The 57,671-nt window shown below is 60.4% G+C and carries 44 protein-coding genes (1 of these 44 running past the window's edge); 15 read left to right on the top strand and 29 right to left on the bottom strand.

Annotation, left to right across the window (positions count from 1 at the left end; translation table 11 throughout):
• A protein-coding gene (locus DWZ22_RS08865) for a sugar kinase (RefSeq protein ID WP_117743209.1) crosses the window boundary here: on the top strand, window positions 1–248 show its end. It extends 787 nt beyond the left edge of the window; 248 of the gene's 1,035 nt are visible here — the last part of the coding sequence; the start codon falls outside the window, past its left edge; the stop codon is at window positions 246–248.
• Between the two features lie 256 nt (window positions 249–504).
• Entirely contained in the window at window positions 505–1,146 is a 642-nt protein-coding gene (gene eda / locus DWZ22_RS08860; protein WP_117743208.1) for a bifunctional 4-hydroxy-2-oxoglutarate aldolase/2-dehydro-3-deoxy-phosphogluconate aldolase, read from the top strand.
• A gap of 370 nt (window positions 1,147–1,516) precedes the next feature.
• Here eda and DWZ22_RS08855 read toward each other — a convergent pair whose 3' ends face one another.
• Together DWZ22_RS08855 and DWZ22_RS08850 are read right to left on the bottom strand one after the other, a co-directional pair.
• Complete coding sequence (locus tag DWZ22_RS08855) at window positions 1,517–2,209, bottom strand: GntR family transcriptional regulator (protein ID WP_158573319.1); 693 nt, start codon at window positions 2,207–2,209, stop codon at window positions 1,517–1,519.
• Between the two features lie 153 nt (window positions 2,210–2,362).
• Window positions 2,363–2,797: an HIT family protein gene (locus DWZ22_RS08850; RefSeq protein ID WP_117743206.1), complete on the bottom strand. Its 435-nt coding sequence runs from the start codon at window positions 2,795–2,797 to the stop codon at window positions 2,363–2,365.
• 490 nt (window positions 2,798–3,287) lie between these two features.
• On the opposite strand from DWZ22_RS08850, the gene DWZ22_RS08845 reads away from it, so the two are divergent.
• Both DWZ22_RS08845 and DWZ22_RS08840 read left to right on the top strand, forming a co-directional pair.
• Entirely contained in the window at window positions 3,288–3,968 is a 681-nt protein-coding gene (locus DWZ22_RS08845) for a YitT family protein (protein ID WP_117743205.1), read from the top strand.
• Window positions 3,969–4,111: 143 nt separating this feature from the next.
• The gene (locus DWZ22_RS08840; protein WP_117743204.1) at window positions 4,112–5,203 is read left to right on the top strand and encodes an ATP-binding protein; all 1,092 of its coding nucleotides are present in this window, start codon (window positions 4,112–4,114) and stop codon (window positions 5,201–5,203) included.
• 79 nt (window positions 5,204–5,282) lie between these two features.
• Here the strand turns inward: DWZ22_RS08840 and DWZ22_RS08835 are convergent, their stop codons facing one another.
• Together DWZ22_RS08835 and ilvD are read right to left on the bottom strand one after the other, a co-directional pair.
• Complete coding sequence (locus DWZ22_RS08835) at window positions 5,283–6,542, bottom strand: ATP-binding protein (protein WP_199407114.1); 1,260 nt, start codon at window positions 6,540–6,542, stop codon at window positions 5,283–5,285.
• A 267-nt stretch (window positions 6,543–6,809) separates the two neighbouring features.
• Window positions 6,810–8,591, bottom strand: coding sequence for a dihydroxy-acid dehydratase (gene ilvD / locus DWZ22_RS08830; protein ID WP_117743203.1), 1,782 nt, complete (start codon window positions 8,589–8,591; stop codon window positions 6,810–6,812).
• Between the two features lie 264 nt (window positions 8,592–8,855).
• On the opposite strand from ilvD, the gene DWZ22_RS08825 reads away from it, so the two are divergent.
• The 6 genes from DWZ22_RS08825 to DWZ22_RS08800 all read left to right on the top strand — a co-directional run bounded on the left by DWZ22_RS08825 (window position 8,856) and on the right by DWZ22_RS08800 (window position 15,471).
• Window positions 8,856–10,469, top strand: a complete 1,614-nt coding sequence (locus DWZ22_RS08825) for a PTS transporter subunit EIIC (protein WP_117743202.1) — start codon at window positions 8,856–8,858, stop codon at window positions 10,467–10,469.
• Window positions 10,470–10,622: 153 nt separating this feature from the next.
• Entirely contained in the window at window positions 10,623–11,960 is a 1,338-nt protein-coding gene (locus DWZ22_RS08820; protein WP_118405934.1) for a 6-phospho-alpha-glucosidase, read from the top strand.
• 249 nt (window positions 11,961–12,209) lie between these two features.
• A complete protein-coding gene (locus DWZ22_RS08815; protein WP_158553137.1) occupies window positions 12,210–12,980 on the top strand; it encodes a MurR/RpiR family transcriptional regulator in 771 nt (256 codons plus the stop codon).
• Window positions 12,981–13,042: 62 nt separating this feature from the next.
• Window positions 13,043–13,738, top strand: coding sequence for a FadR/GntR family transcriptional regulator (locus DWZ22_RS08810; RefSeq protein ID WP_117743199.1), 696 nt, complete (start codon window positions 13,043–13,045; stop codon window positions 13,736–13,738).
• A gap of 159 nt (window positions 13,739–13,897) precedes the next feature.
• Window positions 13,898–14,707 carry a gluconate 5-dehydrogenase gene (locus DWZ22_RS08805; protein ID WP_117743198.1) on the top strand — a complete coding sequence of 270 codons (810 nt, stop codon included), beginning with the start codon at window positions 13,898–13,900 and terminating at the stop codon, window positions 14,705–14,707.
• A gap of 122 nt (window positions 14,708–14,829) precedes the next feature.
• Window positions 14,830–15,471 (top strand): RpiB/LacA/LacB family sugar-phosphate isomerase, encoded by a 642-nt coding sequence (locus tag DWZ22_RS08800; RefSeq protein WP_117743197.1) that lies wholly within the window; start codon window positions 14,830–14,832, stop codon window positions 15,469–15,471.
• Window positions 15,472–15,620: 149 nt separating this feature from the next.
• Here DWZ22_RS08800 and DWZ22_RS08795 read toward each other — a convergent pair whose 3' ends face one another.
• From DWZ22_RS08795 to DWZ22_RS08695, 20 genes are all read right to left on the bottom strand, one after another.
• Window positions 15,621–17,570: an NAD(P)/FAD-dependent oxidoreductase gene (locus tag DWZ22_RS08795; RefSeq protein WP_118405933.1), complete on the bottom strand. Its 1,950-nt coding sequence runs from the start codon at window positions 17,568–17,570 to the stop codon at window positions 15,621–15,623.
• 200 nt (window positions 17,571–17,770) lie between these two features.
• The gene (locus DWZ22_RS08790) at window positions 17,771–18,988 is read right to left on the bottom strand and encodes an FAD-dependent oxidoreductase (protein WP_118405932.1); all 1,218 of its coding nucleotides are present in this window, start codon (window positions 18,986–18,988) and stop codon (window positions 17,771–17,773) included.
• A gap of 102 nt (window positions 18,989–19,090) precedes the next feature.
• Window positions 19,091–19,996, bottom strand: a complete 906-nt coding sequence (locus DWZ22_RS08785; RefSeq protein ID WP_147330295.1) for a sugar phosphate isomerase/epimerase — start codon at window positions 19,994–19,996, stop codon at window positions 19,091–19,093.
• A 1-nt stretch (window position 19,997) separates the two neighbouring features.
• Window positions 19,998–21,236 carry a glycoside hydrolase family 105 protein gene (locus DWZ22_RS08780; protein ID WP_195543847.1) on the bottom strand — a complete coding sequence of 413 codons (1,239 nt, stop codon included), beginning with the start codon at window positions 21,234–21,236 and terminating at the stop codon, window positions 19,998–20,000.
• A gap of 107 nt (window positions 21,237–21,343) precedes the next feature.
• Window positions 21,344–22,012 carry an SGNH/GDSL hydrolase family protein gene (locus DWZ22_RS08775; RefSeq protein WP_233505077.1) on the bottom strand — a complete coding sequence of 223 codons (669 nt, stop codon included), beginning with the start codon at window positions 22,010–22,012 and terminating at the stop codon, window positions 21,344–21,346.
• A 69-nt stretch (window positions 22,013–22,081) separates the two neighbouring features.
• A complete protein-coding gene (locus DWZ22_RS10340; RefSeq protein WP_199583482.1) occupies window positions 22,082–24,247 on the bottom strand; it encodes a pectinesterase family protein in 2,166 nt (721 codons plus the stop codon).
• Window positions 24,248–24,381: 134 nt separating this feature from the next.
• On the bottom strand, window positions 24,382–25,977 hold the full coding sequence (locus DWZ22_RS08760; RefSeq protein ID WP_117743192.1) for a glycoside hydrolase family 28 protein: 1,596 nt from the start codon (window positions 25,975–25,977) through the stop codon (window positions 24,382–24,384).
• Window positions 25,978–26,094: 117 nt separating this feature from the next.
• Entirely contained in the window at window positions 26,095–27,654 is a 1,560-nt protein-coding gene (locus tag DWZ22_RS08755) for an MFS transporter (protein ID WP_158553136.1), read from the bottom strand.
• Between the two features lie 411 nt (window positions 27,655–28,065).
• The gene (locus DWZ22_RS08750; RefSeq protein WP_117743190.1) at window positions 28,066–29,550 is read right to left on the bottom strand and encodes a UxaA family hydrolase; all 1,485 of its coding nucleotides are present in this window, start codon (window positions 29,548–29,550) and stop codon (window positions 28,066–28,068) included.
• A gap of 75 nt (window positions 29,551–29,625) precedes the next feature.
• Entirely contained in the window at window positions 29,626–31,140 is a 1,515-nt protein-coding gene (locus tag DWZ22_RS08745) for a tagaturonate reductase (RefSeq protein WP_118405931.1), read from the bottom strand.
• 96 nt (window positions 31,141–31,236) lie between these two features.
• On the bottom strand, window positions 31,237–32,664 hold the full coding sequence (gene uxaC / locus DWZ22_RS08740) for a glucuronate isomerase (protein ID WP_118405930.1): 1,428 nt from the start codon (window positions 32,662–32,664) through the stop codon (window positions 31,237–31,239).
• A gap of 460 nt (window positions 32,665–33,124) precedes the next feature.
• Entirely contained in the window at window positions 33,125–34,204 is a 1,080-nt protein-coding gene (locus tag DWZ22_RS08735; RefSeq protein ID WP_117743187.1) for a substrate-binding domain-containing protein, read from the bottom strand.
• Between the two features lie 144 nt (window positions 34,205–34,348).
• Window positions 34,349–34,549 (bottom strand): hypothetical protein, encoded by a 201-nt coding sequence (locus DWZ22_RS08730; RefSeq protein WP_117637971.1) that lies wholly within the window; start codon window positions 34,547–34,549, stop codon window positions 34,349–34,351.
• 205 nt (window positions 34,550–34,754) lie between these two features.
• On the bottom strand, window positions 34,755–37,085 hold the full coding sequence (locus DWZ22_RS08725) for a ferrous iron transporter B (RefSeq protein WP_118405929.1): 2,331 nt from the start codon (window positions 37,083–37,085) through the stop codon (window positions 34,755–34,757).
• Window positions 37,086–37,208: 123 nt separating this feature from the next.
• A complete protein-coding gene (locus DWZ22_RS08720) occupies window positions 37,209–37,430 on the bottom strand; it encodes a FeoA family protein (RefSeq protein ID WP_006234774.1) in 222 nt (73 codons plus the stop codon).
• Window positions 37,431–37,469: 39 nt separating this feature from the next.
• Entirely contained in the window at window positions 37,470–37,712 is a 243-nt protein-coding gene (locus DWZ22_RS08715) for a FeoA family protein (RefSeq protein ID WP_233546481.1), read from the bottom strand.
• 213 nt (window positions 37,713–37,925) lie between these two features.
• Window positions 37,926–38,174 (bottom strand): HPr family phosphocarrier protein, encoded by a 249-nt coding sequence (locus DWZ22_RS08710; RefSeq protein ID WP_035136856.1) that lies wholly within the window; start codon window positions 38,172–38,174, stop codon window positions 37,926–37,928.
• 421 nt (window positions 38,175–38,595) lie between these two features.
• Window positions 38,596–40,059, bottom strand: a complete 1,464-nt coding sequence (locus DWZ22_RS08705; protein ID WP_118405928.1) for an amino acid permease — start codon at window positions 40,057–40,059, stop codon at window positions 38,596–38,598.
• A gap of 153 nt (window positions 40,060–40,212) precedes the next feature.
• Entirely contained in the window at window positions 40,213–40,668 is a 456-nt protein-coding gene (locus tag DWZ22_RS08700; protein ID WP_118405927.1) for a hypothetical protein, read from the bottom strand.
• A gap of 3 nt (window positions 40,669–40,671) precedes the next feature.
• The gene (locus DWZ22_RS08695; protein ID WP_118405926.1) at window positions 40,672–43,680 is read right to left on the bottom strand and encodes a glycoside hydrolase family 2 TIM barrel-domain containing protein; all 3,009 of its coding nucleotides are present in this window, start codon (window positions 43,678–43,680) and stop codon (window positions 40,672–40,674) included.
• Window positions 43,681–44,055: 375 nt separating this feature from the next.
• On the opposite strand from DWZ22_RS08695, the gene DWZ22_RS08690 reads away from it, so the two are divergent.
• A complete protein-coding gene (locus tag DWZ22_RS08690; RefSeq protein ID WP_118405925.1) occupies window positions 44,056–45,072 on the top strand; it encodes a LacI family DNA-binding transcriptional regulator in 1,017 nt (338 codons plus the stop codon).
• A 119-nt stretch (window positions 45,073–45,191) separates the two neighbouring features.
• Here DWZ22_RS08690 and aspS read toward each other — a convergent pair whose 3' ends face one another.
• Window positions 45,192–46,979, bottom strand: a complete 1,788-nt coding sequence (gene aspS / locus DWZ22_RS08685) for an aspartate--tRNA ligase (protein ID WP_118099265.1) — start codon at window positions 46,977–46,979, stop codon at window positions 45,192–45,194.
• Between the two features lie 256 nt (window positions 46,980–47,235).
• On the opposite strand from aspS, the gene serB reads away from it, so the two are divergent.
• The 4 genes from serB to DWZ22_RS08665 all read left to right on the top strand — a co-directional run bounded on the left by serB (window position 47,236) and on the right by DWZ22_RS08665 (window position 50,236).
• Window positions 47,236–47,871 carry a phosphoserine phosphatase SerB gene (gene serB / locus DWZ22_RS08680; protein ID WP_118405924.1) on the top strand — a complete coding sequence of 212 codons (636 nt, stop codon included), beginning with the start codon at window positions 47,236–47,238 and terminating at the stop codon, window positions 47,869–47,871.
• 118 nt (window positions 47,872–47,989) lie between these two features.
• A complete protein-coding gene (gene larB / locus DWZ22_RS08675) occupies window positions 47,990–48,772 on the top strand; it encodes a nickel pincer cofactor biosynthesis protein LarB (protein WP_117734675.1) in 783 nt (260 codons plus the stop codon).
• Between the two features lie 10 nt (window positions 48,773–48,782).
• Window positions 48,783–49,694, top strand: coding sequence for a LarC family nickel insertion protein (locus DWZ22_RS08670; RefSeq protein ID WP_118405923.1), 912 nt, complete (start codon window positions 48,783–48,785; stop codon window positions 49,692–49,694).
• A gap of 2 nt (window positions 49,695–49,696) precedes the next feature.
• Window positions 49,697–50,236: a TetR/AcrR family transcriptional regulator gene (locus DWZ22_RS08665; RefSeq protein ID WP_117798996.1), complete on the top strand. Its 540-nt coding sequence runs from the start codon at window positions 49,697–49,699 to the stop codon at window positions 50,234–50,236.
• A 306-nt stretch (window positions 50,237–50,542) separates the two neighbouring features.
• On the opposite strand, the gene larD is transcribed toward DWZ22_RS08665, so the two are convergent.
• The 4 genes from larD to hisS form a co-directional block, all read right to left on the bottom strand.
• The gene (gene larD, locus DWZ22_RS08660; RefSeq protein WP_117807845.1) at window positions 50,543–51,274 is read right to left on the bottom strand and encodes a D/L-lactic acid transporter LarD; all 732 of its coding nucleotides are present in this window, start codon (window positions 51,272–51,274) and stop codon (window positions 50,543–50,545) included.
• Window positions 51,275–51,323: 49 nt separating this feature from the next.
• Window positions 51,324–52,601, bottom strand: a complete 1,278-nt coding sequence (gene larA, locus DWZ22_RS08655; protein WP_118405922.1) for a nickel-dependent lactate racemase — start codon at window positions 52,599–52,601, stop codon at window positions 51,324–51,326.
• 575 nt (window positions 52,602–53,176) lie between these two features.
• Window positions 53,177–55,990, bottom strand: coding sequence for a phosphoenolpyruvate carboxylase (locus DWZ22_RS08650; protein WP_369833961.1), 2,814 nt, complete (start codon window positions 55,988–55,990; stop codon window positions 53,177–53,179).
• Window positions 55,991–56,247: 257 nt separating this feature from the next.
• Window positions 56,248–57,561 (bottom strand): histidine--tRNA ligase, encoded by a 1,314-nt coding sequence (hisS, locus tag DWZ22_RS08645; protein ID WP_117743175.1) that lies wholly within the window; start codon window positions 57,559–57,561, stop codon window positions 56,248–56,250.
• Window positions 57,562–57,671 lie beyond the last annotated feature (110 nt).

Genomic DNA, 57,671 nt, shown 5'->3' with positions numbered 1-57,671 from the left:
GCGGCGAGCACTGGTTCTCCCCTGCTCACGACGTGCACGTGCTCGAGGGCGTTGCCGCCGGCGACGCTTTCAACGCCGGCCTCGTCCATGCCCTCATCAACGACTTCGACCCGCAGGACGCCGTCAACTACGCCATTGCGGCCTCGATTCTCAAGCTCACCATCAAGGGCGATTCCAACCTGGTGACCGCCGACGAGATCGCCGCCGTGGCCAACGCCGCCGACGGTGGCACCCGCGTCGCCCGTTAATTCGTTCCCCATTCCGCGGGTTGCAGTTTCCCATACCCATACCCCTGCAGCCCGCTCCCCGCTTTCCCCGGCCAGGTAGAACCACTTAGTCCCATTCCGGCTCCGCCTGGCATTTCCTTCACGACTGGCCTCGTAGCCGGTTCCGAAATTGCTTGTGACCCAAGCAGTACCTCCGATAACCAATCCGGAACCGGCCCATGGCCAATCTTCTTTAGCAATTACGCGCACTCGCGCGCCGCACATCGAAAGGAACATCATGTTCAATCAGTTCTACACCACGCTTGAGTCCCTGGGCATCGTGCCGGTCGTCGTGCTCGACAAGGTCGAGGACGCCGCTCCGCTCGCCCACGCCCTGATGGCCGCCGGCATGAAGTCCGCCGAGGTCACCTTCCGCACCGCTTGCGCTGCCGAGTGCATCGCCGCTATGGCCGAGGCCGAGCCCGAGATGTGCGTGGGCGCCGGCACCGTCCTGACTGTCGAGCAGGTTGAGCAGGCCCGTGCCGCCGGTGCCAAGTTCATCGTCTCCCCGGGTTACAACGAGGACGTCGTCAAGCACTGCATCGATATCGACCTGCCTGTGCTGCCCGGTACCGTGACCCCCTCCGAGGTCACCGCTGCCGTCAACCTGGGCCTCAAGGTCACCAAGTTCTTCCCGGCAGCCCAGTACGGCGGCCTCAACACCATCAAGGCCCTCGCCGCTCCGTTTGTCGGTCACCGCTTTATGCCCACCGGCGGCGTGAGCACCGCTAACGTCGAGGAGTACCTGAGCTCCTCCGCCATCATCGCCTGCGGCGGCACCTGGATGGTCAAGCCGGCCCTGTTCGCCGACGGCGACTTCTCCAAGGTCGAGCAGATCGCTCGCGAGGCCATGGACGTCGTCAAGAAGGTCCGCGCCTAATCCAGCTCTCTATCGTGGAGGGCGCGACCTAGACCGCGCCCTCTTTTTTGAAGCGGCTCGGAAGCGTGCCGTTTCCGTCACGGACAAGAACCGAAACCGTCTTGTATGCTGATAGAACGTGACGGAAGCGACACGCCCCCGAGCCGCTTTTTCTTCGGCTAAATCTTTGCCCTAACATAATCCAGAGCGCCAAAACAAACGCGGTGCCGTCTGGAGGAATCGACCCCTTGCTTCCGGTCTGTTCCTCCAAACGGCACCGTATTTATGTGCCTCGGTCACGCCCCAACGTAGTTGCGGTGAAATAGGGACTGTTTGCGCCGCCTGGGCCGCAAGACAATCCCTATTTCACCGCAACGTATGAGGGGATAGATTAGATGGACGGGTCTTTGGGCAGCTCGAAGTAATCGGGATGCAAGGCGATGACCGGGCCCTGCTCTTCTGGCATTAGATGCAGATGCGTCTGCGCCAGATAGCTCGCCGTATCGGTGTCGCCCTCTTTAATGGCCTCGAGGATTCGGCGGTGTTGCCGACGAATCGGCTCCCAGTCCAGATCCTGCGACACCGCACGCAACCAGTTATATCGCTCAAAATGCGTGTTGATGCTCTTCATCCAATCCCACAGCATGTGGCGACCGGCAATCTCAAAGCACGTCTCGTGGAACAGGTTGTCCAGGTCAAAGAAGCGACGCATCTCGCTGTGGTCGAGCGACTCGGACTCGGCGAGAATCTGCTCAAGCTGGCGCTTTTGCTCGGGCGTGGCGGCCGAACAGCATTTGATCAGCACACTTCTCTCGAGCTTCTCGCGCAAAAAGCAGGCGTTCTCGGCACGCTCCATGCTAATTTTTGAGACATAGGTGCCGCTCTTGGGACGCGTTTCCACCAGCTCTTGCTCGCGCAGGCGCACAAAGGACTCGCGGATGGGCGTACGCCCGATCCCCGTCTCCTTTTCCAGACCAATCGCCGAAAGGCGCGTGCCGGGCTTGAGCTCGGCATAGATGATCTTGGAGCGCAATGCGTTGTATGCCTGATCTTGCAGACTCTGATAATGCTGGTGCTGTTCCATAAAGCCCTCGGATAAGTCCTCGGTTAGTCGAATACCAACACGTAATACTATCGCAACGCCGCCCCCCATAAGTTGCGGTGAAATACGGACTATTGGAGCCAGCTAAGCCGCTAAACAGTCCGTATTTCACCGCAACTTATAGGGGACGAAGTTTTACAGGTTGTCGATGATTGCCTGGGCGATTTCGTCGTACTGAGCCGGCTCGAGCGTGACGCGACCGGGGTTCATGGCAAACACGTCGCCAAACTCAAACGGGTCGCTCTTGTACTTGGGGACGATATGCACATGCAGGTGATGCATGGTGTCGCCGTAGGCACCAAAGTTGATCTTGTCGGGGTTGAACGCCTTGTGCAGCGCGGCGGCGACGTGGCGGACATCGGCCATAAAGGCGGCAGCGTCCTCCTCGGACATGCAGGAAATGTCATCGACGTGCTGCTTGGAGGCCACGATCACGCGGCCCTTGTGGCTCTGCTCCTTAAACAAGATGAGCTTGCTGGCGGGCAGGTCGAGCATGGGGATGCCAAAGGCATCGACGAGCGTGTTGTCGGTCCCGCACATGCAGTACGAGCAATCGGTGTGCTGTTCCATGGTGATCCTTTCGATCCGGGTGAAGGCGTTCGCCGCAATGCGACCGGCGGGCGCGACCAAGCTGCCCGGCAATCTACGACGAACGTACAATGCACTCTCTAACCGTTGCGAAATCGGTTTCGAGTATGTCCTTGTCATAATACAGCCAACGAGTTGTTGCGATTAGGTGAACGTTCACCTTTTTATTATTTTTCTCTTTGCAAATAGAATCCCGTGCGTATACTAAGGCTCAAACGAAACCGATTTCGTTAAGCGTGGGCAATAGGATGCTAAGACGCACCCTACCATCTTGGCATCCTATTGCCCACGCTATGTCATTTGCTTTCCTCCCGTCTCGTTGGCCCTTCAGTCCCATTCCGGCACAGCGAGACATTTCCTAGACGACTGACCGTGGGGCCGGCTTTTCTGCTTTTACAGCAGTGCCTCCGATAACCCTCTTTTGCCGGCCCAGGTCAGCCTTTTCTTCACAACCGAAAGGACGGGTAGCAGCATGCGACCGCTCATCATTATGAATGGCGAGAAGATCGATTGGTGCCATACCGTCATCAGGATGTTGATGTATTTAGCAGGCGTCGCGACGCTCGCCCTCGGCATGAGCATCCAGACTGCGTCGGGCCTAGGCGTGGCAGCGCTTACCTGTTTTGCCACGACGCTGTCCATGCTCACCGGCAAGACGCTCGGCTTTTGGATTACCGCGACCTATGTCGCCTACATTGCCGCACAGGCAGCCATCTTGCGCCGCGAGTTTCAGCCGCGCATTTTGCTCGAGCTCTTTTTCTCAACGCTGATCGGCGGCTTTACCGATTTCTTTATGAACGTTAACCCTCTGCACCCCACCGCGCTGCCGGCACAGGTCGTAACCATGCTGCTCTCGCTTGCCATCACCGCGTTTGGCGTAAGCCTCGTCGTCAATATGGGCGTCGTTCCCAACGCACCCGACGGCTTGGTACAGGTCATTGCCGAAAAGCTCAAATGCCGCTTTGGCGATGTGAAGGTCGTATTCGATTGCTCGCACGTCGCCGCCTCGCTCGCGCTGTCGCTGGTCTTTATGCACAACCTGGGCGGCTTTGGCGTCACGACCGCCATCTCGGCACTGTTCCTGGGCCATGTCATCAACGTCGCCAATAAGCTCTTCGCCCAGCGCTTTATCCGCGTGGCCTTTGGAAAATAGCGCCACCGCAAGAACTCGCGAGCAGCGCTATACGTTGCTATATCTCACTATACGTTGCTATATCTCACTATACTTTGCTATATCTTGCTATATGTTGCTATACTTTGCTATATCTTGCTATATCTTGAGCAAAGGTGGCTCGCATGCAAACAAACCCTTTTAAGCCCACAGCAGGCAAAACACCTCCCACGATTATCGGCCGCGAAGATGTCCTCGAGGAATTCAATGAAGGCCTCGTCAACGGGCCTGGCGCCCCGGGACGCCTTATGCGCATAGCCGGCGTCCGCGGAACGGGCAAGACGGTCCTCCTTGACGAGTGCTCACGTTTGGCGCAAAGCCATGGCTGGACGGTCATAAAAGAAGTCGCAACCGAAGGACTTTGTCAGCGCATTCTCGAGCAGCTGCAGCCCAAATTCCAGGCCAAACACGCCAGATTTGAGCCAAGCGTAGCTGGCATATCCATCGGCAGCATAGACATTGAGCGAATCGGCCCATCGCTGCGTGACGCCATGAGGCAGGCAATATCAAAGAACGGCAATGGTCTGCTCATCACCCTCGATGAGGTCCAAGACGCAGAGCTCGAAGAGGTCCGAACGCTCTCCATTGCGATTCAGCAGGTTATCGGCGAAGACCTTGATATCGCCTTTGTTTTTGCGGGGCTGCCTTCGATGATAGAAAGCGTCATCAACGGAAAGACACTTACGTTTTTGCGCCGTGCCCTCCCCTTTGATCTGAAGGCTGTGGCAGTAACCGAAGTGTCGTACTCCCTCGAAGAAACCATTGAAGCGTCTGGCATGGAGCTGCAACCAGGTATTGCCGGCCAACTTGCCGAGGCAACGCAAGGCTACCCCTTTATGATTCAGCTCGTTGGATATTACGCATGGCAACTGGCACGACGCGCCCATACAACTGTAATTGGAGAGGAAGAGGCAAAGCGAGGCATCGCAACAGCACGCGAACGCTTCTGCGCAATGGTGATTGAGCCCGCGCTGCAGCGCATTCCGCCCACGTGCATCGCTTATCTGCTGAGCATGGCGTCCTTAGGGCAGACGAGCTCGACCAGCATGGTTGCCGATGACTTAAACAAGACACCTCAACAGGTAAGTTCCATCCGCAGTCGTCTGCTGAGAGAGTCGATCATTGAGGCGCCCTCGTACGGCAAGGTCTCATTTGCCATCCCCTACATGCGCGACTACCTCAACGAACACAAAGCCGAACTGGAGGCTGAACTGTAGAGGCGCCAATATCCCAGAGGACAGCAGGCCCCAAGCCGGTGTAGGCTTGGGGCCTGTTTTGTAGCTTTGCTCTTTTGAGCTATGCGCGCTCGTATTTCGTGGCGCGTCCTGTCCCCCGCCTTACGATCGAGTTTCGGTTGAGCAAAGATTCAAGCGCCGTCAACGTGCGCGTGCGGCTCAATCCTGTCTGTTGCTCAATCTCGCCCCGCGACAGTATTCGTCCGCCTGACAAAGCCTTGAGAACCTGGACCTCTTCCTCAGACCCTTCAAAGGCATCGATAACGGGCAATGTGACGGCCACCATGCCGCCGCGAACATCAAATACCGGCTGGCTCAAAGAATCTCGATACGCACGCCTGATTCGCGCGATTCCCGTACCAAATTTCTCGATGTAATCCAGCTTTAGAAAGACCTCAGCGACAATTGGGTTTCTGAGCACGGATATCTGCCCATACAGGTATTGTTCCGTCGTCAAACCGGCGGGCAGCGGTCCGGGTGAAGTCACAACGACGCGATCGTCGTACAGGGCAATTTGAACGTTCGCCCGAACGTCCCACGTCCGATGCACCAAAGCATTTGCGACAGCTTCGCGGAACGCCTCAAGGGGAATTCGATCGGTTTGGACGCGTTCCATCCCCTCGATACGCTCATAACGGTAGTAGCGTACAAACATGGCCACCGCCCTGTCCACCTGCTCAATTGCGGATAGACCTGTCGCCGTCTCGCGATCCAAGATCACATCCTCGGTATCACCAAAACGGACGCAGTCGATGCCCGGAAAATCATTCTTATCCGCCAAAATCGCCGCGGCATTGGTATAGCCATCCTTGCCGAGCAAGCGAAGCGTACGCATGATATCCGGCGTTAGTTCGGAAATGCCGAGGTGTTCAACGCACTTATGCTCAAGCGTGTGAAAACTCAAGTCCTGGCGAGCCGACGCGAGCGCGTCAAACGTTACGTTGCTGCCTTCGAGCGTCAGTCTGCCATACTCAAACCGGTCGACCTCCACCGTCGCCGAATCGTTTCGTCTGTAGGCCTTTCCCTTGCTTCGATAGGGTTTGTCCCGGCCCTCATAAACCGTAAGGATTACGGTCCCGTGTTTCTCATCGGGCTCTAGCGAGTAACGAGGCGCGGGGTCCAAACTGTCATTAATCATATTTTCGATGCGCAGACATTCAGCGACCGGATCTGCGAGACCGACAGCAATGCCCTCGTCATTAACGCCAAACTCGATCTTGCCCGTCCCGTAGTTTGCATAGGCACTCACCGTTTTAAGAAAGGTCGGCGTAACGCTTTCCTTGTATTCGACTGTAGGGCTCTCTCTAACAACCATATGCATAACCCCTCGTTTCGTACTATTCATGACCGTATTATAAGACGAAAAGTGTTTGCGTACGAATTTTAGCCAGACGCAAACGGTTTTCGTCTTGATTTACGTCCGGAATTAAGACGCAAATTGCGCTTTCGTACGGTTTTGCGCCAGACGCAACACGCTTTCGTCCGGCAATACGCCTGCAATTCAGACAAAAAGAGCCCCGAGCTCGTATTGAACTCGGGGCTCTTTGTGCCACGTATCCATGAGAGGAGAATTCGATGCGTAAGGGCGCTACTCCATGTAGCCACCCTGGATCGCGGAAACGGCGTGCTCGGTAAAGAACTTGAGCGTGCCGGAGGTGTAGCGGTTAGCCTTGGGCTTCCAAGCAGCGCGACGCTCGGCCAGGACGGCATCGACCTCGGCCGGCTCCATCTCCTTACCGGCGATTCCCACGATGGACAGCGTGCGCTCGGGGATATTGATCTGGATCAGGTCGCCCTCCTCGATCAGGGCGATCGGTCCGCCCACGGCAGCCTCGGGCGAAACGTGACCGATAGCCGGGCCCTTGGAGGCGCCGGAGAAGCGGCCGTCGGTGATCAGGGCAATGCTGGCGCCCAGCTCGGGATCGCTGGCGATGGCCTCGGTGGTGTAGAACATCTCGGGCATGCCGGAACCCTTGGGGCCCTCGTAGCGGATGATGACGGCGTCGCCGGGCTTGACCTCGTGCGTCAGGACGGCGTGGATGGCGTCCTCCTCGCAGTCGAACGGGCGCGCCTTGAGCGTAGCCTGGAACATCTCGCGCGGAACAACGGTGTGCTTAACGACAGCGCCCTCGGGAGCAAGGTTGCCGTGCAGGATGGCGATGGAGCCGTCGGTGCCGAAGGCCTGGTCAAACGGACGGATGATGTCCTCGCGCTTGAGGTTCCACTTCTCCAGGTAGCGGCCGCACTTCTCGTAATAACCGCGTGCCTTGAGATCCTCGAGGTTCTCGCCGAGGGTCTTGCCCGTGACGGTCATAACGTCGAGGTGGAGCATCGACTTGATCTCTTCCATGATGCGCGGCACGCCACCCGCATAGTAGAAGAACTGCGCCGGCCACTCACCTGCGGGACGAACGTTGAGCAGGTAATGGGCGCCGCGATGCAGGCGATCGAAGTCGTCGGCAGACATCTCGATGCCAAACTCACGGGCGATCGCGGGGATGTGCAGCAGCGAGTTGGTGGAACCGGAAATGGCGCCGTGGACCATGATAAGGTTCTCGAAGGACTCCTTGGTCACGATATCGCGCGGGCACAGGCCCATGCGGGCGAGGCGCACCGCTTGCCGGCCCGACTCGCGCGCGAACTCACGCAGGTCGGGGCTCGTGGCGGGTAGGAGCGCCGCGCCCGGGAGCGCAAGGCCGAGCGCCTCGGCCGTTACCTGCATCGTGCTCGCGGTACCCATGAAGGAGCAGGCGCCGCAGCTGGGACAGGCGTTCTGTTGTGCCCAGAGCAGACGGTCGTGCGAGATCTCGCCGCGCTCGTATTGGGCGGAGTACATACCGAGCTGCTCAAGGGTGAGCAGGTTCTTGCCGCATGCGTGGTCGCCGCCTGGGGCGTCGTCGAAGGCGTCCATCACGCCGCCGGTCACCACCACCGAAGGGATGTTCAGGCGACCCACGGCCATGAGATGCGCGGGCATGCCCTTGTCGCAGCTGGCCACGAACACGCCGGCGTCGAAGGGCGTCGCATTCGTGTGGATCTCGATCATGTCGGCGATGTAGTCGCGGCTGGCAAGCGAGTAGTTGATGCCGTCGTGCCCCTGTGCCTCACCGTCGCAGATGTCCGTGGTGAAGTACCTCGCGCCGTGGCCACCCTCCTCGGCGACGCCGGCGCGGGCCTCCTCCACGAGCTCGAACAGGCCCGCGGACCCCGGATGCGAGTCACCGAACGTCGATTCGATGATGACCTGCGGCTTTGACAGGTCCTCGGGTTTCCACCCGCTGCCGATGCGCAACGGGTCGAGCTCGGGCGAGAGCTTGCGGTATTTCTGGCTGCGCAGCGGATGATCGGCGGAATTGTTCGCGGTGTTCATCATGTACTCCAAATTCATCAGATGAATTAACTGATGGAGAAAGTATAGGACGAGCACAGCGTTACGGCAATTCTCATGTAGATCAATATCAGCGCACGATTGAAACGGGTACAAGTTCCGAAATCGCGAAACAGGTACCGCAAATTACATCAGACCTTTAATCGTCCATGTACTGGCACCTATGATGCAAGCCGTGCTGCGCACCCCGTGCGCGCAGCGGGCCAACGGATCCGGCCAGACACCACGACAACGAGAGGAAACACCATGAAAGAAAAGGCAATGGGGGCGATGCAGGCCTTCTCCAAGGCGATGTTCATCCCTGTCCTCATCCTGCCGATCGCCGGTCTCTTGATCGCATTCGGCAACATCTTCACCAACGCCCAACTCCTGCAAACATTCCCGTTCATGAACAACCCCGTCACCACGGGCTTCGGCACGATCCTCTCGGGGTCGCTCGTCTCGATCCTGAACAACCTCGGCCTCATCTTCTGCGTGGGCATCGCCGTGGGACTCGCCCGTAAGAAGAAGGCTGAGTCGGGCTTCAACGCGGTCCTGGCGTTCCTCGTGTTCATCAATGCCATGAACAAGTTCATGGCGCTGCAGGGTATGCTCGTCGACCCCACTGCCCTTCAGGGCTCCGGCCAGACGAACGTCCTCGGCATCCAGGTCCTCGACATGGGTGTCTTTCTGGGCATCATCCTCGGCCTCATCGTCGCGGCCGTGCACAACCGCTTCATCGACACCGAATTCGACAACGCGTTCTCCATCTACGGCGGCCCGCGCTTCGTCTTCATCGTCTCGATCCCCACAGTCATCATCCTCGCCGTTATCCTGACCTTTGTGTGGCCGGTCATCCAGGGCGGCATCGACAGCCTTGGCTTCTTCATCAACCAGGCGGGCAACTTCGGCATCTTCCTCTATGGCATGCTCGATCGCCTGCTCATTCCCACCGGCCTGCACCACCTCGTGTACACGCCGTTCCTCTACACCAAGCTCGGCGGCACCGCCGAGGTCGCCGGCCAGGTCTACGAGGGCGCTCGCAACATCTACTACGCGCAGATCGCCGACCCCGCGACCCAGGTCCTCTCCGCATCCGTGGTGTGGGACGCCCGCGGCCTCTCCAAGATGTTCGGCCTGATCGGCGCCTGCCTTGCCATGTACCACACCGCCAAGCCCGAGAACAAGGGCAAGGTCAAGGCCATCCTCATCCCCGCCGCCTTCTGCTCGTTCATCGCAGGCGTCACCGAGCCGATCGAGTTCTCGTTCCTGTTCGTCGCGCCGATCCTGTTCGTGGTGCACGCCTGTCTCTCCGGCCTCGGCATGGTCGCCTTCAACGTGCTCGGCTGCCGTGCGATCGGACCGAACGGCTTCATCGACTTTCTGCTCTATAACCTCCCGTTGGGCATCGGCAAGACGCACTGGCCCATCTACATCGCCATCGGCATCGCCGAGTTCATCGTCTACTACCTTGTGTTCCGCGTGCTCATCACCAAGCTCAACCTCAAGACGGTCGGTCGCGAGGACGATGGCGACGAGGTCAAGCTCCACAGCAAGACCGAGTACAAGGCCAAGGTCGCCGGCGAGGGCGCCGCGGCGGGCGAAATCTCCGCTGCCAGCAGCGAGTCCGGTGTGAACGCCGCCCTCATCGTGGAAGCACTCGGCGGCGCCGAGAACATCCAGAAGGTCGATAACTGCTACACCCGCCTGCGCCTGATCCTGAAGGACACCGACAAGGTCCAGGAAGAGACGCTCAAGAGCGACACCGGCGCCGTGGCCGTGATCAAGAAGGGCGAGAACGTCCAGGTGGTTTACGGTCCCCAGGTGCGCCAGGTCCGCGCCGCCGTGGACGAGCACCTCGGTCTCGACGACGAGGAGTAGCCCTTTCCCCTTGCGGGCCGGCGCATCCCCACCGCCGGCCCCCCTTGAACACCATCCCCGCCCATCCGCGGCGTGACTCATCCCTCAAGCAACACCATCCACCCCGATTTCGCCTCTATCCAATCCACTCTGCAAGCCATTGGAGGAACCACCATGACCGAAGGCAAGAAATTCAACATCGTCATCGCCGGCGGCGGCAGCACCTACACGCCGGGCATCGTGAAGATGATGCTCGAGCACCAGGACAGCTTCCCGCTGAGCTCCATCACCCTCTACGACAATGATGGCGAGCGCCAGGCCGTCCTCGGCGAGGCCCTCGCCATCGTGATGCGCGAGGACGCTCCTAACGTCGCGTTCTCCTACACGACCGACCCCGGAGAGGCCTTCACAAACAAGGACTTTTGCATGGCTCACATCCGCGTGGGCAAGTACGGAATGCGCAAGCTCGACGAGCGCATTCCGCTGAAGTACGGCGTGCTCGGCCAGGAGACCTGCGGCCCCGGCGGCATTGCCTACGGCATGCGCTCCATCACCGGTATGCTCGAGATCATCGACTACATGGAGCGCTACTCCCCCGAGTGCTGGATGCTCAACTACTCCAACCCCGCCGCGATCGTGGCCGAGGCCTGCCGCGTGCTGCGCCCCACCTCGCGCGTGATCAACATCTGCGACATGCCCGTAGGTACGCGTCGCCGCATGGCCTACATCGTGGGCAAGGACTACGATGACCTCGACGTACGCTACTTCGGCCTCAACCACTTTGGCTGGTGGACCTCGGTGAAAGACGTCCGCACCGGCGAGGACTACATGCCGCGCCTGCTCGAGTACGTGGGCGAGAACGGTTACCTCACCCAGAAGGCGATCGACACGCAGCACATGGACGCCAGCTGGATCGCCACGCACAAGAAGGCGGCCGACTTGCTGAAGCTCGACCCGCAGTTCCTGCCCAACACGTACCTCAAGTACTATCTCTACCCGGACTACGTGGTCGAGCACTCCGACCCCGACCACACGCGCGCCGACGAGGTCATCGAGGGGCGCGAGAAGGAGGTCTTCGGGGCAGCGCGCGAAATCGTGCGCAAGGGCACGGCGACCGGTGGCGAGTTCACGGTCGACAACCATGCGTCGTTCATCGTGTCGCTGGCGCGCGCCATCGCGTACAACACGCACGAGATCATGCTCTGCATCGTCGAGAACAACGGGGCGATCGCGAACTTCGACGACGACGCCATGGTCGAGGTCCCCTGCGTCGTGGGTATGAACGGCCCCGAGGCCATGTGCCAGGGCAAGATCCCCACGTTCGAGCGTGGCATGATGCAGGAGCAGGTCGCGGTTGAGAAGCTCGTGGTCGAGGCGTACACCGAGGGAAGCTATCTCAAACTATGGCAGGCGCTCACTCTCTCCAAGACCGTCCCCTCCGCGGGCGTGGCGAAGCTGATCCTCGACGACCTCATCGAGGCGAACAAGGCGTACTGGCCGGAGCTCAAGTAAACCCTGCGCCGCGAGGCCCGCGCGGGGCGGCAACGGAGGTCCCGCCGCGAGCCCCGAAGCGCTCGCGGCGGCGAGGCTGAACAGGGCCTTGCGTCGGCGCAAGCACATGGACCGGGCGAGCCGGCATTCCAAAGCGATCTCATCTGCAACGCAGGGGGTCGCTTTTCTATATCGATAAGACCACATTTCCATGCACATGCCCTACAATGCCCTATAGGTAATCACGAGCGCGCGATGCGGAGGCCCGACGTGCCACGAGAAATCGACCTGTCGAAGATCATCGGCGACCGCCGTCTTTCCGATGCCGAGCGGGCGGTGCTCCAGTTCGTCGCGGCCCATCTGGCGGAGGCCCGGACCCTCGGCGTGCGCGAGATCGCGCGCCGGTGCTTCACGTCCCCCTCGACCGTCATGAGGCTCACGCGCAAGCTCGGATACAATGGGTTCGTGGACATGTGCTATCGGCTGCAGGCGGAATATACGGGGTGTCCACCGTCCGTCGTCAAGCCGAACGGGGCCGCCAGCAACCTGGACTCACGGGCGCCGGATCTCGCCCCATCGCCGGCGGGCGGGGCGGCGCTGCCCGATGTTGCCCGGGTACTGCGCCACTCCATCGGCTTCGTTCACATCTACGGATGCGGGTTCTCATCCCTTACCGCCGCGTACCTGTCCAAGAAGCTGCTCGGTCTCGGCGTGCGGGCGCTGCATTCGTCCGCGGATGACTCGATCGCCATCTTCGAGAACAATCTCGACCGGACCGATGCGCTCATCGTGTTCTCGCGATCCGGACGCACGCCGCGCGTGCTCGACCGCGTAAAGATCGCCGGCGAGGAGGGAATATGCACCGTCGCGTTCACCGGAGACCGCCCGAGCCCTCTGCGGGACGCTTGCGACTTCCCCATCCTTGTCGCGGACGAGCAGGCGCTCGATGACCGTAACACCGACTTCACGCTGTATTTCGCCCGATGCATCGCGCTGATCGAGTATCTGATGGACGAATACCAGCGCCTCTCGTTCTCCTAGAGTAGGATGAGGGAATGCGGGCCGTCACCCCCGCGCTGATCGGCTCCCGAGAAAGGACCGCCATGGCCACAAGCCCCGATAAGAGCCTGCCCGAACGGTTCGCCGACGAGATCTCGGCCTACATCATCGACAACAAGCTCGGCGCGGGCGACCGGCTCCCCAACGAGTCGTCACTCGTCGAGATGACAGGCGCCGGCCGAAGCACCGTGCGCGAGGCCATGAAACTGCTGCAGTCGCGCAATATCGTGCGCATTAAGCAGGGCTCGGGCACCTATGTGGCGTCGAACCCCGGCGTTGCCGACGACCCGCTGGGCTTTACCTTTATCGATGACAAGCAGCGCCTGGCGCGCGACCTGCTCGAGGTGCGCTTTATGATCGAGCCGCAGATGGCCAGCATGGCGGCCGAGCACGCGACCGACGACCAGATTGCCTGCATCAAGGAACTCTGCGACGAGTCCGAGCGCCTGGCCGCCCTTGGCGAAGACTATTCCGCCGCCGACACCGCGTTTCACAATGCCATTGCCGAGAGCTGCGGAAACCTTGTCGTTCCCCGCCTGATGGGCGTGCTCAAAGCCTCCGTTCCCCTATTTATCGATGTAACGGGCAAAAAGCTGGTCGAGGAGACTATCCGCACGCACCGCGGCGTGGCCGACGCCATCGAGGCGCGCAACCCCACCGCCGCGCACGACGCCATGTATCTGCACCTGGTCTACAACCGCAACATGATCGCGGAAGGCGCGATGGCGAAAAGCGAGTAAGAGGCATCGCGACAACCGATTTCAACCGTTCACCTTTTAAAAGTGAACGTTCACCTATTTTTAGGAGAATAGGGGCGTCAATTCCTCCGCTTCTCCTATACTGAGCTTGTATTAAAAGCAAGACTTATATAGATGAACGTTTCTTTTGAAAGGATCGCTATGTCTGATCTTATGGACAGCTTCCGCCTGGATGGCAAGGTCGCACTCGTGACCGGCGCCACCTACGGCATTGGCATGGCCATTGCCGAGGCGCTCGGCGAGGCCGGCGCCAAGATCGCCTTTAACGCCCGCCACGCCGACAAGGTCGCCGAGGCCGAGAAGCACTACCGCGAGCTGGGCTTTGAGGCTCACGGCTACGTGGCCGATGTCACTGACGAGGCCGTCGTCGCCGAGCTCGTCGCCAAGATCGAGGCCGATTTTGGCACCACGCCCAACATCCTGGTCAACAATGCAGGTGTTATCCAGCGCACCCCCATGCTCGACATGAGCGCCGAGGACTTCCGTCGCGTCGTCGACATCGATCTTAACGCCCCGTTCATCGTCTCCAAGGCCTGCCTGCCCGGCATGATCGCCAAGGGTCACGGCAAGATCATCAACATCTGCTCGATGATGAGCGAGCTTGGCCGCGAGACCATCGCTGGCTACGCCGCTGCCAAGGGCGGACTCAAGATGCTCACCAAGAACATCTGCTCCGAGTTTGGCGAGGCCAACATCCAGTGCAACGGCATTGGGCCTGGCTACATCGCCACGCCGCAGACCGCGCCGCTGCGCGAGACGCAGCCCGATGGCAGCCGTCACCCGTTTGACCAGTTCATCATCGCCAAGACCCCGGCCGCCCGTTGGGGCACGCCCGAGGACCTGAAGGGCCCCGCCGTGTTCCTGGCTTCCGACGCCTCGAACTTCGTCAACGGCCACATCCTCTACGTCGACGGCGGTATTCTCGCATACATCGGCAAACAACCTGCTTAGGCGCTGCGCTCCCACATTTAGGTTCATTTAGTAGTTGCGGTGAAATAGGGATTGATTTTGGCTTCTACCAGGCAAAACAGTCTGTATTTCACCGCAAGTTAGAAATAGGAAGGTATTTCGCAATGAAGATCGCTCTCATCAACGAGAACTCTCAGAACTCCAAGAATCCCATGATCGAGGCTGCCCTCAAGAAGGTCGTCGAGCCCATGGGCCACACTGTCTTTAACTACGGTATGTATGCCGATGCCGACTCCAAGCCGCTCACCTACGTTCAGAACGGCATCCTTGCCGCCGTGCTGCTCAACTCCGGCGCTGCCGACTATGTCGTGACCGGCTGCGGTACCGGCGAGGGCGCCATGCTCGCCTGCAACTCCTTCCCCGGCGTGCTGTGCGGACATGTCGCCGACCCGCTGGATGCCTACACCTTCGCCCAGGTCAACGACGGTAACGCCGTCGCCATGCCCTTCGCCCTCAAGAACGGCTGGGGCCAGGAGCTCAACCTCGAGTACACCTTCGAGAAGCTCTTCGGCTTTGGCTCGGGCAACGGCTATCCTGCCGAGCGCGTCGAGCCCGAGCAGCGCAACAAGAAGATTCTCGACGGCGTCCGCGCTGTGACCATGCGTCCGCTCGTCGACGTCCTGGGCGAGATCGACCAGAATCTGGTCAAGGGCGCCCTGGCTGGCGAGCACTTCCAGGAGTACTTCTTCGCCAACGCCACCGACGAGACCATCATCGCCAAGGTCAAGGGGCTCCTGGGTCTCTAATCGCACGACCCATCGCAGCGGACGCAAGCGGCGGCCGTCCCAACAAGGGGACGACCGCCGCTTTTTGCTATCGACTGGTGCAATGGGGTCAGGTTTACATGCATCAAGTTAGTGCAAAGTAACCTGACCCCCATGCACCAAGGGGTTGACTAGAGGGCGCAGGCCACGTTGTAGCCGTCGCCGATGGCGTCGCGGATGTTGCCACACTTGTTGGCGTCGCCCAGCACGTGGGTGGTAACACCGGCTGCAGCTAGGTCGTCGGCGAGCTTAGTGTTGGGACGATAGCCCATGGCCAGCACCAGCGTATCCGCACCGGTGATGGTGTGAATCTCGCCGTCCTTCTCGTAGCTGATGGTGTCCTCGGTGATCTCGGTCACCTTGGCCTCGGTCAGCACGTGGACGCCCTTAGAGAGCATGCGCGTGATGAGCACCGCGCGACCGGCGCCGCCCTCGTTGGCGGCAAGGGTCTTGGTCATCTCGATGACGGTGACGTCGCGGTTGGCCGGCGACAGGTCGTTGACCAGCGGAGCCAGATAGTCGGCCGTCTCGCAGCCGACGGTGCCGCCGCCCACAATGACGATCTTCTTGCCCGGGAAGGCATTGCCGCCCAGCAGGTCGTCAGCCGTCATGACCTGCTTAAAGCCCTGCATAAAGGCCGGAGCGATAGGCTCGGCGCCATAGGCCAGGACAACCTTGTACCCGGCGTAGTCGCGCTGAATGTCCTCGGCCGAAAGCTCGGTACCAAAGACGCACTTCACGCCGGCCTCGGCCAGACGACGATACTGGTACTTGATCACGCGGGTGAGCTCCTGCTTTGCCGGCGGAACGGCAGCGATGCGCATCTCGCCGCCCGGCTCATCCTGCTTGTCCACGAGCACCACGTGGTGGCCACGCTTGGCAGCAATGAACGCCGCCTCCATACCCGCGGGACCGGCGCCCACAACGAGCACGTTCTTGGCCTCGATGGCGGGCTCGTAGCCAGCCTCGTCACGCTCGACATCGGGGTTAACGGTGCAGGAGATGCGCTTGCCAAACATGATGCCGTTCAGGCAGCGCAGGCAGCCGATGCAGGGGCGAATCTCGTCGGCGTTGCCGGCAGCCGCCTTGTTGCAGAACTCGGCATCGCACAGGTTGGCGCGGCCCATCATGCAGATGTCGGCGGCACCGTCCTCGATCAGCTCCTCGGCAATCCACGCCTCGTTAATACGGCCGACCGTGGCGACGGGAATGTTGACGTGCTTTTTGATCTCGCGCGAGCAGACGGCATGCGAAGCCTGCTGCGTGCCTGCGGCGGGAATCGCGGAGCCGCGTTTGATGGTGGTGCCGCCCGACACGTGGATCATGTCGACGCCGGCCTTCTCCAGGCGACGCGAGACATAGATCATGTCGTTGAGGGTCAGGCCGCCATCGGTGTACTCGTCGCCCGAAATGCGGACGTCGATGATGAAGTCCTTGCCGCAGCGCTCGCGAATCTCGGCGATGACCTCGAGCAAGAAGCGCATACGGGCATCGAGCGAGCCGCCGTACTCGTCGGTACGCTTGTTGTAGAGCGGGGTCAAGAAGCCACCGAGCATGCCGTGGGCGTGTGCCGCATGGACCTCGACGCCATCGACGCCGGCCTTCTGCATACGCACAGCAGCGTCGCCAAACTGGTGCGTGAGCTCGTGAATCTCGTCAACTGTAATGGGGCGCGGTGCCTCGCGGGCGTAGGACGGGCCCACAAAGGACGGGGCGATCAGGCGCGGCGTGCCCGGGATGTTAAAGGCCATATAGGCGGGGTGGAAGAGCTGCGGCATGATCTTGCAGCCGTACTCGTGCACGGCGGCGGCGAGCTTTTCCCAACCGGGAATGAACGTGTCGTCATAGCAGCACATATCGCCCGGCAGGTAGGTGTAGGTGGGCTCGACCGTCACAACCTCGGTGATGATGAGGCCCACGCCGCCCTTGGCACGAGCGCGGTAGTGATCGACCAGGTCATCGGTCACATAGCCGTGGTCGGCCAGGTTGGTGGACACCGGCGGCATAAAGACACGGTTCTTGACCTCGGTCGTACCGACCTTGATGGGGCTAAAGAGCATCGGATAGGCGGAGGACTCCATACAGGTTTCCTTTCGTTTGAGCCGCGTGGCGGCACTTGCTGATTCCCCTATCGTATCAGTATCCGCCCGGCGCACAGCCGCACGCACTCCCCCACCTTTTGCTCGACCCATAAAAAAGTTGCGGTGGAATAGTTCCTGAATGAGGCTCTTGGCGCACCAAACAGGAACTATTTCACCGCAACCGATAAGGGTGGGGTGGGTTAGAGGCCCAGGTAGGATGTCATGCCTTCGACGGCGAGCTTGGCGCCGGCTACGGCATGGACGACCGTGAGCGGGCCATTGACCACGTCGCCGGCGGCAAAGACGCCGGGCACGGTAGTCATTCCATGTTCGTCGACCGAAAGCAGGCCGCGATGGTCGGTCTCCAGACCGCCCGTCGTAAGCACGAGCTTGTCCTTGGGCACCTGAGAGGCCGCGATGACGATGGTATCGGCCGCGGCATGGTCGAGCTCTTCCTCGTAGCCCACCACGTTGTTGCCCTCGTCAAAGATAGCCGTCTCGAACACAGGGCCGTTATCGTCGATAGCGCAGATGGCCTTGCCACACACGATCTCGGCGCCGTCGAGCTCGGTCAACTCGACCTCGTCATCGATGGCAGAGATATGGCGCGAACGGGCATACACGGTAACCTTGCGGGCACCCGAACGCAGTGCCGTGCGGGCCACATCCATGGCAACGTTACCGGCGCCGATGACCGCCACGTTCTGTCCGATCGCCACACTCGTGGGGTCGACCAGATAGTCGATACCAAACAGCACGTTGCCGCGCGACTCGCCGGGAATCCCCAGCTTGCGGGCACGCCAAGTGCCGGTGCCCACAAAGACCGCATCGTAGCCGTCGCGCAGCAGGTCGTCGATGTGGAGCGCACCGCCGATGGTGGTCGAGGGGCGAACGCGCACGCCGAGCGAGCACATCACGTGGCGGTACTTTTGCACGAGCGAGCGCGGCAGACGGAACTCGGGGATACCGTACTCCAGCAAGCCGCCGATCTCGGGCCGCTGCTCAAAAACAGTGACGGCGCAACCCAGCTGCGCCATCTTAATTGCCACGGTAATGCCGGCTGGGCCGGAGCCGACCACAGCGACCTGCTTACCGCACGACGGCGCGGGCTTCCACTCCTTACGGTCCAAATACGCTGTCGAGATATAGTTCTCGATGCTCGAAAAATGCACGGGTGTGCCCTTGCGGCCCTGGATGCACGCGCCCTCGCACTGGCCCGAATGGTTGCACACCATGGAGCAGACCGCGCTCATGGGATTGTTCTGGAACAGCAGCTCGCCCGCCTCTTCTAGACGACGCTGTTTGAACAGGTCGATGACCTGCGGAATAGGCGTCTGAACCGGGCAGCCCTTAATCTGGCAGAATGCCCTTTTGCAACCTAGGCAACGATTCGCCTCTTCGACAATGTGGATAGCCACGCAGCTCCCCTTTTTGATTCAATCCAATGGGGCGACGATAAAGATCCTTCACCGCTGCCCCAGTCAGGCAAACTTAATCGACCGCCACGGCAAAAGCCAATGCTATAACTCGCGATGCGAAGCCCCGCAGCGAGCGGACATGTGCTCGAGTGTCGCCAGGCAGTCAGCCGCCGTCGCCGGCACACTGTTCTCGACCACGCAGGGAATCCCAGGGCAGGCGGCAGCCGCCCAGGCCACCACGGGCTCAAAGTCGTATCGCCCCGTCTCCCCCACGCCATGACACACCAGGCGCGAACCCGTACCGTCGCACCAACCTGCTTTGTCCTCGTTATCAACGACCTCAAAATCCTTGGCGTGCAGCACGCGGATCTTACTGCCGCATAAGTAGAGCACGCGTGCTGTGATTTCCTGCGCTTCGTCAACGACGCTGGGGTGCAGCAGCGATACCGGGTCATAGATCACGCCGAGCGACGGGCTCGAGACGCGCTCCAGCACCTCGCGGCAGCGATCCGGCGTGTTGACCGTCTCGTTCCAGCCAGGCTCGATCAGTATTTGCCCGCCCACGGCCTCGGCGCGCTCGCAGACGCGTGCGAGTCCGTCCATAAAAGCCTCAAGCGCCTCATCGGTCATGCGGTCGTCAGCAACGCGGTTCTGCGCATTGGGGCGACCGGTCTCGGTACCCACCGGGCAGCCGCCGAGCATCTGGGCAAAGTTCAGGCATGCCTCGTACTCGGCAATGTTATCCATGAGCTGTTGGCGATCGGGCGTCGCCAAATTCTTATAGCAGCCGAGCACGGCGACCGAAACGCCCGACTCATCGAGCACGGCACGCAAATGGTCGGCAAGCTCGCGGGTCAGGCCGCCTCGATCGATCCCCATCGATGCGTAGAGCACCTTGCTCGGCAGCTGAATGCACGAAAAGCCCAGCTCTCCCGCCATGCGAATGCGTTCCTCGACGGTCCCCTGCGGAAGGTCGTGCAAACGTACACCCGGAGTAACAGCCCCCACGTTATTCACATCCCTTATGAGCGTTGATGCCCGGGGTGTATCCGCCAAACGGGTCCTCGATGGAGCACACGCCCGAGGGGGCGAGCGGATCGCGCTTACCGGCCAGCTTGTCGTGATGCATGGTCTCGATATAGGCAAGCACCAGCGGCGCCACACCCTTTGCATCATTTTTGACCACGGGCTCGCTCATGTAGTAATCAAACGTGCCCTCGCGGTGCGCGGTGTTGCCCAGGCCCGCAACCAGGCAGATGTTGTCAAGCGCCAGCTGCCCGTCATACTCGGACAGGCAGGTCTCGCAGATGCCGTCGAAGGCGCGACGGCCGTACTGGTAGTAACGCTCGCCCAGCACGCCCAGACGCACACCCTTCATGATGGCATTGGCAAAGATGGCGCTGCCCGACTCCTCCAGGTAGTTGGGGGCGATATTGGGCAGGTTGATGACCTGGTGCCACATGCCGGTCTTCTCGTCCTGATACGGCAGCATGGCGTCGATCAAATCGTGGAACATCTTGCGGATCTCGTCCTTCTCGGCTGACATCGAAGGCGGCATAAGCTCCCAGGTGTCGATGAGCGCCATGGCAAACCAGCCCTCGGCGCGCAGCCAGAAGTTAGCCGAAAGACCGGTGACCGGGTCGCACCAGAACTGTTTGCGGCTCGCGTCGTAAGCGTGATAGTACAGACCGTTGAGGGGGTTGCGCATCAGGTCATGCACGACCTGGAACATATGGAAGCTGTCCGAGCAGGCACGACGGTTGTGGAAGCTCAGCTCGTACTGCATGTAGAACGGCTGTGCCATGTACATGCCATCGAGCCAAATCTGGTTGGGATAGACGGCCTTGTGCCAAAACACGCCCTCTTTGGTGCGCGGCTGGGTCTCGAGCTGGCGGTAGATGGTGTCCATGGCGGCACGGTACTTGGGCTTGCCCACCAGGTCATACAGCTTGTAGAGGGTCTTGCCCGCATTGACGTTATCGAGGTTGTACTCCTGCGGGTTGTAATGCTTGATGGTACCGTCGTCCTGGACAAAGAAATCGATGTAGTCATCGGCGAACGTCAAGTAGCGCTGCTCACCCGTGATCTCGTACAGCTCGATGAGCGCCTTGATCATGCAGCCGTCGATATAGTTCCAGGTATTCTCCTTGCCGGCGCGAATCTTTTCGATGTTCCAAGCCGGCGCCTGCGGCGTAGAGGTTTCGATCAACTGCTCGATATAACGGTCCAGGATTTGATTGCAACCCATTGCTGTCCCCTCTGACATAAACGATAGGTGAACGTTACCCCTAGTGTAACGCGAACGGGGAATATAGGGTGAACGTTAACCCTATATTCCCCGCAAACGGCAGACTTTTAGCGGCAAACGGCGGTGAGACCCGCGGCGATGCGATGCGCCAGGCGCTCATAGCCAGCCGGGCTGTAGTGCAGACCGTCCGGCATATAGAGCTCGCGGTGCTCCGGCAAAAACGGGCTGATACCGCTTTGCGCATACAGGTCAATCACCGGAACGGAGTAGCGGTCACAGACCTCGAGCATCGCTCGCACGTAGACGACCTGCGTCAGGCCCAAATGGTTCGCCTCATCGCTTGCCGGGATATCCTTCTCGTGCTTACCGCTCGTCTTGCACGGCGTCATAAACACGAGCTTTGCCCGAGGCGAGCGTGCCGTGATGGTTCGGATCAGGTAATCGAGCGCACCGTAGAACTCATGCACATCGGTACTGCCCAACTCGCCAAGCGGCACGTTGCGGCTAAAGTCGTTGACGCCGCCAAAGACAATGTAGATATCGGCCGCATCGTCGATACCGTCCAGGCGCTCGACAAACGAATCGGTACGGTCGGCCTTGATGGCGATACGCGAACCCTTGATGCCAAAGTTCTCGACGACCGCGCCTCCCAGCAGCGTGCCCAGATGCGAGGTCCACGAGATGTCGTTGCCTCCCCCACCGCAGCCGTTGTCGCCCCAGGTCGTTGAGTCGCCAAAGCAGCAAATGGTCGATTCACTCAAACTCTTCGTTTCCATAATCTTCTCCTCATCCGCCCATCGGCGGTCATACAGGAACGTACCGTTTCTTCGCAGCATGCCGAGGGGCTATGCACGGGCGCATTCCGCAACGTGCGAATCGAGCCATTCGATATCCTCGGCAAGATGTGCCACGCCCAGATGGTGTTCACCCGGACACACCTCGTGCCGCAGGCCATCTCTGCGACCCAGCAACTTGTAGGCATCGCGCACGATCTCGAGCTGCTCGTCAACATTTTTCAGCCCGCGCGAACCGTTCAGATGATCCTCTTCGCAGCTTTGCACCAGCAGCGGATGCGGCGCGATGAGCGAGGCAATATCGCCCATGTCGAGTAAGCGCCAAAGTCCGGGTGTGTGGTTGCAGCTGCAATTGCCATTGAGATGCAGCAGCGAATCGTCGACACCGTACAGATAGCCCGAGACAAACGCCTTGCGCACACGCGGGTCGAGTGCGGCCAGGTACAACGTCATGTAGCCGCCACCCGAAAAACCAAAGCAACCCAGGTCATCCATGGCAATGTCGCCGCGCGCCTCCAAGTAATCGATCAAGCGCATGTTGTCCCAGACGTTGAGGCCCGCGACCGTAAGACCCAGTGGCTCGGCCATACGTGCCTGATTCAGGCACGTACCGCGCAGGTAGCTGTTCTCGTCATCGCCCTGACCCTTCCAGTCACGACGGTATCCCCAGCCGCGCGCGTCGGGGCAGACGGTCACGTAACCCATGCGTGCCAAACGCAGACCGTAGTCGTAATTGAACTTACGCACGGCATCATCGACCGCCGGCACGCCCGTCACGCCCGCAACACTTGCGGCGCCTGCTCCCTGATGGCCATGCGGGCAGATATAGCAACACTTGCGGCCGCGCGCATCGAGCTTAGGCGACTGCGGCTCGAGCAGGTAGAACGGCATCCAAACGTCGCGCTCCACCTGCAGCATCGCATGGGTGCGCACGATACCGCCGGCAATCTGCACCCGATCGAGTTCGCGCGCCTCAATCGACACGCGATCCATAATCGATAGGCCCAACAGGTCAAACAGCCGAACCCTCGTCGCAATCTGCCATGCCTCAAAGTCTTCGGGCGTCGTGCCCTTAAATGCGGCGGAGCGGCCCTCACGCTTAAGGCGCTCACGAAATGCCAGTTCGTCTTCGTAATAGGTGTCGATATGCACCGTGCGACCGTTATCGGAAAGACTGTCGGTCTCCGCAGCGTCGCCCGGGCCACCTTCGGGGTCCCAGCCGTCCGCACCGGAAAGCACCTGTTCGCGGGCGTATCGGGTAGTGGCTGTCGCATCGAGCTCGTGCGCCCATGGCGCCCAGTTTTCGGCATCATTCGCCGGGCCATGTAGGCTTGCACCAGCGTAGTGCGCCCTCTCGTGCGCCGCTGGCTTAGCCCAATCCCACCAACCTTCGCGCTTGATGTGTTGCCCCAGCCAGCAATCGATCAGCACGGTTTGCGCCCATTCGCGCCAAGGACGGCCCAGGTAGACCGAATCCGGTGCCACGTCATCCGGAGCTGTAAACGAACAGCCGTGGAACACGAAGCCGTACGGCTCTCCCTCGGGCGTCGATGCCGCCGTCACGTAACCGTTCACGTCCATATCGCGGTTGAGCGAGCGAATCTCGCACCCCTCAAAGTAGGCACGCGCGCCGCCAAAGATAAAGTCGACATCGCCCTCAATCCGACAGCGTCGGAAATACTGACGGCCCACCCGGCGCGGCGCATACTGTTTGGGTCCTATAAACCCGCCCGGTTTGGCCTCATGCGGCGGCAGCGGACCCAAAAACAGCGTGTCTTGGCGCCCCGTAATGCAACAGGCGTCGACCACCAAACGGTCGCCGTCGGCGTACAGGGCAATCGCCTGCCCCGCCTCGCGACCGTCGCCGGCATCGTTGACGATTGTGAGGTTCTCGAGCCGCACGTCGTCGGCATCGACCAAAACGGTATAGGTCCTAAAGGTGCCGAGCGTGCCGTCGACGCCCGAGCCGTCCTCCGAAGGCATCTTGGCACATAGACTGCCAACGATACGCACGCTGTCGGCCGTCTCTCCCTCAATCGTCACATGCGGCCGACGAATCTCGACCCGCTCGCAATACTCGCCCGGATCGACATGAATCGTCACCGGCCGCTCAGTATCCGAATAGAGCTGATCGGCTGCCTCCAAGGCTTCGGAGATACTGCGGTATGCCCCCTCACGCTCGGTCGATACTTCAAAAACTTGTTCTTCAATCATCATCAGTCGCCACACCCTTTCGTCGCGGATCGCCTATGCTGCAGTTCCGGCATATAAAGAACGCGTGCGATGGGTCGGGAAGGCCCCGTCCATCGCACGTCACAACATGCCGAATTCGATTGTTTAAGAGCAGACGCTTACGCGCGCACAACCTTGTCGACGTTTTGGAGTTGCAGTTCCTCGCCGTCCTGGCCCTCGATGCTCACATTTTGCAGGTCGAGCACCTTGACGTTTTGCGCGATGATGCCCTGGCGCACCATCGGCTCCACGCCACAGGCCATGGCCGGGACAAAGGGCTCGGCATCCTCCGCGAAGGTCACATGGACATCCTGGAACGTCAGGCGCGTCACTTTGCTCTCGGGCAGGCCCGTGATGTAGGCCGCGGCGGCATGGCAGTTGGTGGCCTCGATATCGCGGAACGTCGTGGCACCAAAGCCGGGCGTGCGGTCGTCGACGGGCAGCGCCTCGCGGTTCTGGACATAATCGGTCTTGCCGTCCTTGTCGCAGAAGTAGAACGAGTTGACCACGAAAGGCGTGAGCACCTCGTCCATGCGAATGTGCTCGAAGGTGATGCCCTCGTTGACGGCGTCCTTGCCGCGACCGCGACGGGTCTTGACGCGCAGGCCGCGGTCGGTGCGCTCGAACAGGCACTTGCTCACGGTGAGGTCCTTGATGCCGCCGGCCGCCTCGGAACCCAAGACCACGGCGCCGTGGCCATCATGCATGTAGCAGTGCGAGATCAGTACGTCGTGCGTTGCGGGGCGAAGCTCGGACTCAATGCCCAACTTGCCGCTCTTGATGGCGATGCAGTCGTCGCCCACCGAGAACTGGCAGCCCAGGATGCGGACAAAGCCGCAGCTCTCGGGGTCGAAGCCGTCGGTGTTGTGGGAGTTCTTGGGGCCCTCGATGGACAGGCAGAGCGCATCGACGTGCTCGCACAGGATGGGGTGGATGTTCCACGCCGGGCTGTTGCGGACGGTAAAGCCGGCCAGGCTCACGTTCTCGCACTCGGACAGGAAGATCATGCGCGGACGGGCGACTTCGCGGCCCTCCTCGGGACGGAAGATATTCTTAAAGTCCTTGTTCCACCAGTTGTCCTCGGCAAAATCGGTCTGACCGTCGATCGCGCCGCGACCATAGATGCACACGTCGTGCACGCTTAAGCCCGTAAAGGTGGAGCAATAGGTCGAGAAGCTCTCGCCCTCCCAGCGGCCCAACGGGGTCATGTCGGTACCGGCGTAACCGGCGCCCTCGTCGCCCTTGACCGTACCGGGGATGTAGGCAAGCGCCGCGCGGTCGTGGCGAGCCAGCAGCACGGCGCCCTCGGCAAGCTCGATGTTGATATTGCTCTTGAGGAAGAGCGACTTGATGCGGTAGTTGCCGGCGGGAATCAGCACGCGGCCACCCTTGGGGCAGGCCATGATGGCAGCCTGGATGTTGGTGGTGTCGTCGTGCTCAGCATCGCCCTTGGCGCCGCAGTCGCGAACGTTAATGGTAAAAGGCTCCGCCGGCGTGGTGACGCCCACACTCAGCTCGCGCTCGCCGCAAACAAAGCGGACCAAGTTGCGCTTGCCGGGAACCAGGCCGTCGACATAGGTCTCGACCGCGTTCGTGGTGCCAGCGGGCTCGTCATTGACAAAGATCTCCCACGTATCGGCGCAGGTAAAGTAGCCGCCGTCGTCGAGCTCGATCACGGCTGCGCGGGCGTTGCGCCAGATAACGTTCGTCTCCATGGGTTTCTCCCTCAAAAAGATTCTCTAAAAGTTAATTGTACGCTGTTGTAAAAAAGGGCCGTACCTGCCGGCGGATATCCGGTGGCACGGCCCTGTGATGTGGACGATGCGCTTGCCTTACTCGGCGGGCGTCACGCTGCCGTCCTGGAAGCCAACGTTATTGTGAGCGAAGCAGTCCTCATACTTGAAGCCGGAGAGCTCCTCGCAGAGCGCCTTGACCTCGGGCTGGACGTCGGCCATCTTGCCGCCCTCCTTGACGCGCTTGATCTCGTCGCAGAGGATGTCGCACTGCTCCTTGTCGATCTTGATGCCGCGGGCAAGGACAGCCGCGAGCAGGAAGAAGCCGGCGCAGCCGATGAGCATGTAGCCGCAGATGTACAGAGGCACGGTAGCGGGCTGGGTCACAGCGTCGCTGTTGCCGGCGGTCTGAATGAAGCCGGAGGCAGCGAGGACGATAGCCCATGCGTTGACGGCGACAGCCTGGGCGATCTGCTGGCAGAGCTGCTGAGCGGAGCTGTAGATTCCCTCGCGACGACGCAGAGTGATGAGCTCATCGACATCGGGGATGTAGTTGAGCAGAACATCGGGCAGATACTGGAAGCCAACGTAGAAGAACTTCCAGATGGCGAAGATGATGGGGTAGGCGATCATGGCGATGGCGACCGTGGAGGTGCCGTTAATCTGACCAAAGGCGAAGTAGTTGTAGGCGATGATGCACGCAGCGCAACCGACGTTGGCCAGGTACCAAGACTTGTGGAAGCCCCTCTTGGCCATGAGGGCAACCCAGATGGCGGTGCAGACGATAGCGACGACCTTGCCGGGCATCTCCATCACGGACTCATAGGACTTAGGAATCTGCAGGCAGTAGACGATGAAGAAGGACAGGCACGCAGACCAGCAGGCAGCAGCGAGCTTCGTGGAGACCTGTGCATACAGGACCTTGCGGAAGGACTTATTGCGGAAGGTAGAGACAACGTCGATGAAGAACTTCTTGATACCCTCGCCGACGCTCTCGATCTTCTCCTGAGCCACCTCCTCGGGGGTGTGCTCCCACGTGGACAGGTACACGCACAGCAGCGAGATTGCCATGACCGAAGCGTTGACCGTAGCGATGATGAAGTAGCTGAACGGGTTAGTCTCGCCGAAGGTGCCAAAGCCAAAGCCGACGAGTGCTGCCATCAGGAAGCCGGCGGCGTTACCAAAGAGGTGCTTGTAGCCGGTGAGGTACGTACGCTCCTTGAAGTCGTCGGTCATCTCGATGGTAAGCGGCGACAGGTTGGCGGTGCAGAACGTATACGCGACGTTGTAGATCAGGTACAGCACAAAGTAGTACGGGAAACCAAACGGCGTAGCCACAAAGATGAGCGGCTCGGCGACCATCATCGGGATTGCCAGCAAGATCCAGAAACGGCGGCGGCCAAAGATACGGCCGATCTTGGTAGCGTAAAAGTTATCGGCCACAAAGCCCATGAGCGGGCACAGAATGGCGTTGAGATAGATGGCGAACGAGCTGATCAACGCAGCCTCGCCTGCGGACAGACCGCACTCCGTGGACAGGAACAGCACCATGTAGCTGTGCGTAAAGGTCAGGGCACCAGAGTTGAGCATGCCGCCCATACCAAAGCCCAAGCGCGTCCAGAATGTGATCTTGCGCTTTTTACCGATCTTGTTAGTCATCGAGCTCCCTCTCTTTTCTCGATTGTCTTGGAACAAGACATTGGAGTCCATACCGACGTCTGTCTGCATGCCGTTCAGGGTGAACGTTTAGCTAGATTATGCGCGATTGCTTATAATAGGTGAACGTTCACTTGTATATTATCCTTGAACGGTCGTTTTTTGCCGTTGAACGGGCCTGAAAATGAAAAAATCCCTGCATTTTTGATTATCAAGTCGATTCAGCACCACGCAACAACTAGGTGAACGTTCATTGTTCTCTGGAGATGAGGGAGGTGCCGGGCACCCTTCCCCAAAAAAAGCCGTGCACGACAACGCAACGAGAAACGAAAAACGACCCCGCCGAGATTGTCCTCGGCGGGGTCGCCCAGTCTTTGCAGCAGCTTATTCAATCACGCGCTCAACGTGTCATCGCTACAGGCAGACGCCGTCCTTCCAGATGCTGATCTCGTGACAGCCGCGACGCTCGGCGCTGGTAAGCTTGCCGCTCGCCGTGTCCAGCACCAGCTGATACAGATCGCCGGCAGCCTCATCGAGCGTACGCTCGCCCGTAGCCACCACACCGGCGTTAAAGTCCATCCAGTTGGCCTTGTGGTCGCACAGGCGCTGGTTGGTGAACACCTTGAGCGTAGGCGCCGGCGCACCAAACGGCGTGCCGCGGCCGGTCGAGAACAGGATCACGTGGCAGCCGGCAGCCGTCAGGGCCGTGGTGGATACCATGTCGTTGCCCGGACCGCACAGCATGTTCAGACCATGCTTGGTAGCCTGACCGGCGTACGGCAGCACGTCGACGATGGGGGCAGATCCGCCCTTTTGCACGCAGCCGCAGCTCTTGTCCTCGAGCGTGGTGATGCCGCCATCCTTGTTGCCGGGGCTCGGGTTCTCATAGACGACCTCGCCGTGGCTAATGAAGTAGTCCTTGAAGCCGTTGAGCATGTCGGAGGCGGCGTCAAAGACGTCCTGGCTCTCGCAACGATCGAGCAGAATGCTCTCCGCGCCAAACATCTCGGGCACCTCGGTGAGCACCGACGTGCCACCGCGGGCTACGACCATATCGCTCACGCGACCGATCGTGGGGTTGGCGGTAATGCCCGAAAGACCGTCAGAGCCACCGCACTTAAGGCCAATGACCAGTTCGGAGGCGGGAATGGGCTCACGCTTGGCCCGCTTGGCCAGGTCGGCCAGCTCGGACAGGATCTTGTGGCCCTCGACCTGCTCGTCGGCTACATCCTGGCAGGTGAGGAAGCGAACGCGCTCGTGATCGAAGTCACCGAGCTCGTCGAGCACCTGCTGGTGCGTGCAGTTTTCACAACCGAGCGATAGGAACAGCACACCCGCAGCGTTTGCGTGACGCGAAAGCGCCACCAGCAGACGGCGTGTCTGGGCGTGGTCGGCGCCGGTCTGGGAACAGCCAAAGGGATGCGGGAAGTAGTAAACGCCCTCCAGCGAACCCTCGACCAGATCCTGAGCCTGCTCGCACATGGCGCGCGCGACCTCGTTGACGCAGCCGACCGTGGGGATAATCCACAGCTCGTTGCGCGTGGCGGCGCGACCGTCGGCGCGACGGAAGCCCATAAAGGTCTCGGGCTCAACCGGCTCAACAACCGGATGCGTCGGGTTGTAAGCGTACTCGACCTCGCCCGAAAGGTTGGTCTTGACGTTATGCGTATGAAGCCACTGACCGGGCTGGATGTCGCCCGTCACGTGGCCGATAGGAAGACCGTACTTGACGACGTCCTCCCCCGCCGCAATGGCACGCACGGCCATCTTGTGGCCCTGCGGAATATCCTCCGCGGCAACGACCTCGCCCACCCCGGGAACCGCGACGGCGGCGCCCTTGGCAAGCGGCGACAGCGCGACGATCACGTTATCGGCCGGATTGATCTGGATAGTGTTCATTACAAATGGTCCTAACCCTACAGGTTGAGCAGAAGTCGAGGCGCGGGCAAGCCGTCTGGCGCCTGCACCGGGAATTTACGCCTGAGCGTTGGCGAAGGCCTGCTTGGCGCCCTCGACACGCACGACGGTGAGCGCGTTGACGACAAACTCCTCGAGACCGGTGATCTGCGTAAGGCCCTCGCCCCACATTTGCTCATTGGTGAGCACGTCGTGCACCAGCTCGGCATCGTCTGCACCGGCGTGGGCGGCGTAGAAATCGAGCACGAAGGCATCGTCCTGAGCGGTGTACTCGGTGCCGTCGGCACGGCGCAGGTGCAGGCCATCGCCCTCGCGAGCAACGAGCTCCTGAGTATAGAAGGCAATGAGCGTAGCGAGGCTCGTCGCCAGGCACTTGGGCAGGTTGCCGGTCTCGGCAACATAGTCCTTGAGCGTGGGCAGGTCGCGAGCACGCCATTTGGCGGTGGAGTTGAGGCAAATGGAGAGCAGCGCGTGGTCGATAAACGGGTTGTCGAAGCGGTTCTCGACGGCGGCAGCAAAGGCCTTGCAGTCCTCGACGTCCAGGTCGGCGGCAAGCGTCGGGATGACCTCGTCGTAGAGCATGGTGTTCATGAAGCCGCGAACAGTCTCGTCATGCATGCAGTCGCGCACGATATCAAAGCCGGCAACCCAAGAGCCCGGAACAAAGGCGGTATGGGCACCGTTGAGGATGCGGACTTTGCGCTTCTTGTACGGCGTGACATCGGGGGTAACAAAGACGCCCGGCAGGCCGGCCTTTACGAAGGGAAGCTTCTCGGCAAGCGACTCGTCGCCCTGGATACCCCACATCTGGAAGGGCTCGCGCACGGCCAGGAAGGGATCCTCGTAGCCCAGGCGCTCGGCCACGGCAGCGGCCTCCTTGGGGTCCCGGATGCGGCCGGGGACGATAGTGTCGACGAGCGTGGTGCAGACGGTGCAGTCGTTGGCCATCCACTGCGCAAACTCGTCCTCCCAGCCCCAGTCGCTCACGTACTGGTTCATGATGCGCAGCAGCTCCTCACCGTTGTGATCGATGAGCTCGCAGGCGAGCACGATAACGCCCGGCTTGCCGGCGGCCCAGCGGGCGTGAAGGACCTGGGCAAGCTTGGCAGGGAAGCTCGCGGGCGGCATGTCGTCGGCCTTGCAGGACGGGTCGTAGGCGATACCGGCCTCGGTGGTGTTGGAGACGATGATCTCCAGGCTGTCGGAGACGGCGACCTCCATCATGGCGCGATAGTCGTCCTCGCGATACGGGTTGAGGCAGCGGCTGCAGGCGCTGATCACGCGGGACTCGTCAACCGTATTGCCGTTCTCCTTGCCGCGCACCAGCACGGTGTACAGGTCGTCCTGAGCATTGATGCCATCGGCAAAGCCAAAGGCGCCGCTGATGGGCTGCACCATGACAACCTTGCCGTTCCAGCCGGTGGCCTCGTTGCCCATGTCAAAGAAACGGTCGACGAAGGCGCGCAGGAAATTGCCCTCGCCAAACTGTAGAACCTTCTCGGGAGCGTCCTTGGGCAGCAGATAGCCCTTGTAACCGATCTTCTCGAGCGCATCGTAGCTGATGTTCTCCATCTGTGTCTCTCCTTAGATAGCTGTTAGCGTGCAGGCAAAACGGGGGCGCCGTGTGTGGCAACGGCGCTCCCGTGTTCGATGTGATTCGATGCAGGCTTATGCCTCGACGGTATCCAGATCAAAGCCAAAGTAGCGGACCGCATTGTTGTAGCTGATGTCGCGCACGATGGTGCCCAGCAGCTCCATGTCGGCCGGATGCTTGCCCTGCTCAACCCACTCGCCGATCACGCTGCACAGCACGCGACGGAAGTACTCGTGACGCGGGTAGGACAGGAAGGAGCGGGAGTCGGTAAGCATGCCCACAAAGTTGCCCAGCACGCCCTCGTTTGCCAGGGCCGTGAGCTGCTCGCGCATACCGACCTCGTTGTCGTTGAACCACCAGGCAGAACCGTTCTGGATCTTACCGGCGGTCGGAGCCTCCTGGAAGCAGCCCATCACGGTATCGATCATGGTGTTATCGATGGGGTTCAGGCTGTACAAGATGGTCTTGGGCAAGCCGCAGGTCTCCTGAATGGAGTTGAGGAAATCGGCAAGCTGGTCGGACGGCGTGTAGTTGGAGATGCAATCGTAGCCGGTATCGGGGCCGAGCTTGGCAAACATGGCGCGGTTGTTGTCGCGCTTGCAGCCAAAGTGCAGCTGCATGGCCCAGCCCAGACGGACATACTCGCCGGCAACGAACTGCATAAAGGCAGTCTTGTACTTGAGGATCTCTTCCTCGGTAAGCGGCTCAGCAGCCAGACCCTTGGCAAAGATGGCCTCGATCTCATCGGCGGTAGCCGGGACGTACATAACGTAATCGAGTGCGTGGTCGGAGGCGCGGCAGCCCAGCTCGTGAGCAACGTCGTAGCGCTTGGAGATGGCAGACTTCATGCCCTCGAAGTCGCTGACCTCAACGCCGGCAACCTCGGAGAGGTGCTTGCAGTAGTCGGCAAACTCCTGACCGCGCTCGATACGCAGAGCGGCGTCGGGACGCATGGCGGGAACGACCTGAACGTCAAAACTGTCATCGGCAGCAATCTTCTTGTGCCACTCAAAGCTGTCGGCGGGGTCGTCGGTAGTGCAGATCATGCGGACGTTGGACTGCTTGATTAGGTTGCGGCAGGTAAAGCTGGCCTCGGCGAGCTTGGCGTTGGCAAGGTCCCAGACCTCCTGGGCGGTCTTGCCGTTGAGGACGCCCTCGTAGCCAAAGTAGCGCTTAAGCTCCAGGTGGCTCCACTCAAAGACGGGGTTGCCAACGCAGCGACCCAGGGTCTCGGCCCACTTTTGGAACTTCTCGCGAGCAGGGGCATCGCCAGTGATAAAACGCTCGTCGACGCCGTTGGCGCGCATCAGGCGCCACTTGTAGTGGTCGCCGCCCAGCCAAACCTCGGTGATGTTCTCGAAACGCTTGTCCTCCCAAATCTCCTTGGGGGAAATGTGGCAGTGGTAGTCGACGATGGGCATGCCCTTGGCAAAGTTGTGGAACAGCTCCTCGCCGGTCTTGGTGCTCAGCAGGAAATCCTGATCGTCCATAAAGTTTTTCATCAAACAGCCCCTTTGCTGGCAAGGCGGGCGCATGGCGCGCTCGTTATCCTTTAGGTGAACGTTCACTATACTAATCCATTGCAACTCAAAAGGTGAACGTTCACCTAACCACCATGGGGTGAACGGTAGGTTTTGCCCGTTCAACGGTTGCCGGAGCTGTGACTTGCATGTATTGCGGACCGGTTGGCGTCCCCGAACACCGAACTTGAGCGCTTTTGCTCAGGTGGGTCATGTTCCGACGTGCATTTTTGGGAGTATTCAGCATCGAAGCGCGCCGCGCGCCGTCCTCGGCGCCCCGTTTGGTGCGCATATTGCGTCCGATCGGCATAAAAAGTGCCGCCGACGGCGAAATACGCCACCGGCGGCACTTAAAACAGTCGTTCTGCGCCTCATTCAGGGCATGCCAATGCTGAATACTCCCAAAAATGCACGTCGCAAGAGGGGGTACCTGCCCGATCGACTAAATTCCCGCAAGTTCGCAGTAGCGATCGACATTGCTGGCAAATACCATCTCGACGGCGCCCTTCTGGACGGGCACCGTCGGGGTCCTTCCCCACAGCAGATAATCGCCCAGCGTCTTAGCGCCGCGATACGCCAGGCTCGTCGGGTCCTTATAGACAATATTGGTAAAGATACCGCGGCGCAAGGCCAGGGCGCTTTCGGGAAACAGGTCGTTGCCGATCACCATAACCTGACCGGCCTTGCCGCTCGAGACAAGCGCATCGGCAACCACTTCGGAACCAACGGCAAAAACGCTACAAATGAGCTCAGGGGCGTCCGGCGCACTCAAGCGCTTTTCGAGCTCATGCTTGAGCTGTTTGACTTGCGCATGGGCACCGGCAAGGTCCTCGACCTGCCATGGAATATCTCGTTCGCGCAGGTAATTGTGGAAGGCACGGGCGGTTAGATAGTGTGAATCGGTATAGGGGTCGCCCGCTAGCAGGAGCACGCGGGCATCGACACCAGCGGCGTGAACCAAGTTGACCGCCTGCTCGGCCATCAGGCTGCCCGCCGTTGAATAATCAGCCAGACTGGCGCCCAGACGGTCGAGGTGCGGACGGTCGCCGTCGACGAGCTCGATCGTCACGCCCGCCTCGGCAATCTGCCCCAAAAGCTCAGTTGCACGATCGTCGCCCGGCGCATAGGCGAGCAAGCCATCGATCTTCTCGCCCACCTGCAAACGCTCGTCGATTTGCTCGAGCGCATCAGCGTAGCCGCCCACGCCAAATTCAACACGCTCAACCGTAATGCCCTGGTCGATGACCTCCTGTTCAAAGCGATTGCAGCCTTCCCACAGGTAACGGAAAAAGTACGCTCCCTCGCGCGATGCGCGGGGCAGGCAAAACACCAGATTGATGTCCTTGCGGCGCAGGCTTGAGGCACTTGTGTTGCGGTGATAGCCCATGGCCTCGGCCTTGGCGTTCACCTTGGCGCGCACGGATTCGCTCACGCCGGCCTTTCCCGTCAGGGCCTTGTGCACGGTATTGATGGAAACGCCAAGCTCGGCGGCTATGTCCTTCATGGTTACGCGAGCGCTCATGGGGATACTCCGTTATAGATAAGTTGCCAATTAACAGTACAGGTAACGATACCCCAAAAATACTCTTCAACTCGCCGCGCTCGCGCCCAAATGCGCAAAGCGCCCCGCGAACGGATGCTCGCGAGGCGCTTGGATGTCTAGACCTTATTTGATACCGCGGCCCAAGTCTTCGGCAATTTTGTCTACGCCCTTAAGTGCGGCGCAGGTCTTTTTGTTGGAGCAATGTCCCGTGCAAACGCCACCTTGAGCGCAGTCGGCGCAGGTGCCCTTGCGATAAATGCGCACGCACACGGCGACAAACGCAATGGCGATAACGGCCAGCACAACAATATCGATAGGTGCCATAGAAAGCCTCCTCTAGTTAACCACCACTTACTTTACCCCATTCTCCACCTGCCAAAAAGGGACAGGTTTATTTTGGTCGGTTTTATCTGCGGAAACGTCACATCTTAACTTCTGGAGCAAAGCAATCTGTCCCCCATTGCACCAAAAAGCCCGAGTGTCGCTGGGACACCCGGGCTCGTGAAAAGGGGCTAATCCTTATTCGGACTTAGGCGGAAACCGTGGCAGAAGCGGTGTTGGTCTCGTCCTCGTCGGTCCATGCATGCTTGGGCATGGGACGGAAGATCTGGAAGAGCATCGCAGCCAGCAGCACGATGGCCACAACCGTCCAGATACCAAACTGCCCAAGAACAAGCAGGTTATAGAACTGGTTGATGAACAGGCCGATGACCCAAGCAAAGGCACACTCGTAGCCGATGGCAATCGCGGTCCACTTACCGGAGTTCATCTGGTTACGGATGGTGCCGATAGCGGCAAAGCACGGAGCGCACAGCAGGTTGAAGGCACCAAAGGCGACGCAAGCGCCCATGGTCGGGAACATAGCCGCAAACGCGGTCCACAGGCTCGGGTCGGTCTCGCCGGCGTCGGCAACGGACAGCAGCGAGCCGGCGGTGGCGACAACGTTCTCCTTGGCGACGAGGCCAGAGACGGTCAGTGCGGTGGCCTGCCAGGTGCTAAAGCCGAGCGGGGCGAAGATCCAAGCGACCAGGTTGCCGAACATGGCAAGCACGGAGTAATCCATGAACTCCTCGGGGATGCCCTCCATGGAAGGCAGGTAGCCAAAGGCGCCGTTGTAGCTACCAAAGTTGGAGAGGAACCAAACGACGACGGTGGACGCAAAGATGACCGTGCCGGCCTTCTTGATAAAGGCGAAGCAGCGCTCCCACACGTGCAGCGCCCAAGAGCGGATCGCCGGGAAGTGGTAGGCAGGAAGCTCCATAACAAACGGCGTCGGGCGGGCGGCGAAGAGCTTGGTCTTCTTGAGCATGAGGCCCGAGGCAATGACGGCAAAGACGCCCAGGAAGTAGAAGAGCGGGCTGATCCACGCAGCGGTGGTAGAAGAGTCGCCAATGATGGAACCCATAAGCAGGGCGATGATCGGCAGCTTGGCGCCGCAAGGGATGAACGTGGTGGTCATGACCGTCATGCGGCGGTCCTTCTCGTTCTCGATGGTCTTGGTAGCCATGACGCCGGGGACGCCGCAGCCCGAGGACACGAGCATGGGGATAAAGGACTTACCGGACAGGCCAAAGCGGCGGAACACGCGGTCCATGATGAAGGCGACGCGGGCCATATAGCCGCAATCCTCCAGGAAGGACAACATCACAAAGAGCAGGAACATCTGCGGCACGAAGCCGAAGATGGCGCCCAGGCCGCCGACGATACCGTCGCAGACCAGCGAATCGACCAGGCCACCGTCCTCGGTGCCGCCCGCCACGAGGGCATCGTGCACCATGGTGGTAATACCCGGAACATACGGGCCGTACTGTGCCGGGTCGATCGAATCGGCAGCGTCCTCGCCCACGGCCTCGACGGCCGCATCGTAGGCGTCGCGGCCCTGACCGAGCACGTACCAACCGTCGGTGCCAAAGAGCTGGTCGTTGGTGAAGTCGGTCACCGTACCGCCCAGGGTGGAAACGGCGATGTAGTACACGCAGAACATAATGACTACGAAGATCGGCAGGCCCAGAATGCGGTTGGTAACCACACGGTCGATCTTCTCGGAAGTGCTCATCTTGGCCGGAGCCTTGGTGAGGCACTCATCGACGATGTGCGCGATCACACCATAGCGCTCACCGGTGATGATGGACTCGGCATCGTCATCGCAATCCTGCTCGCACTGGGCGACCAGCTGCTCCACACGAGCCGCCTTCTCCTTGGTGAGGTTGATGAGTTTGCAGGCATCCGTATCGCGCTCGAACAGCTTGACGGCGTAGTAGCGACGCTTGCTGGCGGAAACGCTCGCAGGCAGGTTATTCTCGATGTGGTCCAGAACGTCCTCGATGGAGGAATCGAACTTGTGCTCCGACACCTGGCCCTTGGAAGCAGCGGACTTCTTGACCTGCTCGAACAGCTCGTTGATACCCTTGTTCTTAAGGGCCGAGATCATCATGACCGGGCAGCCGAGCTTCTTGGAAAGCTTGTCCGTGTCGATCTTGTCGCCGTTTTTCTCCACGAGGTCGGCCATGTTGAGGGCCACGACCACGGGCAGGCCGGTCTCGATGACCTGAAGTGCCAGGTACAGATTGCGCTCAAGGTTGGTCGCGTCGACAACCTGGACGACCACATCAGGCTCGCCGCTCATGAGGTAATCGCGCGAGCACTGCTCCTCGGGGCTGTAGGGGGAAAGCGAGTAGATGCCGGGGAGGTCCGTAATCGTGACGTTCTTGTCGCTTAGGAGCTTGGCTTCCTTTTTCTCAACCGTGACACCGGGCCAGTTGCCAACGTAGCCGTTGGCGCCGGTGATCAGGTTGAAAAGCGTGGTCTTGCCGCAGTTGGGGTTACCCGCCAGCGCGACATGGATCTGAGAATCCGCCATTCAATCCTTCTTCCTTGTGTGCCCGCGCTGTCATCTCCGCGCAGGTTGGATAATGTGCTTCAAAGATGCTGCATTAAGTTAGAAAAACCTAACTTAATATGCAGAAATACACGCCGCGAGCCCTTACTGAACCTCGACGACGGCCGCTTCCTCCTTGCGGATGGAAAGCTCGTAGCCGCGCACGTTGATCTCGACCGGATCACCAAGCGGCGCAACCTTTACGACCTTGAACGAAGTGCCCTTGATGAGCCCCAGGTCCATAAGGTGGCGGCGCAGCGCGCCCTCACCGTGAAGCTTGACGATGGTAGAGCTCTCGCCTACCTTAACGTCACCCAACGTCTTCATCCTCTTGTCCCCCTTTCGGTTTTAATGAAATGCTGCGGACTAACCGACGGTCATGATGTACATGGCAACCTTGGAATCGATGCCAAAACGTGCGCCCAGCACGGTGACGATGATATTGGCACCACTCGAGCTCACCACGTGAATCTCGCTGCCCTCGACAAAGCCAAGGTCCTTGAGGTGGTGCTTCATGTCCTCATTGCCCTTTACCCGAGACACGCGCACGGTTTCGCCCGCCTTTACCATCGAAAGCGGCATGGCCGGCATCTGCGGTCCGCAAGACATGAGTGAGCTCCTAACGTCGGTTCGTCCTCAACATCGACGCGGTAAAAGTTAACCACGTCTATGTTCGCTTTAGTAAACTAACATGTGCTTAACTTTTTTGAAAGGGTCTCTATTCAGTTTTCGAAAAAGTTTCCCATACGAAACATAAGAGACACCGCAAAGAGCGCCTCCTAGAGATGTGACAAAGGGACTGTCCGCAGTCCCTTGTTGCGTTTAGAGCGAGAGGTTTCTGATCGACGTGACGCACGAGGCCTCGTCTACGCCCGAAACGCGAAAGACGATGTCCTCGCCACATTCGCCGTAAAGCGCCATGAGGCCCATCACGTCACGGCCATCGGTATGGCGGTCGCCGATGCTGACCGACACGTCGCTACGATGCTTGGCGATAATGTCGTAGAGTAGCGCGACCGGGCGGGCATGCAGTCCCAACGGATCTTTAATCGTCTTTGTAAACTCGACCATGTCCCCTCCCGCGGTATCGCTCATTCGGCTGGCAAACCCAGACACGTGGTAGTTATTGTAGCGTTAGATGCTTGTCGAGAGCTCCTCTGAACACCTCGTGGGCAAAAAGTGGCAAATATGAGTACTGTCACCAATTTAGTAGCAGCAAAATCGAGAGCAAATTGCCTCCTTTGAGCGATTCGAAGAGGTTGAAAGCCGTCAAACGCCCTTTAAAGGGGGTTATATAAATTGATTTTGAGCCCGTTTTTGCTCAGAACAGACCGAAAAATATGACACCTCTTTTGCAACAGTACTCATATTTGGCATTTTTTGACCACGGGGTCCAAAACCATGCCCCAAAACACAAAAGGAGGGGCCTCGTAAGGCCCCTCCTTAGGAAAGGGAATCGATTTATTCCACAGCCGTAGATTAATCCTAGCCGCTACTCCATCATGTCGAGGACGGAGGGGCGCAGCTCGCTCTCGGCGGCCTCGGGATCGGTCTCGCGCAGGCGGTTGATATAGCGGTTGTACCACATCACGGCAAGGCCCAGGAAGACAACCACACCGCCAACGTTGTAGACCAGCGTCAGCCACAGCGGCTGATCGAGCGGGATGGTGCCGCAGACAAGCACAAAGCAGAAGACCACAAGCAGGAATGCGGCAACGACCAGACCAAAGCTGCGCGAGCCCATGCGGAAGTCACGGGGAGCGGCGTCGAAGTTCTTGCGCAGCATAAAGTAGGCAAGCAGGATCAGCAGCGGCGGGAGCAGAGCAGTGGCAGCCGTCATGTTGGTAACGATCATGAGCAGGTCGTCGAGGTTGCCGGAGCCCAGGGCCGGGATGACCAGGATGGGGACGACGATGGCGAACTGCAGCCAGGCAGCGCGGGCGGGAATACCATGCTCGTTGAGCTCGACGATCTTGCTGCCAAAGACACCCTTGGGGATCTCGGTGAAGAAAACCTTGATGGGAGCAGAGGTCCACATCATGAGGGAGCCCAGCGTAGCGGCAAGAAGGATCAGGCCAATGACGCGCGTGGACACTTCCATGGGAATGCCAAAGTGGGCAAAGACAGCGCCGAATACGTCGAAGATACCGGTGGAGATGGCAACGCCGCCCTCGGGAATGAACAGATTGACCAGCAGCGAAGCGCCTGCGTACAGAAGGCCGATGGTCAGGCCGGCGATAACGACGGTGCGCACGAAGGCCTTGACGCCGCCCTTAAGGTCGTTAAGGAACACGCCGACAGACTCAGCGCCGCCAACGCCCTGGATGATCCAGGCAAGCGTACCGAAGAAGCCCCACATAGTTGCGAAGTTGCTCATGTCGGGAGCCATGTTAGCCGGAGTAGGAGCCGTAGCGAACTCGACGCCGCCAAAGGCAGCGGCCAGGGACAGCAGGATGAACACAGCGGTCAGGCCGAGAGCCGCAGTCGAGCCAAAGGACGAAATGGATCCGATCCACTTAGCGCCCTTAGTCGACACCCACGTGGCGATGGCAAAGACGACGATCTCGATAATGGTGATCCACAGCTGCGAAAGCTCGGCATTGGCACCAAGGAACACGTAGCTCGCGTAGATGATGACGTTGGGCAGGACGGATGCAAAGTAGAACAGGTTAACGAACCAGTAGCTAAATGCCGTCAGGAACGCCCAACGACCACCCATCGAGGTCTTGACCCAGGCGTACACGCCCGACTCGGAGTCCTTGTTAAGGCCGACGAACTCGGCGGTAACCAGGGTATAGGGGACAAAGTACAAAAGTGTGGCGAAGAAGAACGACGGCGCAGCTGCCAAGCCGATGGCCGCGTTGTTGTTGATGATATTCTTGATACCGAACACGGCGGCGACCGTCATGCCCAGCAGAGCGAACGAACCAATCGTTCCTCGTTTTTCAGAGCTCATAAGCCCTCCCAATCATCCGTTATATCTCATCTAAAACCGTCCGGACTGCAAGCGCAATCGTGGACAGCACACCTGCTAGGGGGGATGGGGAAAAGGGAGTCAACAAAGCCATCCCCCTTAGCGGCGCAAAGCAAACGCCCAAACGGACGAATACTACTTGTTGGGGAAGGAATAACCTTCAACCGTCACGTGCAGTACCACGACGCGGGAATCCGCGGCATCGGCCACGACACGGTAGGCCTCGTCGATCTCGACGACGGCAACGCCGCCGGCGGGAATCGTCACGGTCTCCCCCGTACCCTCAAAGCGCTCACGATCATCGATATCGCTGTAGGCGCGCGTGCAGGTGAGGCCTGCCTTGGGGGCAACCTCGACGGTCAGGTCGCCGTCGAGCGGGGCGAGCACGGCATGGTAGCGACGGTGACCGACCAGATCGGCGGTTGCGGCCTCGCGGGCATAGACCCACCAGTACACCAACGAGTCGCCGATGGAGTACGCCACGTCGTGCTGCAGGTCGGCAACACCATCGAGCGCCTGTCCGGTACGCATCCACTTCTTGACGGACTTCATCTGAGCGTCGAAATCGGCGCGCGAGTTAAAGACATGCATGACTTATGCCTCCTTAATGGGTGCCAGCGCCTGAGCCAGATCGGCAGACGTCAGCGGTCGCAGGGACACCTCAAAGCTGAAGCTCTCAAAACGGGTGCGGTAGGAATCGAGCACCTCGGAACCCCAAGAGTTCGAACCAAGGCCGAGCAGCTGGTCGTTGATGTTGACCGTAACCGTGTCGCTCTTGACAAGGTCGTAGACGTGCTTTGCGTTATCGATGGCCTCGCAGCTATAGGGCCATGCCGAGAACGAGAACGGGTTGGAGGCGGCATCGACCGGACGGGTCACCAGCACGCCGTCACCGTGGCTAGAGCGCAGGGCAACCCAGCGGGTGCCCTCGCGGTTGGCGCAGTCCTGAGGCATAACGTAGGGCGTGAACATGTCGTCGACCGTAGTGCGGTAATGACCGACCGGGTTGGCGCGCAGCGAGTCCGGATAGTTCTCGCCCGGGCCGTGGCCGTACCACTCAACGGCACGATCGCAACCGGGAACCTCGAAGGAGATGCCGATGCGCGGGATGATGTCCGAGTAATCGCCGTAGGGCTCGCCGGAAACCTTGAGGTCGACGCGACCGCTCGGAAGCACGGTGTAGACAAGCTCGACGCGCATGCCAAACGCACGGACGGGAGGAGCGATGCGCTGGCTCACGGTAACGACGACCGCGTTGCCATCCTGCTTCCAAGAAACCTTGCGGGTAGACGTCTGCATCACATCGATGAAGTTGTCCTTCCACAGGGAGTCGTACTCCTGGGCGTGGTTATCGACGAGCGGATGCCAAAAACCAACCTGGGGACCGGAGGCGATGACGTCGCGGCCGGATGCCTTCCACTCGCTCACGGTACCGTTAACCTTGTTGAAGGTCAGCTCGCCGTTGAGGGAGTGAATGCGAATCTCCTGCTCGGTCTCCTCGACCGTAAGCTCAGGACGAATGGGAGCCGCGATGGCCGGCGCCGGATGGTTTGCGATGGCAAACTGGCTTGCACCCAGCTGGAACATCGGCTCGCACCAGGCGTGAGCCGCCATTGTGTAAGCGTGCACGGTCAGCAGGGTCTCGCCCACTGCGGCCTCGCGAATCACCAGTGGCAGCTGGACGGACTCGCCGGGGGCAACCGCACCGGGCATGAGCGTCTTGCGGCTGACCACGTCGCCGTCCACCAGGGTCTCGGCCGACAGGCAAACATCCTCGAGGGTGGTGAACCAACGCTTGTTGGTGACGGTCAGCTCGCCCGACTCGGCATCGTAGGCCATGCGAACCGGGCAGATAACCTGGCCATACTCAGTAAGGCCCGGGCTCGGCTGCTGCCAAGGGAACACCATGCCATCGATGCAGAAGTTGCTGTTGTTGGGGTAATCGCCGTTGTCGCCGCCATACATGTCGTAGGCAACGCCGTCCTCGGTCACAGCAGCCAGACCGTGGTCGCACCATTCCCAAATAAACTGGCCCTGGATGCAATCCCAGCGATCGAAGACCTCCTGGTACTCGGACAGGCCTCCGGGACCATTACCCATAGAGTGGCCGTACTCGCAGTTGATGCGCGGCTTAGGGAACGGATGCTCGCCAAAGTCGTTCATCTGCGACACGCGGGAGTACATGGTGGAAATGACGTCGACGGTATCGGCGTTGCGGTCCTCCTCGTAGTGGACCGGACGACCGTCGAGCTCGTGAGCCTTGGCGTACATCGCGCGGATGTTGCAGCCATAGCCGCTCTCGTTGCCCATCGACCACATAATGATGCAGGCGTGATTGCGCTCCTGCATCACCAGGCGCTCAACACGGTCGACGTAGGCCGGCTCCCAGGCAGGGTCGTCGGTGACCAGGGCGATGTTGCCGATATTCTCGAAGCCGTGGCTCTCCATATCGGTCTCGGCGACCAGCATGATGCCATACTCATCGCACAGCTCGTAGAAGCGCGGGTCGTTGGCGTAGTGGGATGTGCGCACCGCGTTGATGTTGTGCTGCTTCATGAGCTCCAGGTCGCGGCGCATGCGATCGAGGCCCACAGCGCGGCCCTTGTGATCGTCGTGGTCATGGCGGTTGACGCCATGCATCTTAAAGTAGGTGCCGTTGAGGTAGATATGATTGCCCTCGACCGTCACCTCGGCAAGGCCCTGGCGATGCGGGACGTACTCGCTGACCTGGTCACCGTCGTAGACCTCAAACGTAAGGTCATAGAGGAAGGGGCCCTCGGGATTCCAGAAGTGGGCATCGGCAACGTTGCACTCGGCATGGCCGTCGACGCACTCGCCCGTAGCGACCACGTTCTCGCCATCGCTGAGCGTATAAACAATGCGGCTTGCGCCCTCGGCAACCGTATCGAGCGTAATCAAAGCGGTATCGCCCTCGCGGTGCGTGCGGAACCTAAAGTCGACCAGGCGCGCGGCGGGACGCTGCATAAGGTACACATCGCGGAAGATGCCCGAGGCCCACCACATATCCTGATCCTCGATATAGCTGCCATCGCTGTACTGCAAGACCTTGACCGCAAACAGGTTATCGCCCTCGACGAGCGCGTCGGTCACGTCGAACTCGGCAGACAGGCGCGAGCCCTTGGTCATGCCGATAAACTTGCCGTTGACGTACAGCTCGCCATAGCTCTCGATGCCGTCAAAGCGAATGATCTCGCGAGCGCCGGCAGGCACGGCGGGAAGATTGACGATGCGCTGGTACACGCCCGTGGGATCGTCAGAGGGAACGAACGGCTGATCCACCGGGAACGGGAAACCCTCGTCGGTGTAGGCAAGGTTGCCATAGCCGTCTACCTGCCACAGGTGCGGAACCTCCACGTGATCCCACTCGGGCTCGTACGTGGAGAGCTCCTCGTTGGAGACGGCAGCGGGGCCCTCAAAGAGGCGGAACTGCCACGAGCCGGACAGCTGGACAAACCCGCGCGACAGCTCGCGGCTGTACGTTGCAGCGAGATCGGCGGTCTCGTAGCCCATAAAGTACGCATGAGGTGCCAGGCGGTTCCTGTGGGTGAGCGCTTGGTTTTCCCAATCGTTAATGGCGTCCATGGTGATGCTCCTTCGTCATCGTAGTGATTCTTGTGCAACCGGTTGTCCTTATCTTACGGGCGTTGCAAAAAACTGTGCAACCGGTTGTCCGCTGAACGGTCGATTTGGTCGGGTTAACGGTGCAACCGGTTGTACAACCGCGACACTTATGTCACCCTGAGTATCGAAACTCAGCGCAAAACAGCATTCCCAGGCGGCGGACAACGGCCGCGCCCATCTATGCCCCACCCTTGCAAGCCATGTTCAACAGCAGCTTGAACGTGAAATGCCACCAGTGGCCGGATATCATGAACGCTGTTCAGGCGCACTATAGTAAGCTGTATCCGCACCAGCCCGTATCAGTGACAACATCGACCGCTTTTTCCAGGAGACACCATGACCCAACCAGTTCGCACCGCACCGACGCTTGCCGAGGTTGCTGCAGCTGCCGGTGTTTCGCGCTCCACGGCATCGCGTGCCCTCAACGACTCCCCCCGCATTAGCGAGGAAACTAAAAAGCGCGTCCGCGCGGCTGCCAAGGAAGTCAATTTTGTACCCAACGCACGCGGCCGGGCGCTCGCCGTCGGACGCACGGAAATTATCGCCGTACTGGTTACCGAGCCTTTGAGCGAGCTGTTTAGCGATCCCACCTACAGTGAGTTTTTAAGCGGCATTACCGAGGAACTTTCGGAGTCGTCTTACCTACCCGTGATCCTGCAGGCATCTTCCTCGCATGAGCGCAATCGCGCACGCGAGCATTTTGAGCGTCGCTCGTTTGACGCCGTCATCGACGTCTCGCCCTACAAGGGCAGTGAGCTGCTCGAGGTGCTGCGTGAGCTGGGCGTACCCACCGTGTTGTGCGGCCAGCTCGAGGGCCACCCCTATCGCGATGTGTTCTCGACGGTCTACTCCGACGACGAAGAGGGCGGACGCTTTGCGGCGCTCGCTATGAAAGATCGCGGGCGCAAGGACATCGTTGCCGTGCTGGGGCCGCAGGATAACCCCGCCGTCGTCGACCGCCTTCGCGGCTACCGTGCAATTTTGGGCGAAAGCCTTCCAGATGAAAATGTCATCTATACCGGATGGAGCAGCGGAGACGGCTACCAAGCCACGCGGCGGCTGCTCGCGCGCGAAATACATGCCGACGGCGTGCTATGCGGATCGGACCGTATCGCAACCGGCGTTATCGCCGCATTCAACGAAGCGGGAATTAGCGTACCCAAAGACGTTTCGGTCGTGGGCTTCGATGACCACGAGGTCGCAGCTCGCAGCGTCCCCGCGTTGACGACCATTCGTCAGCCGCTTCGTGAGGAAGGCCGCAAGGCCGCAGGCATTGCGCTCGATATGATTAACGGTGCCGCGCCCACCACCACCGTCATGCACATGCAGCTCGTTCAGAGAGACTCACTGTAGGAAACTGGGCCGGGCTTTCCGCGATGCCCGGTCAACCCATACCCTCGCAGCATCGGCGTATAAAAAACGAGGGAAGGCACACGTCCTTCCCTCGTTGCGGGCAATATGTAGCCGCTCGCCTACATCAGGCGCAGGCTGACGTCCTTGAGCTGGGCGCCGGAAACGGCACTCGGGGCGCCCGACATGAGATCGGAGCCGCTGGCCGTCTTGGGGAACGCCATGACGTCGCGGATGGAGTCGGAGCCGGTGAGCAGCATGCACACGCGATCCAGGCCCAGAGCGAAGCCGCCCATCGGGGGCGCACCAAACTTGAGCGCCTCCATGAGGAAGCCGAACTGCGACTCGGCGCGCTCCTCGGTAAAGCCCAGAAGCTTGAGCATGGACATCTGCATCTCGGCGTTGTGGATACGCATACCGCCGCCACCGGCCTCAAAGCCGTCCATGACAAAGTCGTAGGTGCAGGAGCCGGCTGCCAGCGGGTCAGCCTCGATCTTGGCGATGTCAGCCTCGGTCGGCAGGGTAAAGGGCTGATGCTCGGCTGCATAGGCCTTGCGGTCCTCGTCCCAGTGGAACAGCGGGAAGTTGACGACCCACAGGAAGTCGTGACCCTCGCGCTTGATCTCGAGCGCGTTGGCCATGTGGGAGCGCATGCCGCCCAGGATCTCGTCGGAAAGCAGGCGCGGGCCGGCGGCGAACATCACGAGGTCGCCGGGCTCGACGTCCATGCGCTCGCGCAGAGCGGCCATCTCCTCGTCCGAGAAGAACTTGACGATGGGGCTGTTGATGGAACCGTCCTCGCGGAAGGCGATCCAAGCCAGGCCCTTAGCGCCAAACGTGGAAGCCACACCGGCGAGCTTATCGATCTTGGCACGCGCCCAGGCACCGGCACCCTTGGCGTTGATGGCCTTGACGACAGAGCCCTCCTCGTTTGCGGCAGTCGCAAAGACCTTGAACTTGGAGTTGGCAAAGATGTCGGTCAGGTCGACCAGGTGCATGCCATAGCGGGTATCGGGCTTGTCGGAGCCATAGGTGTCCATGGCCTCCCAGTAATCCATGCGGCGCAGCGGCGTGGGCATCTCGACACCCATGCGGCCGAAGGCATCGGCCAGGACCTCTTCGAGCGCGCTCATGACATCGTTCTGGTCCACGAAAGACATCTCGATATCGACCTGGGTGAACTCGGGCTGACGGTCGGCACGCAGGTCCTCGTCGCGGAAGCACTTGGCAACCTGGTAGTAGCGCTCGACGCCGCCGACCATGAGCAGCTGCTTCAGAAGCTGCGGGGACTGCGGCAGAGCGTAGAAGTTGCCCGGCTGGATGCGGCTGGGAACGATGAAGTCGCGGGCGCCCTCGGGCGTGGACTTAAACAGGGAGGGCGTCTCGACCTCCATGAACTCACGGTTGTGCAGTGCCTCGCGAATGGCAAAGGTGAAGTCGGAGCGCAGCTTGAGGTTGGCCATCATCTCGGGACGACGGAGGTCCAGATAGCGATAGCGCAGACGGGTGTCCTCGCTGGTCTCGATGCCATCCTCGATCTGGAACGGCGGGGTGACGGACGTATTGAGCACCTCGGCATGGTCGGTCAGGACCTCGATCTCGCCGGTGGCGAGCTTGGTGTTGGTGGTCTCGTCGCCACGGGCGCGCACGACGCCGTGAATCTTGATGGGCCACTCGGGACGCATGGTCTCGGCGATCTTAAAGGCATCGCCGTCAGAATGCTCGGGGTCGAAGGTGAGTTGCGTAATGCCCTCACGGTCGCGAAGGTCGCAGAAAATAAGGCCACCGTGGTCGCGGCGACGGCTCACCCAACCGGTGAGGGTGACCTCTTCGCCCACGTTCTCGCGGCGAAGCTCGCCGCAGGTACGGGTGTGCATGGAATGCTCGTCGATGGGACGGGTCTGGCTCATACCAGTGATCCTCCTTTATGGATCTGTGCCGCCCCGTGTCGTTCCGGGCGGCGTCGTACAGATTCGCCCGGCCTGCGTAAACCGCGCAGCCGGACATGGCGTTCTATCTTATCGCACCCGCGTCGATGTGCCGCGAAAAAGTAGCTCCTGCCCAAAGACTTGACGGAGACGAAACAATTGGCGCACCGCGACTGTCGCCGAGGCGCGCCGCGTGCGACAATGTGCCCCAATACAACTGCACCCGGAAAGGCCCAACATGTCTGCACGCCTCATCGTTATGGATATCGACTCCACCCTCATCAACCAGGAGGTCATCGATCTTTTTGGTGAGGAGGCAGGCGTGGGCGAGCAGGTAGCGCAAATTACCGAGCGCGCCATGCGCGGCGAGCTCGACTTTAAGCAAGCGCTCGAGGAGCGCGTGGGGCTGCTTGCGGGCCTGGACGAGAGCGTGTTCGAGCGCACCTTTGAGCGTGTGACGTTTACCCCCGGCGCGCTGGAGCTTGTGCGCTCGGCGCACAGCAAGGGCTGGAAGGTCGGCGTGGTAAGCGGCGGTTTCCACGAGGTTGCCGATAAGATCGTGGCTGCCGCGGGCATCGACTTTTGCCTGGCTAACCGCCTGGAAGTCGTAGACGGCAAGCTCACCGGCAAGCTGGCGGCAGACATCGTGACCAAGGAGTCCAAGCTTATCCAGATGCTGGATTGGGCAGTTGAGTGCGGTGTCGATATGGCCCACACGGTCGCTATTGGCGACGGCGCCAACGACATCCCCATGATTCAGGCCGCGGGCACGGGCATCGCATTTTGTGCCAAGCCCAAGACGCGCGAGGCCGCCCCGTTTGCCATCGACGAGCGCAACCTGATGCTCGCCATGGACATCATCCTGCGTGACTAGCCGATTCGTCTAACAATTGAATCAGTCTATCCTATAGTTTCCGAACAATTTTATCTTAGTGTTCGGAAATATACCCTTTGAGTGCTAGACTTTGCGCCGTCGAAGGGAACATATATATATGGATAAGCGAGATCTTGAGCAATTGCTGAGCGATGTTGCCGGCGGGGCAGTCACCCCTGCCGACGCCCTCACGCGCATCCAGACGGCTCCGACCGCCGATCTGGGTTTTGCGCAGCTCGATCTTTCACGCGGGGTACGCCAGGGAGCCGGCGAGGTTATCTACGGCGCCGGTAAAACCGCCGGGCAGATTGCCGCCATTATCGAAGCGCTGCGCGATGCAGGCCAGGAGCGCATCCTGGTCACGCGCTTGGACGCCAAAAAGGCCGCCCGTACCTCGGAATTTCTCGGCAACGGCATCGACCTGGGATATGTCCCGGACGCACAGCTCGCCCTCGTGGGCGGCAAGCCCTCCCCCACCGGCAACGGACGCATCGTCGTCGCCTGCGCCGGTACGAGCGACCTGCCCGTCGCCGAAGAGGCGGCACTGACGGCCGAGTTCTACGGCAACGAAGTCGATCGCCTCTACGACGTAGGTGTCGCCGGCTTGCACCGCCTGCTCGCTCATGCTGAGGAACTTGCCCAGGCGCAGGTGGTCATCGCCATCGCCGGCATGGAAGGCGCCCTGGCAAGCGTCATCGGCGGCCTGGTGAGTTGCCCGGTCATCGCCGTTCCCACCAGCGTGGGCTACGGCGCGAACTTTGGTGGCGTGGCCGCGCTGCTCGCCATGCTCAACTCCTGCGCCAGCGGCGTCTCGGTCGTCAATATCGACAACGGCTTTGGCGCCGCCTATCAGGCAAGTCTTATCAATCATCTGAGCGCCGGCACGCCCTGCGCCCGCTAAGGAGCATCCCATGTCCAACCATCAGCACACGCTTATCATCGACGGCACCTCGGGCATCAGCGGCGATATGACCGTCGCGGCTCTGCTCGACCTGGGCGCCAGCGAGGAGCACCTGCGCGAACAGCTCGCCACGCTGCCGGTCGACGGCTTTACGATCGCCGTGACGCGCGTAAACAAGCATGGCATCGACGCCTGCGATTTCGACGTCCAGCTTGCAGAGGAGCTCGAGAACCACGATCACGATATGGCCTGGCTCTACGGCAACGAAGCAGCTGTCGAGCATATGCATGAGCACCACCATCATGACCATGACGAGCACGAGCACGAACACTGCCACGAGCATGGCCATGAGGCTCACGGTCATGGCCACGAGGGCCACCATCACGCCCACCACCATCACCACCGTTCTTTGACAGACGTCACCGCCATCATCGACGGCTCGCAGCTGAGTGGCGGTGCCAAGCGCCGCGCTCTTGCCATCTTTACCGCGCTGGCTGCCGCCGAGGCCAAGGCACACGGCAAAACGCCCGAGACCGTCATGTTCCACGAGGTGGGCGCCGTCGACTCCATCGTCGATGTCTGCTCGGTCGCCATCTGCCTCGACGACCTGAGCATTGAAGACATCGTGGTTGAGTCGCTCTCCGAGGGTCACGGTACCATCCACTGCGCCCACGGCCTTATGCCCATCCCGGTGCCCGCCGTCGTCAACCTATGCCAAGCAGGCAATATCGCCCTCACGCCCGCACCGGTCGCCGGCGAGCTCGTGACGCCCACGGGCGCCGCCATCGTCGCCGCACTGCGCACGTCCGAGTACCTGCCGGCCCGCTACCGCATCGAGGCCGTCGGCTACGGCGCCGGTAAGCGCCCCTACGAGGGTTGCTCCGGTACGCTTCGCTGCCTGCTCGTTCACGCAGACGCATAGCCATGGATGCCCGCAAGGCCAAAAGCCGTGCCGCGATCGTCGCGGCGTTCTCCGAGCTCCTGTGCGAGGAAGATTACGGCAAGATCACTGTCGGCGACATCATCGCGCGCGCTCACGTAGGCCGCGCGACATTCTACGGCCTCTTTAAGAGCAAAGACGACCTACTGTCCGAGCTCGTGAGCGACATCTGTACCCACGCCCTCGACGACGATGGCACACCGCTCGACGACCCATTCGTGCAGGTCGAGCATATCCTTAGCAACCTGTGGGAACGCCGTCAGGGCGTGAGGGCCCTTGTAGCCGGCGCCGGCTCACGCGTCTTCGCCGACAGCCTCCGCAAGACCATCATGTCGCTCGCGGCCGAAACCGTCCCCATCGATCCCACAGGCCCAGCCGGCACCATGGACCGCAGCTTCCTCCTCCATCACATAGCCTCAAGCTTCGTAGGAATGGTCCAATGGTGGGCCTGGCACAACTTCCAAGCCAACAAATCCAACGTAGCCAAAGACTACCTATCGGCCATACAACCCCTGTTCACCTAAGTAAGACCCCACCCCAAAGTGCCATTCCAGCAAAGCGCCCATTCCATCCCCAAGTCACACTTTCTTGTAAAGGCACCCAAAAACAAAGCGCCCCTCACATCCAAATTCAGATATATATGTTGGGTTGCTTGTTCCAATCCAACTGGATTCCCGCAGGGTCCGGCATAGGTTAACTTTCCGCCGCATTCCGCAGGACGCAAGAAGCTCCCGCCGCACGAAGTGCGCAGCGGGAGCTTCTTGCATGTCCGAGGACGCGGCGGGAAGTTAACCTATGCCGGATCCGGACGTTATATCAATTGCCTTCGACTAGAACATACCCAAGAAGCCATGCACAAACAGCGCGGCCACAATAGCACCGACAAACGGCGCAATGCCAGGAACAAGCAGGCCATACTTCCAGTTGTTGTCAGCCTTGTTCTTAATCGGCAGCAACTGATAGGCCATGCGAGGACCAAGGTCACGTGCCTGGTTCATGGCGAAGCCGGTGATGCCGCCCATGCCCATGCCAACGGCCCAAACGATCAGGCCGACGCAGATAGCGAGCATCAGAACGTCCTCACCAGCACGGCTAGCAGCAGCAAGGATGGCGCTAATGAACACAAAGGTGCAGATGGCCTCGCAGAAGAAGTTGCGGGCATAGTTCGTACCCTCGGTGGTGGGGTTGGTCGAGAAGATGTTGCGCTGAGCAATGGGATCGACGACGCCTTCGGAAGCCTTGAACTCATCGGCATACATAAACCAAGCGATCACAGCACCCACAAAGCCGCCGAGCATATCGGCAAGCATGAAGGGGATGCAGTTGCCCCACGGCACCAGACCGACGATGCACTGGGCAAGCACCATAGCGGGGTTCATGCACACGGCGCCGCCAAAGACAAACAGGCAGACCGAGATGCCAAAAGACCAAGTGGTGATGGCAAACATATGGCCAGAGCCCTGATACTTGGTGCCTTTGAGCACGGTATCGCAGTGCACGCCCACGCCAAAGACGATCATGAGGGCCGTCGCGCCGAATTCGCAGAGGAGTTTGGTAAGCATAAAACCTTATCTTTCTTATTGGTTACAAACGATTCGTTTAAGCCGCGCACTAGTGCTGGGCGACGACAACACCCAGGCCATCGGGGATGACGGCGACCTTGGCGTCGGCACCCTTCATCTCAAAGGCGAGCTTGAGCGCCTTCTCGAGGGTGTTAACCGGCGTCATGTGCATATCCTTGAGCATCTGGTGGTCGCACAGGTCGGTAACCATGATCACAGGGTGATGCGCCAGGATGCGAGCAAAAATCTGGCTCGTCCACTGATCGGGCAGGGTCTCGTCCTTGGGGCGATCGATGCAGGCACGCTCAAACTCCGCCGGATCGTTGTCGGCGATGTTGTGATAGAAGCCCTCGCCGCCGTGACCGTCGGCGCAGCCGGCGACATCGATGATCACACCGCCCTCGGGAAGCGTGGCCTCGGCAGCGCACATGCCCTTCACGGCCTGGTAGATGTTCTGGTCGAGCGGGTAACCACCGTTGGTGGTGATGGCAATCTCGCACTCGACGGGCTCAACGCCGGCAAGGCTCTTCACGAACTCGCAGCCAGCCTCGTGTGCCTTGTGGATGTCACCGGCAAAGGAGCCAATGACCTCGTGCTTGCCGTTGAGCACCACGTTAAGCACAAAGGCAAGGTGAGCCATCTCGGCAGCGGCGAACATATCCTCGCTCACGTGGTTGTGGCACAGGTTGCCGGCACGCGAATGGGAGTCGTTCACAAACTGACCGTTGTGGTTGTACATGATGGTCTTATAGCTGGCGATGCCGGGCAGGACAGACTTTCGGCTGCCAGAGAAGCCGGCAAAGAAGTGCGGCTCAATGAAGCCCTCGGCAAGAAGCAGGTCGCAATCGGCAGCGATCTTGTTGATGATGCACTCGCCACCAGAAGGCAGGGTGCCGATCTTCTTCATCATGCTGTCGTCGGTTGCGACATGCATAACGATTTCCTCGTTGGCAACGATGTCCTTGCCATACTTGTTGACGAGCTCCTCGTGCGTCGACGGACGGTGCATACCCGTAGCAACCAAAATACGCACACGAGCCTCGGGCGCAGCGGCATGAATGTGATGCAGCAGAATAGGCATCGTCACACGCGAGGGAACGGGACGCGTATGGTCGGAGCTGATGATGACGATGTTCTTTTTACCAGCACAAAGCTCCTCGAGCGAAGGTGAGCCATAAGGGTTGGCAAGCGACTCCTCTACCATTTTTTCCTGCGATTTCGTAGTCTTAAACTCGTTTTGATGACCTTCCATCACACCCGCGAAGTTCTTGTCCTCGAGCTCCAGATGCAACGTCTTGTGGTCAAACGGCAGTTCACATTCAAACATTGACGAGCGCCCTCTTCCTTTCAACTGACACACTAGTCAAACCGTTGGAAGGATACGCCGTTCACCGATAAACACCACCGTCCACCGACTCATTAACACAACGTTCATATTTGACCTTCAACAAAACGGCCGCGATCCCAAAGGGAACCGCGGCCGCTACAGTCGTAAGGCGAGAAGCGCCAAATGCATCTCGGTCCCATTCGATAAGACGCGAGGCGCGAAGCGCCAAACGCGCCGCCGGGACAGGCCCCATCCAAAACGCGCGAAGCGCGCCATTCTTCTCCTCAGCTTTAATTCCAGAAGACCGAGGACGAAGGGACCCGACGGGTTTCCCTCTGAATGCATTCCGCAGCACGAAGCCCCATCAAAGTGCGCGAAGCGCGCTATCTTTTCCCCAGCAGTAATCCGCCGAAGACCGGACATCGTAGGGCCCGCCATTAGTTTACTTTTAGGCACACTCCGCAGGACGCGAGAAGCCCTCGCCGCACGAAGTGCGCAGCGAGGGCTTCTTGCATGTCCGAGGACGTGCCTAAAAGTAAACTAATGGCGGGCCCGGACGACTACAGGGCTATCGATTACCCCGTGTTTTGGAGTCCTGCCGAGACGCCGGTCACAGTCGAAAGAATCAGGCTCATGTACTCGGCCTTCTTCTCCTCCGCCATCTCGTCCTGGTTCATACGCACCTCGCGAAGGGCGCGGACCTGGGCGATGGACAGGGCATCAACATAGGGGTTGCGCACGCGAACGGCGCAACCGAGCACGCGACGACGCTGCAGCGGCCACTCGTCACCGACGATGGCAAGGACCCACTTACGGGTGAGCTGCATCTCGGTAAAGACCTTCTCGGACAGATCCTGGCGATCGCCCAGGTGCAGATACATCTTGGCGATGCGCTGGTCGGTCTTGGCGATCGACATCTCGATGTTGTCGATAAAGGTGCGGAAGAACGGCCACTCCTGGTAGGCAGCCTTAAGCTGGTCAAGGTCGCCCAGCTGCTCGCAGGCGGTGCCCAGGCCGTACCAAGCGGCCAGATTGATGCGCGCCTGGCTCCAGCTAAAGATCCACGGAATGGTACGCAGGTCGTCAAGCGACTTGGCACCCAGGCCGCGCTTGGCGGGACGCGAGCCGATCGGCAGCAGACCGACCTCGGTCAGCGGCGTCACGGTCGAGAACCACGGTGTAAAGTCCTCGGTGTTCAGCAGGTCCAGATAGCGCTCATGGCTTGCTGCGTTGAGCTTCTCGGCCATATTCCAGAACTTCTGCGTGGTCTCGGTGTTGGTCTTCTCGACACTCGGAGCCGACTGCAAAAGCGTTGCGGCGGCAACGGACTCAACATGGCGCTGAGCCAGCGTGCGGTTGCCGTAACGGGCAAAGATGACTTCGCCCTGCTCGGTGAGCTTAAAGAAGCAGTTGACCGAACCCTTGGGCTGCGCCAGCACGGCCTTGTTGGCCGGGCCGCCGCCACGGCCCACGGCACCGCCGCGACCGTGCATGAGCACCAGGTCGATATCGTTCTTCTCGGCCCACTTGGCGATGCGCTCCTGCGCGGAGTGCAGCGCGAGCATGGCCGTGGTAGGACCGGCGTCCTTGGAGGAGTCGGAATAGCCCAGCATGACCTCCATGCGGCGGTTGGTCTGGGCAAGGCGCTTTTGCACCACGGGCAGCGTAAGCATCTGGTCGAGCACGTCGATGCAGCCCTCGAGGTCCTCGAGCTGCTCAAACAGCGGGATCACGTCGAGCTCGGGGACATCCTCCTCGTGTGCAAAGGACAGGTGGGCAAGCTCAAAGACGTCGGCCACATGCTGGGCGCTCTTGGTGAACGAGACGATGTAGCGATGCGCCATCTTCTTGCCGTAGCGCTTCTGGATGGAGCCGATAGCGCGGAAGGTATCGATGACCTCGCGCGTCATGGGCTGCAGGTCGCCATGGATACCGTTCTCGTGGATATCCTTGAGGGCGCGGGCGTGCACCACGGAGTGCTGACGGAACTCCATCTCGACCATATGGAAGCCGAAGGACTCGACCTGCCAGATGATGGTCTGGACCGGGCCGTAGGCAGCACGGACGGCACCGCAGGCGGCCAGCGAGCGCTGGACGACACGCAGGTCCTCCAGGAACTCATCGGCGCTGTGGTACATGGTGTCGGTGATGCGACGCACGGTGGCGTTCAGACGGTCGGCCATGACGAGCATGACGGCGCGATGCGGCTCGTGCTCGGAGATCAGTTCAGCACGTGCGGTGTACTGGGCGCTCATCTCGACCTGATGGTTCCACAGGTTGATGAGCTCGGCAGACGGCTTGCTGTAGGTGGCCTCGAGCGTGAGGTTGCGGCCGATGCGGCGGCACTTGTCCTCAAGCTTGAGCACCATGTGGGTGAAGTACTTGGCGGCGACCTCACGGCTCACCTTGGCGGTGACGTTGGGGTTACCGTCGCGGTCGGAACCAATCCAGCTGCCGGGATGGAAGAACGCCGGGCACAGCGGCGGCACGGTACCGGCCTTGTCGCCCAGCACCCAGTCGTCAAAGCGACGATAGATGACGGGGATGACGTCGAACAGCGTGTTATCGAAGATGTCGATGATGGTATCGGCTTCCTCGACCGGCGTGGGCTTCTTGAGCGCGATGGGGCTCGTACGCACCAGGGCGTCGATCTCCTGCAGCATATGGCGCTCGTTCTCCACCAGGTCGGAGCCGCCCAGGCGCGGACGCTCCTCCAGCAGGTTGGAGATACGGCGAATCTTGCCCTCGACGGCCTTGCGACGGGCCTCGGTGGGATGCGCGGTAAAGACGGGATGGAACTCAAGCTTGCCGAGCAGCCCGTTGGCGCCCTCGACACCCAGCTCATTCACCAGCTGGTGATAGGCGACGGTGAGCTCGTTGGCGGGATCGACCTCGGTATCGGTCGACGCACCGGCCTCGCGCTCGCGCAGCTGCGCCACACGGTAGTTCTCCTCCGACAGGTTTGCCAAGTGGAAGAAGCTCGTAAAGGCGCGAACGATGACCTGCTGCTTATCGAGCGGCAGACTGTCGATCAGATCGACGACCTCGCGAAACGCCACGGCGGTGGGCTCGTCGGCGGTGGGCACGCCCTGCTCGTCGACGGCCTCGTCGGCAGCGCGGGTACCGGGGTTGCCGGCATTGGCCACAATCTCGGCCGACAGGATTTTGTCGAACAGGTCCGCGATCTCGGGATCATACTCGCTAAGCACACGACGCTCCAGGCGTAGGAACAACGCCAAATTGTCGCGCAGCTCCTCGGGGATCTCGATCTCGGCGAGACGCTCCCTGGACTCGGCATTCGAGCCGATTCGGTTAACGAGGCGGTTGACCACGGCAGCGACGCGCGCCGCGGCTTCGGGTACAGACTGGTTGCTTAGGTTCTCAGCCACGTTTCCTCCCATTCCTCCTTCTATGCACGTAACATGCGGTATTCATTATAGGCGCTTGAGAAATACTTTCGACACTGATTGCGCTTTACCACACAAAAGTATTTTCTGCATTGCAAGGGTTTTTGCCCTAAATGGTCGTATTTCTCGGTGGACGGCATACACAAACGGGGGCATTCCGCATAAATGCGAAACACCCCCGTAACAATCGCTCGCAATGAACGGGACACTCAAGCGGGTCCGCAGCTCAAAAAGATGCGCTACAGGCGCTCACGAACCGCCTCGACGACGTTGGCCAGATCGACCAGTACCTCGTCATGGCTCTCCATGTCGCGCACCTTGACCTTGCCGGCGGCAAGCTCGTCGCCGCCCAGGACCAGGATGAGCTTGGCACCCACCTTATCGGCCTGCTTAAACTGGGCCTTGAGCGAACGGCCCTGATAGTCGGCCTCGGTCACGATGCCTGCGGCGCGAAGCTCCTGCGTAATGGCAAAGACGTTCTGGCGCAGCTCCTTGCCGGCGTTGGCGACATAAACACACGGGGCCTCATCGGCACCCAGGTCGCTGCCAAAGGCCTGCAAGGCCAGCAGGGCGCGCTCAAAACCGACGGCGAAGCCGACGCCGGCCGTAGGCTTGCCGCCCTCGAGCTCGACCAGGCCGTCGTAGCGGCCGCCGCCGCCGATGGAGCCGACGCCGGCGCCAGGGGCCTCGACCTCAAAGACGGTACGGGTGTAGTAGTCCAGGCCGCGCACCAAGGTGGGATCCTCGACATACTCGATACCGGCGGCATCCAGATAGCGCTTGACCTGCTCGTAGTGCTCGCGGCACTCGTCGCACAGGTTGTCACCCATCAGCGGGGCCTCGGCCATGATCTCGCGGCAATGGTCGTTCTTGCAGTCGAAGGCACGCAGCGGGTTGAGCTCGGCGCGCTCACGGCACTCATCGCACATCTCGTCGGCGTGATCGAGGATGAACTGCTTAACCTGCTCGCGGTAAGCCGGACGGCACTGGGCGTCACCCATCGAGTTGATGAGCAGACGAAGCTTGGAAAGATCGAAGCCCAGGCGCTTGTAGAACTCCATGAGCATGATGATGCACTCGGCGTCTGCCGCCGGATCGGGAGCGCCGAGCCACTCGATGCCCACCTGGTGGAACTGGCGCAGGCGGCCCTTCTGGGGACGCTCGCCACGGAACATGGCCTCGGCGTAGTACGCCTTAAACGGCGTGGAGCCCTGGGGCACCAGATTGTTCTCGACGACGGCGCGCACCACGCCGGCCGTGCCCTCGGGGCGAAGTGCCAGGCGCTGCTTGGGCTTGAGTTTGGTGTCGGTGCCCTCGGTAAAGACGCGCTCCAGGTTGGCACCGCTGAACACGCGGAACATCTCCTTGCGCACGACGTCGGTCGACTGGCCGATACCGTGGACAAACACATCCACCTGCTCGATCGCGGGCGTCTCGATGGGTTTAAAACCAAACGGCTCGAACACGCCGGCCGCAATCTGCTGCATCTTTTGCCAGGCGCGCATCTCGGCGCCGATAAGGTCGCGGGTTCCCTCCGCCTTCTGTGCCTGCATGGGCAAACACCTTTCTTTTGTATCGCGTCATAGGTAACGGTCATTATACGGCACAAACGCAAACAGCGACGGCGCGTCTGGCCGAACGAGGGTATGGGGACTCGTTCGGC

It is taken from the genome of Collinsella sp. AF31-11 (genome assembly GCF_003475605.1).
Classification (GTDB): Bacteria; Actinomycetota; Coriobacteriia; order Coriobacteriales; family Coriobacteriaceae; genus Collinsella.
The sequence above is the reverse complement of the archived record's forward strand: the minus strand, read 5'-3'. Positions and strand labels throughout refer to the sequence as shown.

What these genes read in the sequence shown, in the direction of transcription:
- eda (WP_117743208.1), top strand. Translation starts at nt 505, where the DNA reads ATGTTCAATCAGTTCTACACCACGCTTGAGTCCCTGGGCATCGTGCCG.
- DWZ22_RS08855 (WP_158573319.1), bottom strand. Translation starts at nt 2,209, where the DNA reads ATGGAACAGCACCAGCATTATCAGAGTCTGCAAGATCAGGCATACAAC.
- DWZ22_RS08850 (WP_117743206.1), bottom strand. Translation starts at nt 2,797, where the DNA reads ATGGAACAGCACACCGATTGCTCGTACTGCATGTGCGGGACCGACAAC.
- DWZ22_RS08845 (WP_117743205.1), top strand. Translation starts at nt 3,288, where the DNA reads ATGCGACCGCTCATCATTATGAATGGCGAGAAGATCGATTGGTGCCAT.
- DWZ22_RS08840 (WP_117743204.1), top strand. Translation starts at nt 4,112, where the DNA reads ATGCAAACAAACCCTTTTAAGCCCACAGCAGGCAAAACACCTCCCACG.
- DWZ22_RS08835 (WP_199407114.1), bottom strand. Translation starts at nt 6,542, where the DNA reads ATGCATATGGTTGTTAGAGAGAGCCCTACAGTCGAATACAAGGAAAGC.
- ilvD (WP_117743203.1), bottom strand. Translation starts at nt 8,591, where the DNA reads ATGAACACCGCGAACAATTCCGCCGATCATCCGCTGCGCAGCCAGAAA.
- DWZ22_RS08825 (WP_117743202.1), top strand. Translation starts at nt 8,856, where the DNA reads ATGAAAGAAAAGGCAATGGGGGCGATGCAGGCCTTCTCCAAGGCGATG.
- DWZ22_RS08820 (WP_118405934.1), top strand. Translation starts at nt 10,623, where the DNA reads ATGACCGAAGGCAAGAAATTCAACATCGTCATCGCCGGCGGCGGCAGC.
- DWZ22_RS08810 (WP_117743199.1), top strand. Translation starts at nt 13,043, where the DNA reads ATGGCCACAAGCCCCGATAAGAGCCTGCCCGAACGGTTCGCCGACGAG.
- DWZ22_RS08805 (WP_117743198.1), top strand. Translation starts at nt 13,898, where the DNA reads ATGTCTGATCTTATGGACAGCTTCCGCCTGGATGGCAAGGTCGCACTC.
- DWZ22_RS08800 (WP_117743197.1), top strand. Translation starts at nt 14,830, where the DNA reads ATGAAGATCGCTCTCATCAACGAGAACTCTCAGAACTCCAAGAATCCC.
- DWZ22_RS08795 (WP_118405933.1), bottom strand. Translation starts at nt 17,570, where the DNA reads ATGGAGTCCTCCGCCTATCCGATGCTCTTTAGCCCCATCAAGGTCGGT.
- DWZ22_RS08780 (WP_195543847.1), bottom strand. Translation starts at nt 21,236, where the DNA reads ATGGGTTGCAATCAAATCCTGGACCGTTATATCGAGCAGTTGATCGAA.
- DWZ22_RS08775 (WP_233505077.1), bottom strand. Translation starts at nt 22,012, where the DNA reads ATGGAAACGAAGAGTTTGAGTGAATCGACCATTTGCTGCTTTGGCGAC.
- DWZ22_RS10340 (WP_199583482.1), bottom strand. Translation starts at nt 24,247, where the DNA reads ATGATGATTGAAGAACAAGTTTTTGAAGTATCGACCGAGCGTGAGGGG.
- DWZ22_RS08760 (WP_117743192.1), bottom strand. Translation starts at nt 25,977, where the DNA reads ATGGAGACGAACGTTATCTGGCGCAACGCCCGCGCAGCCGTGATCGAG.
- DWZ22_RS08755 (WP_158553136.1), bottom strand. Translation starts at nt 27,654, where the DNA reads ATGACTAACAAGATCGGTAAAAAGCGCAAGATCACATTCTGGACGCGC.
- DWZ22_RS08750 (WP_117743190.1), bottom strand. Translation starts at nt 29,550, where the DNA reads ATGAACACTATCCAGATCAATCCGGCCGATAACGTGATCGTCGCGCTG.
- DWZ22_RS08745 (WP_118405931.1), bottom strand. Translation starts at nt 31,140, where the DNA reads ATGGAGAACATCAGCTACGATGCGCTCGAGAAGATCGGTTACAAGGGC.
- uxaC (WP_118405930.1), bottom strand. Translation starts at nt 32,664, where the DNA reads ATGAAAAACTTTATGGACGATCAGGATTTCCTGCTGAGCACCAAGACC.
- DWZ22_RS08735 (WP_117743187.1), bottom strand. Translation starts at nt 34,204, where the DNA reads ATGAGCGCTCGCGTAACCATGAAGGACATAGCCGCCGAGCTTGGCGTT.
- DWZ22_RS08730 (WP_117637971.1), bottom strand. Translation starts at nt 34,549, where the DNA reads ATGGCACCTATCGATATTGTTGTGCTGGCCGTTATCGCCATTGCGTTT.
- DWZ22_RS08725 (WP_118405929.1), bottom strand. Translation starts at nt 37,085, where the DNA reads ATGGCGGATTCTCAGATCCATGTCGCGCTGGCGGGTAACCCCAACTGC.
- DWZ22_RS08720 (WP_006234774.1), bottom strand. Translation starts at nt 37,430, where the DNA reads ATGAAGACGTTGGGTGACGTTAAGGTAGGCGAGAGCTCTACCATCGTC.
- DWZ22_RS08715 (WP_233546481.1), bottom strand. Translation starts at nt 37,712, where the DNA reads ATGTCTTGCGGACCGCAGATGCCGGCCATGCCGCTTTCGATGGTAAAG.
- DWZ22_RS08710 (WP_035136856.1), bottom strand. Translation starts at nt 38,174, where the DNA reads ATGGTCGAGTTTACAAAGACGATTAAAGATCCGTTGGGACTGCATGCC.
- DWZ22_RS08705 (WP_118405928.1), bottom strand. Translation starts at nt 40,059, where the DNA reads ATGAGCTCTGAAAAACGAGGAACGATTGGTTCGTTCGCTCTGCTGGGC.
- DWZ22_RS08700 (WP_118405927.1), bottom strand. Translation starts at nt 40,668, where the DNA reads ATGCATGTCTTTAACTCGCGCGCCGATTTCGACGCTCAGATGAAGTCC.
- DWZ22_RS08695 (WP_118405926.1), bottom strand. Translation starts at nt 43,680, where the DNA reads ATGGACGCCATTAACGATTGGGAAAACCAAGCGCTCACCCACAGGAAC.
- DWZ22_RS08690 (WP_118405925.1), top strand. Translation starts at nt 44,056, where the DNA reads ATGACCCAACCAGTTCGCACCGCACCGACGCTTGCCGAGGTTGCTGCA.
- aspS (WP_118099265.1), bottom strand. Translation starts at nt 46,979, where the DNA reads ATGAGCCAGACCCGTCCCATCGACGAGCATTCCATGCACACCCGTACC.
- serB (WP_118405924.1), top strand. Translation starts at nt 47,236, where the DNA reads ATGTCTGCACGCCTCATCGTTATGGATATCGACTCCACCCTCATCAAC.
- larB (WP_117734675.1), top strand. Translation starts at nt 47,990, where the DNA reads ATGGATAAGCGAGATCTTGAGCAATTGCTGAGCGATGTTGCCGGCGGG.
- DWZ22_RS08670 (WP_118405923.1), top strand. Translation starts at nt 48,783, where the DNA reads ATGTCCAACCATCAGCACACGCTTATCATCGACGGCACCTCGGGCATC.
- DWZ22_RS08665 (WP_117798996.1), top strand. Translation starts at nt 49,697, where the DNA reads ATGGATGCCCGCAAGGCCAAAAGCCGTGCCGCGATCGTCGCGGCGTTC.
- larD (WP_117807845.1), bottom strand. Translation starts at nt 51,274, where the DNA reads ATGCTTACCAAACTCCTCTGCGAATTCGGCGCGACGGCCCTCATGATC.
- larA (WP_118405922.1), bottom strand. Translation starts at nt 52,601, where the DNA reads ATGTTTGAATGTGAACTGCCGTTTGACCACAAGACGTTGCATCTGGAG.
- hisS (WP_117743175.1), bottom strand. Translation starts at nt 57,561, where the DNA reads ATGCAGGCACAGAAGGCGGAGGGAACCCGCGACCTTATCGGCGCCGAG.